This is a genomic window from Streptomyces sp. SD15, assembly GCF_054462255.1.
In genome coordinates, this window is record NZ_JBTLMO010000044.1 from 1 (window position 1) to 57,671 (window position 57,671).

Here is a 57,671-nt window from a genome sequence, read left to right on the forward strand (position 1 = left end):
GATACCGAGGGACAGCGGGGTGACGTCGAGGAGCAGGACGTCCTTGACCTCACCCTTGAGCACACCGGCCTGCAGGGTGGCGCCCACAGCCACGACCTCGTCCGGGTTGACACCCTTGTGCGGGTCCTTGCCGGTCAGCTCCCGCACCAGATCGGTCACCGCCGGCATGCGCGTGGAACCGCCGACCAGGATGACGTGGTCGATGTCGGACAGCTTGATCCCGGCGTCCTTGATCGCGTTGTGGAACGGGCCCTTGCATCGCTCCAGCAGGTCCGCGGTCAGCTGCTGGAACTGGGCGCGGGTGAGCTTCTCGTCTAGGTGCAGCGGCCCCTCGGCGGACGCCGTGATGTAGGGGAGGTTGACTGTGGTCTCGGCGGACGACGACAGCTCGATCTTCGCGCGTTCTGCGGCCTCGCGCAGCCGCTGGACGGCCATCTTGTCCTTGGTCAGGTCGACGCCGTAGTTGTTCTTGAACTGCTTGGCCAGGTGGTCGACGATCCGCTGGTCCCAGTCGTCGCCGCCCAGGTGCGTGTCGCCGTTGGTGGCCTTGACCTCGACCACGCCCTCGCCGATGTCCAGCAGCGACACGTCGAAGGTGCCGCCGCCAAGGTCGAAGACCAGAACCGTCTGGTCGCTCTCCTTGTCCAGCCCGTAGGCCAGGGCGGCGGCCGTGGGTTCGTTGATGATCCGCAGCACCTTCAGGCCGGCGATCTCCCCGGCTTCCTTGGTGGCGGTGCGCTGGGAGTCGTTGAAGTACGCCGGAACGGTGATGACCGCATCCGTCACGTCCTCACCGAGGTATGCCTCCGCGTCCCGCTTGAGCTTCTGCAGCACCCGCGCCGAGATCTCCTGCGCCGTGTACCGCTTGCCGTCGATGCTTCCCGATTCCGGGAACCGCCACTGCGCATCGCCCATGTAACGCTTGACGGAACGCACGGTGCGCTCCACGTTGGTGACGGCCTGGCGCTTGGCCAACTCACCGACGAGCACCTCGCCGTTCTTGGCGAAGGCGACCACTGACGGGGTGGTCCGCGCCCCTTCGGTGTTGGTGATGACGGCGGGCTCTCCGCCCTCCAGCACGCAGACCACCGAGTTCGTGGTGCCGAGGTCGATTCCCACTGCCCGTGTCATGGTCCTTTCCTCCCTCTGCGTCCCACAGCGAGGGCAGATGCCGGCACGTGGCGACGGGTGACTGCCCGGGCCGTTCCGTCGACCGGACCATGGGCATGTGCGCCGTTTCCGGGTGCTGCCACCTGCAGATTCGGGAGCAAACCTCGCTAAGTACAGGGATAAGCTCAGCACCTTGAGCTGTCAAGAAATTCCCCTTTTGGCCTCCTTGAGTGGTTCGATGGGCAATTCGGCGTGCGCCGCGGGGTACAGGCCAATCGAGTGGGCACAGCGGTGGGCAGGACACGCTGCGAACCAGGAGCGCGCACCGGCACACTCGACTCGCTCCGATGCCTGATGACCATGGAGGTGAGCTCCATGAGCACGCCGACGCGTTCGCCGGTCAATTCACACAATGAATGGGACCCTCTGGAGGAGATCATCGTCGGGCGTCTCGACGGCGCGACGATCCCCTCCAAGCATCCGGTCGTGGCCTGCAACCTCCCCTCATGGGCGGCGGGGCTGCAGGGGCTTGCCTCCGGCTTCCGGTATCCGCGCATGCTGATCGAGAGGGCGCAGCAGGAGCTCGATCAGTTCATCACTCTCCTTGAGTCCCTCGGCATCACGGTCCGGCGCCCGGACGCGGTCGACCACAGGAAACGCTTCGGCGCCCCCGACTGGTCATCGCGCGGTTTCTGCAACACCTGCCCGCGGGACAGCTTGCTCGTGATCGGCGACGAGATCATCGAGACGCCGATGGCATGGCCATGCCGGTATTTCGAGACCCACTCCTATCGCCCGATCCTCAAGGACTACTTCCGGCGCGGCGCACGCTGGACCGCGGCACCGAAACCGCAGCTCACCGACGAGCTGTTCGAGCCGGGCTTCCGCGCGCCCGGGCCCGGCGAGCCCATGCGCTACATCCTCACCGAGTTCGAGCCGGTCTTCGACGCCGCGGATTTCGTGCGCGCCGGACGCGATCTGTTCGTCACGCGCAGCAATGTCACCAACCGGATGGGCATCGAGTGGCTGCGCCGCCATCTCGGACCCGGCTATCGCATCCACGAGATCGAGAGCCGCTGCCGCACGCCCATGCACATCGACACGACGCTCGTCCTGCTCGCGCCGGGCAAGGTGATGGTCAATCCCGCATACATCGACGTCGACCGCCTGCCCGACGTCCTGAGTTCGTGGGACGTCCTGATCGCCCCCGAGCCCGACCCGATCGACGACCGCCTGCTCAAGATCACCTCGATGTGCGGCAGGTGGCTCAACATGAACGTTCTCGTGATCGACAACAAGCGGGTGATCGCGGAGCGGCACCACACCGGCATGCTGCGCGCGCTCGAGAAATGGGGGTTCGAGCCGATCCCGTGTGACCTGCTGCATTACGCGCCGTTCGGCGGCTCATTCCACTGCGCAACACTCGATGTCCGGCGTCGCGGCGCGCTTGAGTCGTATGTCAACTGATCGACCGGGCCGTTACCCGGGCACATTTGCTGGGGCGCCTGAGCACATCAACCCGGCGGTCTGCCTGGGACACGAGGTGCGGTGCCGGCTGCTCTCGCCCTGCCCGCTTCGGAGCAGGAGTATGGGATGTGAGGGACCAAAAAAGGGAGACCCGCCATGAAGACCGGAGCCTCGGATTACGACACCTGGCTGTACTCTCACACGCCCTCCCAGGCCGAGGGCGAGCGCGACGAACCGGACGAGCGTGCAGCCATGGAGCAGCACCCGGACGTCCCTAGGACCGAGCCGTCCCAGGCGGAGGGCGAGCGGGTGGACGACATCAGGACCGCATGACCGCAATGAGCCGGACCGGGCGATGTCAGGTCCGGCTCCTGCCGCTCGGTCCCGGGCGTCCGCCCGGAAGGAGATCGCCGCCGCGGCGTCCGCCGGAAGGCCCGACGGCGTCACGCCCAGTCAGTCCGACTGCACATGTGGGAACCCCCCGGCCGCGTCGATGGCCGACGTGAGTCCGAACCTGTTCAGCTCCCGCAGGAAATGACGGGTGGAGGTCTTCTTGTCCTCGCCCTCCAGCACCGGGGCCTTCGCCAGGGTCGAGTAGAGGACATGCGTCATTACTGCGCTCTCACGATTACTGCGCTCTCACGCTCAACCAGACTGAATTCCCGGCGGGCTTTCTGGCCACGCACAGGCCCGGACCTCGGAGACCCGCAACCGCTTCGCCGCCAGGCTATTTCGAGCGCACCTGTGTATCCCGGCAGCGCACCGGATACATTCCGACAGTGCACTGCCTCCCTTACTGTGCGTTGAGGGATCAGCGCCGGTGCACGGGTGGACAAATTCCGGCGCCGTCGAGCCGGTCAAGCCTGTACTGGAACCGGCGGCAGCCGCTTTCGCGGAAGCCAGCGCCAATCCGGCGCCACGGACGAGCGAATTCGCTTCCGAATCAAACTCGGCCTCACGTCGAACTCGGTTTCACGTCAGTCACGGCCGATGCGCCCAGCTGTCCTGTCAGCGCACTGGATTCTTCCTCTCAGCGCACTCCCTTGTTCGTCCGGTCGAACCAGGTTTTTTCGTGCGCTGCGAGAACAGCGACGGTGCGCTGTCAGACCATTCATTCCGGTGCCCCGACTCTAGTGTGGGGTGCGACGCCGGGATATCACCCGGTGTACCCCGAGAACCACGTTCCAGGAGATTCCCATGTCCGACGACCCCGTAGACCCCGTCAAGCCGGTGCTGGAACCGGCGGCAGCCGCTTTCGCGGAAGCCACCGCCAATCCGCCGTACCTGTTCGACCTCGCCCCGGCAGAGGGGCGAAAGGCCGTCGACGAGGTGCAGTCCGGCGACATCGAGAAGCCGGAGATCGACGAGGAGTGGATCACCGTCTCGGGCGGTCCGACGGGCAGCGTCCGGGCCCGTATCGTGAAGCCCGCCGGCGCCGAGGGCACCCTGCCGGTGATCCTCTACATCCACGGCGCGGGCTGGGTGTTCGGCAACGCCCACACCCACGACCGCCTGGTGCGTGAACTCGCCGTCGGCGCGAACGCCGCCGTGGTGTTCCCCGAGTACGACCTCTCCCCCGAGGCCCGCTACCCGGTCGCCATCGAGCAGAACTACGCGGTCGCCCAGTGGGTCGTCCAGCAGGGCGCGACCAAGGGCTTGGACGGTACGCGGCTGGCGGTGGCAGGCGACTCGGTGGGCGGCAACATGACCGCAGCCCTGACCCTGATGGCCAAGGAGCGCGGCGATGTCCCGCTGCTCCAGCAGGTGCTGTTCTACCCGGTCACCGACGCGAACTTCGACACCGGCTCCTACCACCAGTTCGCGACCGGCTACTTCCTGCGCCGCGACGGCATGCAGTGGTTCTGGGACCAGTACACGACCGACGAGGCCGAGCGCGCCCAGATCACCGCCTCCCCGCTGCGTGCCACCACCGAGCAGCTCACCGGGCTGCCCCCGGCGCTCGTCATCACCGGCGAGGCCGATGTGCTGCGGGACGAGGGCGAGGCGTACGCGAACAAGCTGCGCGAGGCCGGAGTGCCCGTGACCGCGGTGCGCTTCCAGGGGATCATCCACGACTTCGTGATGCTCAACGCCCTGCGCGAGACCCATGCCGCCGAGGCCGCCATCACGCTGGCCACCGGCACGCTGCGTACCGCGCTGCACGCCAACTGACGAGGAGGTCGACCATGTCCGGGCACACCACGCCCACCGCGCTGCTCGTCCACGGCGCGTTCGCCGACGCGGCCAGCTGGTAAGGGGTCATCGCGGATCTCCAGAGCCACGGCATCCCCGTCGTGGCGCCGCCGAACCCTCCCCCAACTCTCGGCTTCGCTCGAGCCGGGGGGACCCCCATCGCGGTCTCGCGTCCGAGGTCTACGTCGCGGCGTACGTCCTCGACCAGGGCGAGAGCCTCGGCGAACTGCAAGGGCGCTTCCCCGACTCGCCGCTGGGCGCGAGCCTGAGGCAGTGGACGTATCCCGTCGGGGGCGCCGAGCCCGCCGTCGAGGTCACCATCGTCCCCGAGGCCTTCCCGTCCGTCTTCGCCGCGGACGTGCCCGCCGACGTCACCGAGGTGCTGGCGGTCGCCCAACGCCCGCTCGCCGCCTCGGCGTTCACGGAGACGGCCGCGTCCGCCGCGTGGCGGAACAAGCCCTCCTGGGCTCTCGTGGCCGCCGCCGACCAGGCGATCAACCCCGAGGTCCAGCGCTTCGGCGCGCAGCGCGCGGGCGCGACCGTCATCGAGATCGACGGCGCCTCGCACGCCGTCGCGGTGTCCCGGCCGAAGGTGGTCGCCGAACTGATCCGCGACGCGGTCCGCGCGACGGGCTGAGCGGACGACACAGACAGCCGCGCGGGCGTACTTCCCCCGTAGTACCCCGCGCGGCCCCGGCCGTCCTGCGTTTGTGTCCCGTAGCCCTCGCGCTCATGCGGTCTCCTCGTTACTCGTCGGGTGCCACCGTCCGCGGCACGGGACTCCCGGCGAGGCTAGGGCCTGTCCGGACGACGAACGTGCCCGTCGGCGCGCGGACATCTGCCCAGGAGCGAACACCCGGGCCCGGCGCTCAGTCCGTCCGGGCGAGCGGGATCCTGATCGTGAAGGCCGTCGAGCCCGGGCGGCTGGTCAGTTCGACGGTGCCGCCATGTGCCCGGACCAGTGAGCGGGCCACCGCGAGGCCCAGGCCGCTGCCGCCGCGGTCGCGGCTGCGGGCCTTGTCGACGCGGTAGAAGCGGTCGAAGACCCGTTCCTGGTCGGCGGCCGGGATCCCGGGGCCGGAGTCGGTGACCCGCACCTGGACCGTGCCGCCCGAGACGGACACGTCCAGGCAGACCTTCGTGCCCGGCGGGGTGTGCACGGCGGCATTGGTGAGGAGGTTGTCGAGAACCTGCCGGATGCGCAGGGGGTCGAGGCGCAGCCGCACCGGATCGGGACCGGCCGTCACGGACAGCGCGTGGTCCGGCCGGCCCGCGCGGAAGGCGTCCGCGGCTTCCCGCGCCAGCTCCACCAGGTCGGCGTCCACCAGTTGCAGCGGTGCCTCCACCTCGCCGGCGTCCAGGCGAGCGAGCAGCAGCAGGTCGTCCAGGAGCACGCCCATTCTGGCAGCCTCGGCGCGCAGCCGGGCCAGGTGCTTCTCGCGTTCCTCGGGCTCGTTGGCCGCCGCGTACTGGAAGAGGTCCGCGTAGCCGCGTACCGACATCAGGGGGGTGCGCAGTTCGTGCGAGGCGTCGGCGACGAAGCGGCGCAGCCGTTGTTCGGCCTCCGTGCGGACGGCGAGGGAGTCGTCGATGTGTTCCAGCATGGTGTTGAACGCGGTGCGTAGCTCCTCGACCTCCGGTCCGCCCCGTCCGCCGCCGGCCCGCACCGCGAGGCGGGCCGAGCCGGTCAGGTTGTGCGAGGTGATGCCGCGGGCCGTGTGCGCCATGTCGCCGAACGGCCGCAGGCCGCGCCGTAGCACCGCCCGGCCGCTCACGACGAGTCCGAGCAGCGCGAGCGCGAAGGCGACGACCTGGACGGTGATCAGCTGCCGCATGGTGCCCTGCAGGTCCTCCATGGGTGCCGCGGTGACCAGGACGACCCCGGGCTCGACCTCGCAGGCGCGCAACTTGTACGTGCCCTGCCCGTCGATGGAGGCGTTGCGCAGGGTGTGCGCGGAGGTGACGTCCGGCAGCGTCTCGGCGGCGGCGGCGAGTGCCGCGGTGTCCGCCGGTACGTCGGCGGGCTTGCGGAGTACGGCCGTGCCGTCCGAGAGGTCGTACACGGCGGTGAACCATCCGTAGTACGGCTTCTGCTGCACGGTGCCGTGGGTCTGGGCGTCCTTGGACTGGGCGATCTGGACGAGCTTCATCTGCTCGCCGAGCTGGCGGTCCAGGTAGTCGCGCATGTACGTCGTCAGCGCGGTGCCGACGACCGCGAACACGACGAGCGACAGCACGCCCATCCCCAGGGCCAGCCGGGTGCCCAGGCGCAGCCGGCGGTAGGTCTCCCGCAGCCTGCTGATCACTCGGCGACCAGCCGCACCACGTATCCGACGCCGCGCACGGTGTGTATGAGGGGTGCCCCGCTGTCGCCGCTGTCGTCGAAGCCGTCCAGCTTGCGCCGCAGCCTGCTGACGACCAGCTCGACGACATTGGAGCGGCCGCCGAAGCCGTACTCCCACACATGGTCGAGTATCTGGGCCTTGGTCAGCACGGTCGGTGACTTGCGCATGAGATAGCGGAGCACCTCGTACTCGGTCGGGGTGAGCGTGAGCCGTCGCCCGCTGCGCCGCACCTCCCGGGTGTCCTCGTCCATCGTCAGGTCCGCCACCGTCAGCACGGACCGCTGGAACCCGGGCCCGGCGCTGCGGCGCAGCACGGTCCGCAGCCGCGCCATCAGCTCCTCCACGGCGAACGGTTTGACCAGGTAGTCGTCGCCGCCCCGGGTGAGGCCCGCGACCCGGTCGGCGACGCCGTCGCGCGCGGTGAGGAACACCACGGGCACCATCGTCCCGGACCGGCGCAGCCGGTCCAGGACGGCGAACCCGTCCAGGCCGGGGAGCATCAGGTCGAGCACCACGATGTCGGGGTGGAACTCGGCGGCCCGGCGCAGCGCCTCCTCGCCGGAGTGCGCGGTGACCGCCTCCCAGCCCTCGTAGCGGGCGACGGTCGCGACGAGATCGGCTATGGGAGGGTCGTCGTCCACGACCAGGAGGCGTACTTTGTCCACCCGCTCATAGTGCTTCACCCGGCTCCGGAAGCCATAGCCGCCCACGCCCCTGATCCACATCGATAAACACTTGAAAGTTGACCGACAGGAAAACGACAGCTCAGGCCAGGCAGGCTCGGTGTCCCCGGACCCGAACTAGGAGCTTCCGTCCGTGACGACTGTCGAACGTCTCCAGCCGCCCCCCACGGCGGTACGTCCCAAGGTGGTGGCCCGAGCCGGCCTGTACACCTTGCTGGGCGTGAACGTGGGCGTGGTGGCCGTCTTCTTCTTCCAGTCTCCACTCGACTCGAACGCCCTGCTCCTGCTGGGGCGGCTGGCCGGGCTGTACGGCGCGCTCCTGATGGCCTTCCAGCTGCTGCTGGTCGCCCGGTTGCCGTGGCTCGACCGCCGCATCGGCATGGACCGGCTGACCTCGTGGCACCGCTGGGTGGGCTTCGGTCTGCTGTGGACGCTGATGGCGCACGGAGTGTTCATCACCTTCGGCTACGCCGAGTCCTCGTCGATGGGCCCGGTGGACCAGTTGGTGGACCTGGCCGAGACCGTCGAGGGCGTGCTGCGGGCGATTGTCGCGCTGGTGCTGATCATGGTGATCGGCGCGGTGTCGGCGCGGTTCGCCCGGCGCCGGCTGGCCTACGAGACCTGGCACTTCATCCACCTCTACACCTATGTGGCGGTGGTGCTGGCGTTCACGCACCAGATCGGGGTGGGAACCACCTTCACCACGTCGTCCACGGCCACGACGTACTGGTGGGGCATGTGGGGAGTGGCGCTCGGTTCGGTGTTCCTGGGACGGGTGGCGCTTCCGCTGTGGCGGAACCTGCGCCACCAGCTGCGGGTCTCGGCCGTGGTGCCGGAGTCCGACAACGTGGTGTCGATCTACATGACGGGGCGGGACCTGGACCGGCTGCCCGCGCGGGCGGGCCAGTTCTTTTTGTGGCGGTTCCTCACCAAGGACCGCTGGTGGCAGGCCAACCCGTTCTCGCTGTCGGCCGCGCCGGACGGCCGTACGCTGCGCCTGACCGCCAAGACGGCCGGCGACGGCACCGCCGCCCTGCGGCACATCCCGGTCGGTACGCGGGTCTTCGCCGAGGGCCCCTACGGCGCCTTCACCGCGATGCACCGGACCCGGCCGGACGCCCTGCTCATCGCCGGCGGTGTGGGGATCACCCCGCTCCGGGCGCTGCTGGAGGAGCTGCACGGCCACGCGGTGCTCATCTACCGGGTGGCCACGGACCAGGACGCCGTCCTCTACGACGAACTGCGGGAGCTGGCCCACGCCAAGGGCGCCGTGCTGCACCTGGTCACCGGACCGGTCGTGCCGGACCGGCTGGCGCCGTCGGAGCTCGTCCGGCTGGTGCCGGACCTCACCGACCGGGATGTCTACGTGTGCGGTCCGCCCGGCATGACCGGCGCCGTCCTGCGCGGTCTGCGCGAGCTGGGCGTGCCCAAGCCGCAGATCCACTCCGAGCGCTTCAGCCTGGCTGGATGAGGGGAACACCGTGAAGCGAGTACTACCTGTCCTGGCCCTGTCCGTCGTGGGCCTGGTCACGGTGTGGCGTTACGAACCGTCGACCGCCACGACGTCCACCAGCGAGGTCGCCGAGCCCGCCTCGACGCCTTCCGCGTCCTCGGGCGCCTCGTCCCAGGTCGTCGCGGGCTCGACCGTCGCCACCGAGAAGGGTGACGTGCAGGTCGAGGTGACGTTCGAGGGCTACACGATCGCCTCGGTACGGATGCTGAAGCAGCCGAACCATCCCCAGACCACGGCCGCCGTGCCGAAGCTGATCCAGGAGACCCTCCAGGCGCAGAGCGCCGACATCGACACGGTGTCCGGCGCCACGATCACCAGCGACGGCTACAGGGAGTCCCTCCAGGCCGCCATCGACGGCTTGGCGGCGGCGTCCCCCTCGGCCTCGGCGTCCGCGTCCGCGTCGGCCGACGCCTCGCAGGTCGTCCAGGGCACCACCGTCGCCACCGAGAAGGGTGACGTACAGGTCGAGGTGACGTTCGAGGGCGACACGATCAGCTCCGTACGGATGCTGAAGCAGCCCAACCACCCCCAGACCACCGCCGCCGTACCGAAGCTCGTCCAGGAGACCCTCGACGCGCAGAGCGCCGACATCGACACCGTGTCCGGCGCCACGATCACCAGCGACGGCTACAGGGAGTCCCTCCAGGCCGCCATCGACGCGAAGGGCGCCTGAAGTGCGGCGTGTCGAGCATGTGATGGGGTTTCCGGTCTCGCTGCGGATCGACGACGGGAACGCGCCGGAGGAGGCCGCGGACGCGGTGTTCGCCTGGCTGCGCGAGGTCGACGCGCGGTTCAGCCCCTTCAAGCCCGACAGCGAGGTGTCCCGGCTGGACCGCGGCGAGCTGGAACCGCACGAGCTCAGCCCTGGTCTGGTCGAGGTCCTCGCCCTGTGCGAGGACTACCGGGTCGCGACCCGCGGCGCGTTCCAGGTGCGGCTGCCCGGCCGCGGTCTTGATCCCTGCGCGATGGTGAAGGGGTGGTCGGTGCAGCGGGCCGCGGAGCTGCTGGCGGAGCGAGGGGCGACCAGGTTCTGCCTCAACGCCGGTGGTGACGTGGCCTCGGCGGGCGGTCCGTGGCGGGTGGGCGTACGGCACCCCGAGCAGGCCGACCGGCTGTGCACGGTGCTGGAGATCACCGACGGCGCGGTGGCGACCTCCGCGCGGTACGAACGGGGTGACCACATCGTCGACGGGCGCACCGGCCGTCCGGCGACCGGCCTGCTCAGCATGACCGTCGTGGCCCCGTCGCTGACCGAGGCGGACGCGACGGCCACGGCGGCGTTCGCGATGGGCGCGGAGGGCATCGAGTGGGCCGCCGCGCGGGAGGACTGCGAGGTGTTCGCCGTGGACACCGAGCACCGGGTCTTCCGCACGGCGGGGCTTCCCGTCGCCGCCTGACGGATTCAGGAGTACGCGTACGAGGGCTCCCGGCGTTCTACGGGGAGCCCTCGTACGTCGTACGGCGTCCCTAAGGCGCGTCTGTTCCCCTCAGGTGTCCGCGCCGGTAGAGGAACCAGCCCCCCGCTGTGAGCAGCGCGGCCAGTGCGGCCACGGTCAGGACGGTGACGCCGGTGGCGGCGAGGCCGCCGCCGGCCGTGCTGGTGCCGGAGGTCGCGCCGGTGACGCCGCCCGTGGTGCCGCCGCCGGTGCTGCCGCCCGTCGTGGTTCCGCCGGTGCTGCCGCCGTCCGTACCGCCGGTGTCGTCGTCGCCGTCGTCCGGGTTCTGCCCGACGAAGGTGACGGGCACCCTGACGTCCTGGGTCCGGTCGCCGGAGAGGGTGTGGTCGGCGCGGGTGGCCAGCACGCAGGCCGACTTGAGGCAGTCGGTGTACTCGTCCTTGGCGTCGACGGTGAGTTCGAACTCGAAGGTGCCGCCCGCGCCGTACGGGATGGCCTGGTCCTCGCCGTAGTCCGGCGGGTTGGACGAGATCCACACGGAGCTGTGGGAGGTGCCGGTGGTGTCGGCGCCGCCGACGCAGGGGGTGGGCAGTTCGCCCTCGCCGTTGTCGACGCACAGGGCGACGTAGATACCCTTGTCCTCGTCGTAGCCGGAGCCGGTGACCGTCAGCTTCTGGTTCTCGGTGGCCAGGTTGTCGACCGGGGTGACGGTGAGCTTCTGGCCCTCCGGTCCGGTGACGGTGTCCGTGCCGGACGGCACGTCGTCCCCGTCGCCGTCCCCGTCGCCGCTCCCACCCGTACCGCCGTCGTCATCGGCCTCGGTGACCGTGAGGGTGATCGGCGTGGTGCGGGTGGTGCCGACGGTGTTCGTGAACTCGGCGCGGTACCGGTAGCCGTCGTGCGACGCCTTCGCGGTGAAGGAGTACGTGTTCTTCGTCGCCCCTTCGACGGAGGTCCAGGTCTGGCCGCCGTCGGGGCTGACCTGCCAGCGCACGGTGGGCTCCGGGGTGCCCTCGGCCGCGGCCACGAACGTGACGTCGTCGCCCGGGGTCACGGACTGGTCCGTGGGGGCCTGGGTGACCTTCGGGGACATCCGGCGGTCCAGCTTGATGACCTCGCTCTCCGTCTGGTTCGTGAGGTAGACGGAGGTGGCGCCCGGGGTGACGGCCACGCCGGCGTAGGTGCTGGAGCGGCTGCCCGGCAGGGCGACCGGCTCGGCCGCCTGTTGGAAGGTCGCGCTGTCGTAGGCCTCCAGGGCGCCGACGTTGTCCGCGCCGTCCTGCTCGGCGGTGCCGTAGTCCTCGCGGAGGACGAAGGCCTCCCCGGTCGTCTTGTCGAAGGCCATCGCCGTGGCCTTGTCCTTGCCGGTCAGCGTGGCCAGTTTCTTGCCGTCCTTGTCGAAGACGGTCACCGAGTAGCCGGTGCTCACCCACACGTTGCCGGTCGCCGGGTCCGGCTCGACGAAGTAGACCCACTCCGCCGGGATGTCGACCGTCGTGGTGACCGTGAAGGAACCGGTGTCGACGCGGCGCAGCTTGCCGTCGGCGCCGTCGCCGGACCAGACGGCCTGGTGCGCGAGGTCCACACCGAGCGCGTTCCCGCCGTCCAGGCTGACCGTCCGCTCGACCGCGCCGGTGGCGGTGTCGATCTCGGAGACGACGGGCCCCTGCGCGACCAGCGTGGTGCCGGCCTCGGTGCCGGGGCCGACGCCGGTGACCTCGGCGCCGGTCAGCCAGGCGCCCTTCGCCGCGGTGTCGCCGTCCTTGGCGGTGCCCATGCCGCGCAGCGGGTAGTGGAAGACGACGCCGTCGCCGGGGAGCGGGGCGGCGATCCTGCGGACCACCCGGTTGGCCAGGGTGCCGGTGGACCCGGGGGCCTGCGCGATGTGGCTGAGGAGCTTGCCGTCGTCGGGGTCGAGGGCGTACAGACCCTGCTCGGCCACGTCCGCGGTGTCGAGGATGTTGTCCGAACCGACGTACAGCTTCCCGGAATCGGGGTGCAGCAAGAGGTCCAGCGGCCGGCCGGCGGTGGTGAAATCGGCGGTCCTGACATAGCTGACGGTGCCCGCCGGTACGTCCACGCCGTCGCCGCCGTCATCCCCGTCACCGGGGTCCTGGCCCTCGAAGGTGAGGGGGATGCGGACGTCCTGGGAGCGGTCGCCGGTGCCGTTGTGGTCGACGCGGGTGACGACCGAGCAGGCGATCTGAAGGCAGTCGAGGGCGGCGTCCTTGGCCTTGACCTCGAGCTCGACGTCGAAGGTGCCGCCCTCGCCCCACGGGATGGCAACCGTGCCGGCGCCTTCGCCCGGGGCGCCCGCCGGGATGATCCACTTCGAGGCGCCGCTGTCTCCCGACTGGTCGGCACCGCCGAGGCAGGGCGTGGGGATGCGGTTGTCGCCGTTGTCCTTGCACACGGCGACGTAGATGCCCAGGGTGTCGTCGTAGCCCTCGCCGGTGACACGGAGGGTCTCGCCGTGCGGGTCCAGGTTGGCGGAGGCGGAGACGGAGAGCTTCTGGCCCTCCTTGCCGAGGGCGGTGCGCGGCGTGTCGGCGGCCTGGGCGGCGGAGCCGGCGGTGACGGCCGTGACGGCGGCGGCCACCAGGGCGGCGGCGCCGAGGAGCGCCGCGGGACGTCTGAGCCGGGATCTGACCGGGTCCGGCTCACGCCGGGCCAACGCGTCGTCTGTCATGGGGAGTTCCTCGGTTGTCGGATGCGGCCGAACGCACTCGGGCTGCTGGACGTGCCGGAACGGGCCGGCCGGGACGGCCGGCCCGTGAAACCGGTCGGACCTGCGATCGCCTACGGGAAGGCGATCGGCACGTGCACGTCGTAGTTGCGGTCGTTGGTGTCGAAGTGGTCGGCACGGGTGACGACGGCGCAGGTGACGTCCTCGCCGCAGACGCTGCCGTCGTCGAGCGTGGCCTTGACGTAGATCTGCACGCTGAAGGTGCCGCCCGTGCCGAACTTGGAGCTGTTGGCGAACAGTCCGCCGAAGGTGTTGTTGATCCAGTGCGAGGCCCCGGTCGAGCCGGACTCGTCCTGGCCGCCCAGGCAGGGGGTGGGCTTGGCCGCGCCCTGGGCGCCGCTGACCGCGCACAGGCCGACGTAGATGCCCTGGCTCGTGTTGTAGCCGGAGCCCGAGACGGTGATGACCTGGCCCGCCGCGGTGGCCGAACTCGGCGCGGTCAGCGACAGGTTGTAGGTGGTGCTCCCGTCGGTGATCGTGCGGGTCGAGGTGGCGGCGGAGGCCGAGGTGGCCAGGCCCAGCGTCAGCGCGGCGGAGGCGGCGACGGCGAGACCCGCGCGGGCGGCGGTACGGACGGACGGAACAGCTCTCATGGTGGGCGGAGCACCTTTCTCGGCGACAGGAACAACTTAGGTAAGGCAAACCTAAGTGCAACCTGCCCTCGATTGTCAACACTCGGTAAAGCGCGTCAACCCGTCGAACACGACGGGGAGTTCAGGACGTCTCGACCCGCACGGGCGCGCCAACCGGAAGCGAAACCTGTCCGAAGCGTTGACGTGTCCTTGCCCGAAATCTATGTTCTGGTCGAACCTCCGCACAGCGTTCGCCATTTCGAACACACTTGGCCGTCAAAGGGGACTCGCCGTGTTCCGCACCCGTCATTGGTTCGTCCTGGGGGCAGCACTGCTGGCCCTGCTCGCGTCGTTCGTCACACAGCCCGCCACCGCGGCCGAGGGCAGGCCGTATACCAACCCCGTCAAGTCCCAGAAGGGCGCCGACCCTTGGCTTGAGTACTACAACGGCAACTACTACCTGGTCACCACGTCGTTCACCAACGAGCTGACCATGCGCAAGTCGCCGACGCTCGCGGGGCTCGCCACCGCCCCCAGCGTGCAGATCTGGTCGGACACCACCGCCGGTCGCAACGCGAACATCTGGGCACCGGAGATCCACTTCCTCAACGGCAAGTGGTACCTGTACTACTCCGCCGCGCAGAGCGGAGCCGCCTGCTGCGACACCCAGCGCACCCATGTCCTGGAGAGCGCGGGCACCGACCCGCTGGGCCCGTACACGTACAAGAACATCCTCACCGGCTCCAACCTCAACACCAACGGCTGGCTGATCGACGCCAGCGTGCTCCAGCACAACAACAGGCTCTACCTGGTGGGCAGCGGCTCGATCGGCAGCAGCAGGCAGAGCCTGGTCATCGCGCCGATGAGCAACCCGTACACGCTGAGCAGTTCCACCTTCACCGTCATCTCCAGTCCGACCCTGAGCTGGGAGACCTCCGGCGCCCCGGTCAACGAGGGGCCCGAGCCGCTCTACCGCAACGGCAGGACGTTCCTGGCGTTCTCCGCCAGCTACTGCCAGACCCCGGACTACAAACTCGGGCAGCTCGAACTGACCGGCAGCGACCCGCTCTCCCCCACGTCCTGGACGAAGAAGCAGACCCCCGTCTTCCAGCGCAATGACGCGGCCGGTGTCTACGGTCCCGGGCACAACGGGTTCTTCACCTCGCCGGACGGAACCGAGAGCTGGATCGTCTACCACGCCAACAGCTCCACGAGCGGCGGCTGCGGCAACGGCCGTACCACGCGGGCGCAGAAGTTCACCTGGAACGCGGACGGCACCCCGAACTTCGGCACCCCGACGGCGACGGGCACGACCCTCGCGGGCCCGGCCGGAGAGACCGCGACGACCCCGACGGCCTACACGATCGTGAACCGCAACAGCGGCAAGTGCCTGGACGTCGAGGGCGGCAACACCGCGGACGGCACCAACATCTTCCAGTGGACCTGCACCGGCGGCTCCCACCAGAAGTGGCGGATCGAGGACCGCGGCGACGACACCAGCCGCCTGGTCAACGTCGCCACCGGCAAGGTCATGGACACCGCCAACTGCTCCGCCGCCGACGGGGCGGACCTGCGCCAGTGGTCCTGGCTCGACAACACCTGCCAGCGCTTCCGGCTGGTCTACACCGGGAGCGACCACGTGCGGATCGTGAACGCGAGCAGCGGCAAGGTCGCCGACGTCGCGGGCTGCGGCACGGCCGACGGCACCGACGTACGCCAGTGGACCTGGCTCAACAACAACTGCCAGCAGTGGCAGCTCAAGCCCACCGTCTGACGACACCCGCAGACACAGGAGACCCACGATCCATGAGACGTCTCATCGGCCGCCTGCTGACCGCGGTCCTCGCCACGCTGGCCCTGCTGACCGTCAACGCGCCCGCCCACGCGGCCGCCCCGGCCTCGCCCGCCGTGACCTTCACCAACCCGATCGCCGAACAGCGCGCCGACCCGCACATCTTCAAACACACCGACGGCTACTACTACTTCACCGCGACCGTCCCGGCGTACGACAAGATCGTGCTGCGCCGGGCCACCACGCTCCAGGGGCTGTCCACCGCCCCCGAGACGACCATCTGGACCAAGCACGCCAGCGGTGTGATGGGCGCTCACATCTGGGCACCGGAGATCCACTTCATCGACGGCAAGTGGTACGTCTACTTCGCCGCCGGGTCGACCACGGACGTGTGGGCGATCCGGATGTACGTCCTGGAGACCTCGGCCGCGAACCCGCTGACCGGCACCTGGACCGAGAAGGGCCAGATCGCCACTCCGATCTCCTCCTTCTCCCTCGACGCCACCACCTTCGTCGTGAACGGCGTCCGCTATCTCTCCTGGGCCCAGCGCAATCCCGCCGAGGACAACAACACCAGCCTGTTCATCGCCAAGATGGCCAACCCCTGGACGATCAGCGGCACCCCGGTCGAGATCTCGCAGCCCACGCTGTCCTGGGAGACCGTCGGCTACAAGGTCAACGAGGGCCCGGCGGTCATCCAGCGCGGCGGCAAGGTCTTCCTCACGTACTCGGCCAGCGCCACCGACGCCAACTACTGCCTGGGCATGCTGACCGCCTCCGCCGGCGCCGACCTGCTCGCCCCGGCCTCCTGGACCAAGAGCCAGCAGCCGGTGTTCAAGAGCAACGCGGCGACCAGCCAGTACGGGCCGGGGCACAACTCGTTCACGGTCTCCGAGGACGGCAAGTCGGACGTCCTCGTCTACCACGACCGCAATTACAAGGACATCACCGGCGACCCGCTCAACGACCCCAACCGCCGCACCCGCCTGCAGAAGGTCTACTGGAACGCCGATGGCACCCCCCACTTCGGTGTCCCGGTCGCCGACGGCGTCTCCCCGGTCCGCTTCTCCTCGTACAACTTCCCGGACCGCTACATCCGCCACTGGGAGTTCCGCGCCAAGATCGAGCCGAACGTCAGCAATCTCGCCGACTCGCAGTTCCGCGTGGTGACCGGGCTCGCGGGCACCGGGACCGTCTCGCTGGAATCGACGAACTACCCCGGCTACTACCTCCACCAGAAGAACGGCGAGGTGTGGGTGGAGAAGGACGACGGGACCGCCGCTTTCAGGAACGACGCCGGCTTCTACCGGCGCGCGGGCCTCGCCGACTCGGCTTCCGGCGTCTCGTTCGAGTCGTACAGCTCCCCCGGCCGTTACGTCCGGCACTACAACTACCTGCTCTACGTCCAGGCCGCGGACACGACGACGGCCAGAGCGGACGCGACCTTCTACGCCGAGTAGCGGCCACCCCCACCGAAACGAGGACCCCCGCCCATGACACCGCCTCTGTCCAGACGCACCCTGCTGCGGACCGCGATACTCGTCGCGGCGGCACCGGGAGTCTCCTACGCGGCCACCGGCCGTGCGTCCGCCGTCGCGCTCCCGGCACCGTCCGCCTGGACGGTCCGGCCGTTCGAGCTGAAGGACGTCAGCCTCGGCACGGGCCTGTTCGCCGCCAAGCGCGCCCTGATGCTCGATCACGGGCGCGGCTACGACGTGAACCGGCTGCTCCAGGTGTTTCGCGCCAACGCCGGGCTCTCCACGCGGGGCGCGGTCGCCCCGGGCGGCTGGGAGGGCCTGGACGGAGAGGCGAACGGCAACCTGCGCGGGCATTACACCGGCCACTTCCTGACCATGCTCGCGCAGGCGTACGGCAGCACGGGCGAGCGGGCGTTCGCCGACCGGATCGGCGTCATGGTCGGGGCGCTCACCGAGGTGCGCACCGCGCTGCGGGGCAACCCGGCGGTGCTCGGCGTCGCGGGCAGGTTCGGCACCGCCGCGGAGAACGTCCGGGGCTCCTACCAGTACATGGACCTGCCGGCCGCCGTGCTCGGCGGCGCCTCGGCGATCACCCTGTCCACCTGGGTGAAGCCCACCCACGACGCCAACTGGACCCGGATCTTCGACTTCGGCAACAACAACACCCGCTACCTCTACCTGGCCGCCCGCAACGCGAACGGCGTCCCCCGCTTCGCCATCACCACCGGCGGACCCGGCGCCGAGCAGGGCCTCAACGGCACCGCCGCGCTGCCGCTGAACCAGTGGAGCCATCTGGCGGTGACGATCTCGGGCTCCACCGGCACCCTCTACGTGAACGGCACCGCCGTCGCCCAGAACACGGCGATGACCCTCAACCCCGCGGCGCTGGGCACCCTGGCCAACAACTGGCTCGGCCGCTCGAACTACGCCACCGACCCGGTGTTCGCCGGAGCCTTCGACGAGTTCAACGTCTGGTCGCGGGCGCTGACCGGCGCCGAGATCACCGCGTTGCAGACCGCCCCGGCCGCCTCCTCGTCCGCGGGCCGGGGCAACCTCGCCTCCTACGCCTTCAACGAGACCACCGGCGGCAGCTTCGCCGACGCCTCCGGCCGCGGCCTGACCGCCACCCTGCGCCGCACCTGGGGCGGGCCGAGCCACCCCGGGTTCCTCGCCGCGTACCCGGAGACGCAGTTCATCGAGCTGGAGTCGATGACCGGCGGCGACTACACCCGGGTGTGGGCGCCCTACTACACCGCGCACAAGATCCTGCGCGGGCTGCTGGACGCGTACCTGTACACCGACGACGCACGGGCGCTCGACCTCGCGTCCGGGATGTGCGACTGGATGTACTCGAGGCTGTCCAAGCTGCCGGACGCGACCCTGCAACGGATGTGGGGCATCTTCTCCAGCGGGGAGTTCGGCGGCATCGTCGAGGCGATCTGCGATCTGTACGCCCTCACCGGCAAGGCCGACCATCTCGCCCTGGCCCGGCTGTTCGACCTCGACAAGCTCATCGACGCCTGCGCCGCGAACACCGACACCCTCGACGGGCTGCACGCCAACCAGCACATCCCGATCTTCACCGGACTGCTGCGGCTGTACGACGCGACGGGCGAGCAGCGCTACCTGAGCGCCGCGCGGAACTTCTGGGACATGGTCGTCCCGGTACGGATGTACGGGATCGGCGGCACCAGCACCGGCGAGTTCTGGCGGGCCCGTGGGGTGATCGCGGGGACGATCGGCGCCACGACCGCCGAATCCTGCTGCGCGTACAACCTGCTCAAGCTGAGCCGGATGCTGTTCTTCCACACGCAGGACGCCAAGTACATCGACTACTACGAACGGGCGCTGTACAACCAGGTGCTCGGCTCGAAGCAGGACAAGGCGGACGCGGAGAAGCCGCTCGTCACCTACTTCATCGGTCTGACGCCCGGCCACGTCCGCGACTACACCCCGAAGGCGGGCACCACCTGCTGCGAGGGCACCGGGATGGAGAGCGCCACCAAGTACCAGGACTCGGTGTACTTCAAGAAGGCCGACGGGAGCGCGCTGTACGTCAACCTGTACAGCCCGACCACGCTGACCTGGGCCGAGAAGGGGGTCACGGTCACGCAGACCACGGACTACCCGAGGGAGCAGGGGTCCACGATCACCTTCGGGGGCGGCAGCGCGGCCTTCGCGCTGCACCTGCGGGTGCCGTCCTGGGCGACCGGCGGGTTCCGGGTGACGGTGAACGGCGGTGCGGTGAGCGGGACTCCGGTGCCCGGCGGCTACTTCGCCGTGTCCCGGACCTGGCGCGCCGGTGACACCGTCCGGGTGACCGTGCCGTTCCGGCTACGGGTGGAGAAGGCGCTCGACGACGCCCGGCTGCAGACCCTGTTCTACGGGCCGGTCAACCTGGTGGCCCGCAACGCGAGTACGGGTCACCTTCCGTTCGGGTTCTACCGCAACGCCGCCCTCTCCGGGGATCTGCTGCCCACCCTCACCCCGGTGAGCGGGAAGCCGCTCCACTACACGCTCGACGGCACCGAGTTCGCGCCGTTCTTCGAGGGGACCGAGGACCCGACCCACGCCTACTTCCGGCGGACCGAGCCCAAGGTCGTCTTCGGGAACACCGACTCCGGTGTGGCCAATCCGGCCAAGACGGAGGGCACCACGCTTCTCGACGAGATCTGGGCCGGGGCTCCGTTCAACGACAAGGCCGCGCTGGTCTCCCGGGTGCGGAGCACGGTGAACGCCTGGGTGTCCGCCGGTCTGCTCGGCCAGGCGGACGGCCAGAAGGTGGTGGACACAGCACAGAACGCGTCGTACGCACCCTGACGCCGACCCGAACGGATTCAGCCACGGCCCGGCCGCTCTCGCGGCCGGGCCGTGCTGTTGATAATGAGCCAACCTACCGGCCAGTACAAATCGTGGCTATTCAGACTCAAGTGCCGCATCCAACCCTTTTGACCGGCGCGTATTTTGATTATGAGAAGGGGAACTGCTGAAGGGTTCAATTTACATCGAGGGAAACAATGCGTTTCCATGTTGCCCGATCATGGCGCGAAACTGACGGAGCGTCAGCCACCTTGTCCACACGGCGAGTTGTGAGCTCGGACCTGCGCCCGCAACCTCTTCACCCATGAATCCGACGCAGCTGTGTCGGTGGTGTTACGTCCGGTAAGAACCGCTCCATTGAGAGTTTGACTTTCACGGTGCTGCGCAATAAGCATGAGCGTGCTTCGCATCGTCTTCACCGTCTCCACGTGAAGCACAAGCGCTCTCCCCCACCATTTCCTCACTCTCGTGTGATTTGGAGCGTTCGCGTGTCTGTGTCGAATTTCGATACTTCCGGCCTGTTTGCTGTCGAGGACATCGTCATCGCCCTGAACCCGTTCGCCGTCCCCTCGGCACGGGTCACCGTGGCCGCCGTGCGGGCCGGCGGTCTCGGCGTGCTCGACCTCACCTCGGGTGGGCGCCGAGCGGCGGCGGAACTCGCGCTCGCCGAGGAATGGTCGGCCACCGGCTTCGGCGTACGGCTGTCCGACAACGATGCCTTTCCCGCCCAGGACCTCCCCGCCTGTGTGCACACCGTCCTGCTGACCGGCGACGCCTCGTGCACCCCCGCCGACTTCCCCAGCCACCGTGTCCTCGTCGAGGTGACCGACCGCGAGCAGGCCGTGCGGGCCGCAGCGGCCGGGGCGCACGGACTGATCGCCCGGGGCCACGAGGCGGGCGGAGCCGTGGGGGAACTGAGCACGTTCGTACTGGTGCAACAGCTGCTCGCCGACGCGGAGTTCGACCTGCCGGTCTGGGCCTGCGGCGGCGCGGGCCCGCACACGGCGGCCGCCGTCGTCGCGGGCGGCGGCGCCGGTGTCGTCCTGGACACCCAGCTCGCCCTGCTCGCCGAGGCCGAGGCCGGGCTGCCCGCCGGGACCACCGCGCTGCTCGCCGGGCTCGACGGCTCCGAGACCAGCGTGGAGGACGGCCGCCGCGTTGTACGGCGCCGGGGCTCCCCCGACGACGCCCCGGCTCCCGAGATCGGCCAGGACGGTTTCCTCGCGGCCCGCTTCCAGGAGCGCTGGGGCACCGTCCGGGCGGCGGTGCGCGGCATGCGCGACGCCGTCCTCACCGCCCTGAAGAGCGCGGGCCCCGCTCTCGGGCCCGGCGGCACGGGCAGCGTCGCGCTCGGCACCGAACTGCCCATCGCCCAGGGGCCGATGACCCGGGTGAGCGACCAGGCCGCGTTCGCCGCCGAGGTGAGCGGCCACGGCGCGCTGCCCTTCATCGCCCTGGCGCTCTCCGGCGCCGACCGGACCCGCACCGTCCTGGAGCAGACCAAGGAGGCGCTCGGGGACGCACCGTGGGGTGTCGGCGTCCTCGGCTTCGCCGCCGAGGAGATCAAGGCCGCCCAGCTCGCGGTCGTACGGGAGATCCGCCCCTCCCACGCGATCATCGCGGGCGGCCGCCCCGCACAGGCCGCCGAGCTGGAGGAGGTGGGCATCTCCACCTTCCTGCACGTGCCGTCGCCGGGGCTGCTGAAGCAGTTCCTGGAGGCGGGCGCGCGCAAGTTCGTCTTCGAGGGCGCCGAGTGCGGCGGCCATGTCGGCCCGCGCAACAGCTTCCCGCTGTGGGAGGCGCAGCTCGGCGTGCTCGACGACTTCCTGGCGGGCGCGAAGAACGGTACGGCCGCCGAGTTGCGGCTGCTGTTCGCGGGCGGAGTGCACGACGAGCGGTCCGCGGCCATGGTCACCGCCCTCGCCGCGCCGCTGAGCGCCCGGGGTGCCGCCGTGGGCGTGCTGATGGGCACGGCGTATCTGTTCACCGAGGAGGCCGTGAGCGCGGGCGCGGTGCTGCCCCTGTTCCAGCGGCAGGTGATCGCCGCCGAGCGCACCGATCTGCTCGAGACCGCTCCCGGACACGCCACCCGCTGCGTCAGCAGCCCGTTCACCGACGAGTTCGCCGCCGTCAAGGAGGATCTGGCCACCCGCGACATACCCGGCCGGGAGGCCTGGGAGCAGCTGGAGCAGCTCAACGTCGGGCGGCTGCGGCTGGCCAGCAAGGGCATCGAGCGGGTCGACGGCGAACTGAGCGAGGTGGGTGAGGAACGGCAGCTCGCCGAGGGCATGTTCATGGCCGGTGAGGTCGCCGTACTGCGCTCGGCCGTCACCACCGTCGCCGACCTGCACACCTCGGTCACCACCGGGGCGGCCGACTTCCTCGCGGCCCGGCTGGAGGCCCTCGGCATCGAGGAACCGGCCGCCGCCCGTACCCCCGAGCCGCTGGACATCGCCGTCGTCGGCATGGCTTGCATGTTCCCCGGCGCCCCCGACCTCGCCACCTTCTGGGCGAACGTCCTGGCCGGCGAGGACGCCGTCACGGAGGTGCCCGCGACCCGCTGGGACGCCGACCTCTACCACGACCTGAACGGCGCCGGGGAGAAGACCCCGTCCCGCTGGGGCGGCTTCCTCCCCGAGATCCCCTTCGAGCCGCTGCGGTACGGGATTCCACCCGCGTCGCTGCCCGCCATCGAGCCCGTGCAACTGCTGGCCCTGGAGGCCGCGCGCCGCGCCCTGGAGGACTCCGGCTACGGCAGCCGGACCTTCGACCGGGCCCGCGCGTCGGTCGTGTTCGGCGCGGAGGCGGGCAGCGACCTGTCCAACGCCATGACGCTGCGCTCCGTACTGCCCGCCTACCTGGGCAGCCTGCCGCCCGCCCTCGACGAGCAGCTGCCCCGGCTCACCGAGGACTCCTTCCCCGGCATCCTGGCCAACGTCATCGCGGGCCGGATCGCCAACCGTCTCGACCTCGGTGGCGCCAACTACACCGTCGACGCCGCCTGCGCCTCCTCGCTCACCGCGGTCGACGTGGCGTGCAAGGAACTCGTCAGCGGTACCAGCGACTTGGTGCTGTGCGGGGGCGCCGATCTGCACAACGGCATCAACGACTATCTGCTCTTCGCCTCCGCGCACGCCCTCTCGCCCTCCGGCCGCTCCGCGCCCTTCGACAGCGCGGCCGACGGCATCGCGCTCGGCGAGGGCGTCGGCTGTGTGGTGCTGAAGCGGCTCGCCGACGCCGAGCGCGACGGCGACCGGGTGTACGCGGTCATCAAGGGCGTCGGCAGCGCCAGCGACGGCCGGGCGCTCGGTCTGACCGCGCCCCGGCCCGAGGGACAGTACAACGCGCTGACCCGGGCCTACCGCAACGCGGGGATCTCGCCCGCCGAGGTCGGTCTGGTCGAGGCGCACGGCACCGGCACCGTCGTCGGCGACCGCACCGAACTCGGCTCCCTGACCCGGGTGTTCGAGGAATCCGGGGCCCAGCCCGGCGGGTGCGCGCTCGGTTCGGTCAAGTCGCAGATCGGGCACACCAAGTGCGCCGCCGGACTGGCCGGACTCATCAAGACCTCGCTCGCCCTGCACACCGGGGTGAAGCCGCCGACCCTGCACCTCGCCGAGCCGAACCCTGCCTGGGACCCCCAGAGCAGTCCCTTCGCCTTCCACACCGAGGCCCGCCCCTGGTCCGCCGCCCCGGCCGAACGGGTCGCCGGCGTCAGCGCCTTCGGTTTCGGCGGCACCAACTTCCACGTCGTGCTGCGGGCCTACCAGGACGGTCCGCCGCCGGTCACCGCCGCCCAGCAGTGGCCGGCGGAGCTGTTCACCTTCCGGGGCGCGGACCGGGCCACGGCCGTACGGGCCGCCACCGAACTCCTGGCCCTCGTCGAGGCCGACCCCGGCCCGTACGAGCCGTGGCGGCTGCGGGACTTCGCCCTCAGCGGCTCCCGGCGTGCCGAGTCCGCCGCCTCCCGTGGCGCCCGGGCCTGGATCGCCCTCGTGGCCGCTTCGACCGAGGAGCTGACGGCATTACTGCGCCGGGCGGTCGCGGGGGAACACGCCCCGAAGGACGGCCTGTTCAGTGCCGACGACCGCGAGACGGGCGAGGTGGCGCTGCTCTTCCCCGGGCAGGGCAGCCAGCGGCCCGGGATGTTCGCTGAGCTGTTCGTGGCCTTCCCCGAACTCCAGCGTCAGTTGCGGCTCGACGAGACGACGGCCCAGGTGCTGTTCCCGCCGACGGCCTTCGACGAGGCGGGCCGCAAGGAGCAGCAGGAGCGCATCACCGACACCACCGTCGCCCAGCCCGCGCTCGGCCTGACCGGACTCGCCGCACACCAGCTCCTCTCCCGGGCCGGGCTGCGCCCGTCGATGGCCGCCGGGCACAGCTACGGCGAGCTGGCCGCGCTGGCCGCGGCGGGCGCCCTCACCCCCGAGGCCCTGCTGCGGACCAGCCGTGAGCGGGCCGCCGTCATTCTGGCCGTGACCGGCGACGGCGACCCCGGCACCATGGCCGCCGTCGCCGCGGGCGAGCCGGAGGTCGCGGCGGCCCTCGCGGCGGCGGGCCTCGCCGGATCGGTGGTGACGGCGAACCGCAACTCGCCCCGCCAGACGGTGATTTCAGGGCCCACCGAGGACGTACTCACCGCGGTGGAGCAACTGCGCGGCCAGGGCCTGAGCGCAAAACGCCTCCCGGTCGCCTGTGCGTTCCACAGCCCGCTGGTCGCGGCGGCCGGCGATTCCTTCGCCCGGATACTCGCCGAAGTCCCCTTCAGCGCACCCGACTTCCCGGTCTGGTCGAACCGTACGGCGGCGCGCTACCCGGAGAGCCCCGAGGCGATCCGGTCCGAACTCGCCGCCCAGATCGGCTCCCCGGTCCGGTTCGCCGACCAGATCGAGGCGATGTACGAGGCCGGCGCCCGGATCTTCGTCGAGGCCGGCCCGGGATCCGTGCTGACCCGGCTGGTGGGCGCGGTCCTCGGCGACCGGCCGCACCGCACGGTGGCCCTGGAGGGCGGTCGGCGCACCGGGCTCGTCGGGTTCCTCGGCGCCCTCGCTCAACTGGCCGTCGCCGGTGTGGACATCAGGACCTCGTGGCTCTTCCAGGGCCGGGACGCGGTCGCGGCAGACGTCCGGACTCCGCGTCGCAAGCGCGCCGCCTGGACCGTCGACGGCCATCTGATCCGTACGGCGGACGGCGCGATCCCCGCCGCCGCCCTCCATCCCGCCGAGCGCGTCCCGGAGGCCCTCGTGACCCACAGCACCTCAGCCGGACCGGTGGCCGCCCCTGGATCCGAGGCTCTGATCAGCGAGTTTCTGCGGACGAGCCGGGAGATGATCGCGGCGCAGCGGGATGTGATGCTGGGGTACCTGGGGGCGGAGCCGGGGGTGAGACCGCCGGCTCCGCCCGCCCCGGTCACCTACGCGGACGCCTCGGTCACCTACGCGGACGCTCCGGTCACGGTGACCGCGCTGCCCGCGGCACCGGCTGCCGTGGCCGCGCCGGTCGGCGCCTCGGTGCTGTCGGTCGTGCTGGAGGTGATCGGCGAGCGCACCGGCTACCCGGTCGACATGATCGAACCCGACCTCGACCTGGAAGCGGACCTCAGCGTCGACTCCATCAAACGCGCCGAAATCGCGGGCGAGTTGGCCGGACGGCTCGGGCTGTCCACGACCGGCGACACCGACGTGGAAGAGCTGGCGAAGGCTCGGACCGCCGCTGCCATCACCGCGCTGGTCGAGCGGGTCACCGGGCCGGGAGCCGCCCCCATCCCGGCACCCGCCCCCGTCGCCGAGAGTGCCGCACCGACCGCCGAGTCCGTACTGGCGCTGGTGTTGGAGGTGATCGGCGAGCGCACGGGCTACCCCGTGGACATGATCGAACCCGACCTCGACCTGGAAGCCGATCTCAGCGTCGACTCCATCAAACGAGCGGAAATCGCCGGGGAGTTGGCAGCACGTCTCGGCGTGATCGCGACGGGCGACACCGACGTGGAGGATTTGGCGAAGGCCCGCACCGCCGCGGATATCGCCGCCCTGGTGGGAGGCGTTCGGGAGGAGGCAGCGGGGCCCGAGGCTCCGGAACCCGGCCCGGCCGACGCGGAACCCGTCGTCGTGGCGCCCAAGCGGCTCGTGATGCGGGAGTTCGACCTCGCCCTCGCAGAGACCGAGCCCGTCAGCGACCGACTGATCGGCCGCAGCTTCCTGTTGCTCGGTGCTGCCGGACCGGTCGCCGACGCGCTGACCGCCCGCCTCACCGCACACGGCGCCCACGCGATCACCGCCGACGCACCCCCGGCCGATCAGCCCTTCGACGGGATCGTCCACCTCGTCGCCCCGGACGCCCCGCCCGTCCTGCCCGACGCCTACCCCTGGTACCAGCGCGTCCTGGCGGGCGGCCCGCGCTGGGTGCTGGCCTCGGGCAGCTCCGCCGGGCTGCGCGGCTTCTTCCGCTCCGTCGCACGCGAGTACCCCGACACGGTGGCCCGGGTCGTCGAGTACGCCGCCGACACCGCGCCCGAGGACATCGCCGCCGGTCTCGTCGCCGAACTCGTCGCGGACGACCGCGAGCCGGTCGTCCTGCGTACGCCCGGCACCCGCCGCGGACTGCGCATGGCCGAGGAGGGCCTGGGCCTGCTCGGCAGTACGGGCGCGGGCCCGGCCGGTGACGGCGCCGCCGAGGCCGCCGCGCTCGGCCTGGACTCCGAGTCGGTCGTCCTGCTGGTGGGCGGTGCCCGTGGGATCACCGCCCGGTTCGCCGCGACCCTGGCCGCCGCGAGCCGCTGCCGGATCGAGTTGTTCGGCCGTACCGCGCTGTCCGAGGGCGCGGAGGACCCCGCTCTCGCCGCCGCCGGCACGGCGGGCGAGCTGCGGGCCGCGCTCATCGCGGGCGGCCTGCGGGTGCCCGCCGAGATCGAGCGGGCGATCGGCCGGATCCAGGCCGAGCGCGAGGTGCGCGGCACGCTGCGCAGGCTCGCCGGCCTCGGCTCCGAGGTGCGCTACCGCGCCGTGGACGCGCTGGACGGCGACGCCGTACGCCGGGCGGTGAAGGAGATCCACGCCGAGCACGGCAGACTCGACGGCGTCGTGTACGCGGCGGGCGTGATCGAGGACAAGCTGATCGCGGAGAAGGCCCTGGCGTCGTACGACAGGGTGTTCCGTACGAAGGTCGACGGCGCGCGTGAACTCCTCGACGCGATCGGCGAGTTGCCGGACGGGCCCCGGTTCGCCGTGCTGTTCGGCAGCATCGCGGCGACCCTCGGCAACCGCGGCCAGTCCGACTACGCCGCCGCCAACGACGCCCTGGAATCCCTGGGCGCGCGGTGGGCGGACGCCGGGGCGGGCAGACGCGGGCTCACCGTCCACTGGGGCCCCTGGGCTCCGACCGGCGACGGCAACCACGGCATGGTCACCCCCGAGCTGATGCGGCACTACGCGGGCCGCGGCATCCAGCTCATCGACCCCGACGAGGGCACGATGAGCCTGCTGCGCGAGCTGGCCTGGGGGCCCGAGGGCGACACCGCCGTCGTCTACACCGCCTCCGGCTGGTGAACCACATGACGGGAACACGCGCGGAACCCATCGCCATCGTCGGCATGTCGGTGCTCTTCCCCGGCGCCCCCGACCTCGCCACCTACTGGCACAACCTGGTCTCCGGCGTCGACGCCATCACCGAGGTGCCCCCGGGCCGCTGGGACGCGGACGAACACTACGCGCCCGGCGCCGAGCCCCGAGCCGACCGGGTCTACTGCCGGCGTGGCGGCTTCGTGGACGAGCTGGCCGAGGTGGACGTCACCGAGTTCGGGATCATGCCGGCGGCGGTACCGGCGACCGAGCCCGACCAGCTCATCGCGCTGCGGGTGGCCGCCCAGGCACTCGCCGACGCGGGCGGCGCGGACCGGCTGCCCGCCGACCGGCACCGGGTGGGGGTCGTACTCGGTCGCGGTGGCTACCTCACTCCCGGCCTGGTCAGGCTCGACCAGCGGGTACGGACGGCGAGTCAGCTCGTACGCACTCTGGGCGAGCTGCTTCCCGACCTCGGCGCCGACCAACTGGAGGCCGTACGCCAGGCGTTCACCGACCGGCTGGGGCCCGAGGCGCCGGAGTCGTCGATCGGTCTGGTGCCCAACCTCGCCGCGTCCCGACTGGCCGGACGGCTCGACCTGCGCGGCCCCGCGTACACCGTGGACGCCGCCTGCGCCTCCTCGCTCATCGCCGTCGACCACGCGGTACGCGAACTCGCCGACGGGCGCTGTGACGTGATGCTGGCGGGCGGGGTGCACCATTGCCACGACATCACGTTCTGGAGCGTGTTCAGCCAGCTCGGCGCGCTGTCTCCGAGCGAGCGCATCCGGCCGTTCCACAAGGGCGCGGACGGGGTGCTGATCGGCGAGGGCACCGGCGTCGTCGTGCTCAAGCGGCTCGCCGACGCCGAGCGCGACGGCGACCGGATCTACGCCGCGATCACCGGCACCGGCGTCGCCTCCGACGGCCGTACGACCAGTCTGATGGCGCCCGATTCCGGCGGCCAGGTGCGCGCGGTCCGGCAAGCCTGGCAGGCCGCCGGGCTCGACCCGGCGGCACCCGGCTCGATCGGGCTGCTGGAGGCGCACGGCACCGCCACCCCGGCCGGTGACGGCACCGAACTCGCCACGCTGGCCGAGGTGTTCGGACCGCCGTCCGAGGAAGAGGATTCCGACGGACCGGCCGCCGTCATCGGCTCGGTGAAGTCGATGATCGGCCACACCATGCCCGCCGCGGGCGTCGCCGGGCTGATCAAGGCCGCGCTCGCCGTCCACCACGGTGTGCTGCCGCCGACCCTGCACTGCGACGACCCGCACCCGGCGCTGGCCCGCACCCGGTTCGCCCCCCTCGACACCGCCCGCCCCTGGCGTACCGGCGAACGGCAGCCGGTACGCCGGGCCGCCGTCAACGCCTTCGGTTTCGGCGGCATCAACGCTCATGTGGTTCTGGAGCAAGTGGCGGCCACCCGGGCAGTCGAGGTCTACGAGCCCGAGCGGGTGCTGCGGCTGACCGCGCCCACGCCCGAGGCGATGGCCGCGCTGCTGGACCGCACCGACTCCGCGATCCTCGCCGCCGGTCTCGACGAGCGCGCGCCCGCGTCCGGTGCGGTGCGGCTCGCCGTCGTGGGGCCCACCGCGAAGCGGCTGGCGCTGGCCCGCAAGGCGGTCGCGAAGGGCAAGGGGTGGCGGGGCCGCAACGACGTGTGGTTCGTGCCGCGCCCGCTGCTGGGACCCGGCGGCGGAAAGCTCGCGTTCGTCTTCCCCGGCCTGGAGGCCGAGTTCGTCCCCAACTCCGAGGACGCCGCCCGGCACTTCGGGCTGCCCTGGTCGCAAGCCGTCAGCGACGCCACCGTGGGCGACGTGGGCCGCCAGGGCACCGGTGTCTTCGAACTCGGCCGGCTCCTCGACACCGCGCTGCGCCGGCTCGGCGTCGTCCCGGACGCACTCGCCGGGCACAGCCTCGGCGAGTGGACCGCGATGGCCGCCGCCGGGATCCACGCGCCGGACGAGGTGGACGCCTTCCTCGCCGACTTCGACCCCGACGCGCTGAGTGTTCCCGGGCTGGCCTTCGCCGCGATCGGCGCCCCCGCCGAGCAGGTGGTCCAGGAGCTGGACGGCCGTACGGACGTGGTCCTCTCGCACGACAACGCGCCCAACCAGTCCATGATCTGCGGCCCGGAGTCCGCCGTCGCCGAACTCGTCGAGCGTTTCCGGTCCCGTGCGGTGATCTCGCAGATCCTGCCGTTCCGCTCCGGCTTCCACACCCCGATGCTGGAGCCCTACCTCGACCCGATCAGGAAAGCGGCCGAGGCCTACACGCTTCACCCGGCCACGCTGCCCCTGTGGTCCGCGACGACCGTCGCCCCGTACCCGGACGAACCGGCCGCGATCCGCGCCCTGTTCATCCGCCACCTCCTGGAGCCGGTGCGCTTCCGTCCGCTGGTGGACACGATGTACGCGGCGGGCTTCCGCGCCTTCGTCCAGCTCGGCGCGGGACAGCTCGGCTCCCTCATCGGCGACACCCTGCACGGCCGCGACCACCTCGTGGTCCCGGCACACTCGCCGCACCGCCCGGGCCTGCCCCAACTGCACCGTGTGGCCGGCGCGTTGTGGGCGGACGGGGCGGATCCCGACCTGGCGCCGCTGCTGGGGGCGACACGGTCGGCGGCTCCCGCGCGCGCCGGGCGCCGACCGGTCCGGCTGGACCTCGGCGGCAGGAACGTCTCCCTGGACCCGGAGACCCGCGACCGGCTGAGCGCCACGCTGGCCCGGCGCCCCACCGCACCCCAGGATCTGAGCGCACTGAGCGAACAGGGCGTCCTGGGCGCGGAGTTGTCCGCCCTGCTGCGGGACGCGACGGCACTCGCCTCGGACGTGGTGACGGCGGGCCGCCGCAGACCCGGAACCACAGCGGCTCCCCACGTCATGCCCGCCCCCGAACCCCGCCCCCTCGAAACACCCGAACCCCGACCCCTCGAATCCACCCTCCACGTCTCCGTCGACACCATGCCGTACCTCCTCGACCACTGCTTCTTCAAGCAGCCCGCCCGGGCCGACCCGGCCGACGGCTGGCCGGTGGTACCCGGCACCACCGTGATCGCCCATCTGATGGACTTCGCGGAGCGGGCCGCCCCCGGCCGCCGGGCGGTGGCCGTCCATGACGTGCGGCTGCACCAGTGGGTCACGGCCACTCCGGCACTCGACATCCCGGTACGGATCGTGCCCGAGGGCCCGGACCGGGTCGCCGCCTCGCTCGGCTCGTATGCCCGAGCGGTGGTCGAACTCGGATCGGATCACGGTCAGTTCACGCCCGCCGCACCCTGGACCTTCCCGGCCGCGCAGGAGGAGCGGCCGGAGATGACCGCGGAAGACCTGTACACACGCCGCTGGATGTTCCACGGCCCCCGCTTCCAGGGCGTGCGGGAGCTGACCGCGATCGGCGAGAGGCACGTACGCGGGGTACTCGTCACCCCGCCCGCGCCCGGCGCGCTGCTGGACAACGTCGGCCAGCTCCTCGGCTACTGGATCATGTCCCGGCTGCCGGTCCGCACCATCGTGTTCCCGGTCGGCATGAAGGAGATCCGCTTCCACGGCCCGCACCCCGCCCCCGGCGAACGGCTGGAGTGCCTGATCCGGATCACCTCCGTCACCGACGCCACGCTCGAAGCCGATATGCAGCTGGTCCATCGGGGGCGGGTGTGGGCGGAGTTCACCGGCTGGCAGGATCGCCGCTTCGACAGCAATCCACGGATCCGCGCGGTGGACCGGGAGCCCGAGCGGTACACCCTGTCCCGGATGCAGCCGGGCGGCTGGACGCTGGTCCACGAGGAGTGGCCCGATCTGGCCACCCGCGAGCTGATCATGCGGAACATGCTGGCCGGCGAGGAGCGCGAACGGTACGCGGCACACGCGCCGCGCGGCCGACGGCAGTGGCTGCTCGGCCGGATCGCCGTCAAGGACGCGGTGCGACACCTGCTGTGGGACGGCGGCGCGGGCCCCGTCTTCCCCGCCGAGGTGCGGGTCGGCAACGAACCGACCGGCCGCCCCTTCGTCACCGGCGGCTACGGCCGGACCCTGCCCCCGCTGCATGTCTCCCTCGCCCACCGCGGCGACACGGCGGTGGCGATGGCCAGGACCGACGGGCCCTGCGGCATCGACATCGAGGAGGTGACCGACCGCCCCGAGGGCACCCTCGCCGTCGCCCTCACCGCAAGCGAACACGCGTTGCTGCGCACACTCACCCGGGACGCGCAAGCAGCCCCCCAGCGGCTCTGGTTCACCCGGTTCTGGGCCGCCAAGGAAGCCGTCGCGAAGGCGCGCGGCACCGGGCTCGGCGGCGAGCCCAAGCTGTTCGAGATCACCGCGGCGGACGAGACCCGGCTGACCGTCCGCAGCGCGGGCGAGGAGTACCGCGTACGGCACTGTGCGCTGACCACCCCCCAGCCGTCCGCAGGGCCCGGCACGGAGTACGTCGTGGCCTGGACGGCCGTCAACGATCAGGAGAACGCAGATGACCACTGAACTCGAAGGCGTCGTACGGCTGCCCGCCCCCGACGAGACGACCGTACTCGCGGACATCTCGGCCATCCTGCGCACCGTGCTGGAGGAGTACGGGCTCGACGACGCCGACATCACCCTGGAGACGTCCTTCCACGACGACCTGGAGCTGGAGAGCATCGACCTCGTCACCCTCTCCGCCCAACTGCGCGAGTTCTACGGGGAGCGCGTCAACTTCGCCGCGTTCATCGCCGACCGCGGCCTCGAGGAGATCATCGCGCTGACCGTCGGCGATCTCGTCGGCCATGTGGTGGACTCGCTGGCCGTCGCGGAGGTGAGCTGACCGTGGCGACCATGCGGGTGAACGGCCTCGACGTGCACGTCCAGCGGCTCGGCCACCACGACGAGGCTCCGCGCCCCGTCGTGGTCCTCATCCACGGCCTGCTCATCGACAGTCTCGCCAGCTACTACTTCAGCCTCGCGCCGCAGCTCGCCGAGGAGGGCCTGGACGTCGTCATGTACGACCTGCGCGGGCACGGCAGGACCTCCCGGCCGCCGACCGGCTACCGGATGGAGGACTTCGTCCGCGACCTCGACGCCCTGCTCGACACGCTGGCCGTCGACCGCCCCGTACACCTCGTCGGCAACTCCTTCGGCGGCGCCGTCGCCTACGCCATGGCCGCCGCGCACCCCGAGCGGGTCGCCAGTGTCATCGCGATCGAGGCCGAGCCGCCGGCCCGGACCTGGGCCCAGAGCATGTACGAAGGCCTGGTCGGCGAGCAGGGCGGGCTGGTGGTCCAGGAGGTCACCGAGTGGCTGACGGAGAACCCGGGCGAGCGCAACGCCCGGCCGTTCCGGGCGGCCGGCAGGGTGCTCGACGAGACCGCCCTCGCCCAGGAGATCCCGCTCAGCACGCTCATCGACGACGACCTCTCCGCGATCCACTGCCCGGTCTTGGCCATCTTCGGCGGCGCGTCCAAGCTCTCCGCGCAGACCACGATGCTGGAGGCCTCACTCGCCCGCTGCCGTACGGTCGTACTGCCCGACCGGGGCCACTCGGTGCTGGTGGAGGCCACCAAGGAGACGTACGCCCTGGTACGGGACTGGCTGCTCGGCCAGGATGCGCAGGGGGCGCAGGGGGCGCAGGATGCCCAGCGGGCACAGAGGGCGCATGGGGCGCAGGGAGCGCACGCGCTGCGGGAGGCCCGCTAGATGGGCCGGTTCCTGTTCGTGGTGCCCCCGCTGGTGGGACACGTCAATCCGGCCGTGGGCACCGCGGCGGCGCTCGCGGCCCGCGGGCACGACGTCGCCTGGGCGGGCCTTCCCGAGCTGGTCCACGGCCTCGCGGGGGCCGACGCCGTCGTCTTCCCGTGCGCGCTGCCGGACGACGGGCTGTCCCGGCCCGCCGACCTGAAGGGCCCTGCCGCCTTCCAGTTCCTCTGGGAGAGCTTCCTCGTCCCGCTGGCGGACGCCATGGCGCCCGGGGTGCGGGCGGCGATCGAGGCATACGACCCCGATGTCGTCGTCTGCGACCAGCAGGCGGTGGCGGGCGCGCTGGTCGCCGAAGCGCTCGGGCGGACCTGGGTGACCTCGGCCACCACCTCCGCCGAACTGGTCGACCCGCTGGCGGGCATGCCCAAGGTCGCGGCCTGGCTGGACGGACTGCTCGCGGAGCTGCGCGGCCGGATCGCGGGCGGCAGGGGTGGCGCGGACCCCCGTTTCTCCCCGCACGGCGTGCTCGCGTTCACCACGCGCGCGCTGCTCGGCCCGGTCGAACTCCCCGACCGGGTCTGGCTGGTGGGCCCGTCCATCGCCGCCCGCCCCGCGGGCCCCGACGACTTCCCCTGGGACTGGCTGAACGCCTCCACGCTGCCCACCGTCCTCGTCAGCCTCGGCACGGCCAACAACGACGCCGGCGCCCGCTTCCTGAACGCGGCCGCGACGGCGCTGGGCGGGATGACGGACCGGGTGCGGGCCGTGCTCGTCGATCCCGGCGGGGTCGTCGAAGGCCCGCTCGCCGACACCCTCCTCGTACGCCGTCATGTGCCTCAACTCGCCCTGCTGGAGCGGCTCGACGCGGTCGTCTGCCACGCCGGGCACAACACCGTCTGCGAGTCGCTGTGGCACGGCGTCCCGCTGGTCGTCGCGCCGATCCGGGACGACCAGCCGATCGTGGCCGGTCAGGTGGTCGACTCGGGCGCCGGGGTACGGCTGCGGTTCGGGCGCGCCGACGCCGCGCGGATCGGGGCCGCGATCGAGGCCGTCCTCGATCCCGCGGGAGGCCATCGGAAGGCGGCCGAGGCGGTCGGGGAGTCCTTCCGTGCCGCGGGCGGCAGCGAGTCCGCCGCCGACCGCCTGGAAACACTGTCGGCCGTGACGGGAGCAAGAGGCTCATGACCGCGGAAACAGCCCCCACCGGCTCGCCGGCCGCCCTGGTCGACGACGACGACCTCTACCGCGAACTGGCCGCGACCCGACTCCTCTCATCACCTCGGATCAGCGCAGCGTCAGCCGGTACGCCAGCGGCGAGCGCCCCGTGATCAGCACCCGCACCCCGTCCGGAGTCAGCGAACCGCGCATCCACGCATAGCGCTCCCCCGGATCCACCACCGCGGGCTGTCGGCCTCCCTTGCCGTTGCCGGGGCCGAAGGTGATGCGGTCGGTGCCGACGGTGTAGGTGGCCTCGCCGGACACGAGTTGGTGGGTGTCCGGCGAACCGGGGACGGGCTCAAGGCCGTCCCCGGTCAGGGTGCCGCCGGGCCGGAAGCAGAGTTCCAGGGCGAGCGGGCTCGCGCAGCCGTCGCCGGACAGGGCGAAGTCGATGTCCCAGGCCCCGTCGCCGACCTCCCGCACCAGAACGTCGGTACGCAGCGTGCGGTACTCCTTCGGGCGGTGCGGGAAGTCCATCGCGGACCAGAAACGGCTGTCATCGGTGAGGGCGTAGTCGCCGTCGGGGCGGCGCCGCTCGGGCGGCAGGGGGTGGTGAAAGGCACCACGAACCTCGGCGTGCAGGCGCCAGCCGTCGTCCGTGCGCTCCAGCCCCTCGGCCCGGAAGTGGCCCAGCGCGAAGAACCGCGGGGCCAGCCGCAGCGAGTCGAGGATCGCCGCGCCCTTGCGCATCTTGAAGAAGGTGGGGTTCGTGGACAGGCCCGACGAGATGGCGTGCAGCTCCGGAAAGTCCGTACCGCCGAACACACTCGCCGTATGCGTGCCCCTGCGGACCCGGACCAGACGGCAGCTGTCGTCGTGGTGCTCGAAGTCGTCAGGAAGATCCGCCACTTCGGGCAGTCGCGCCGCCAGTTCGGGCTGGTCCAGCACCTGGGCGAGGCGGTCGCCGAGCGGGGTCTCGCCGAAGGTCTGGCCGGTGCCGCGCTCCTGGAGCTGCGAGGCCACCGCCGCGAAGCGTCCGTCGCCGTCCCGCAGCGCCATCTCCCGGTACTGGAGCCAGAATTCGGGCAGATGACGGATGCCCGTCTGGTCCTGACGCCGCGAATGGACCGTCTCCACCTCGCCGTTGGGCTCGATGACATACAGGCCGGCGGTGAGGTTGTCGCGTACGTTCGTGTAGAAGTCCGTACGTCCGTGGTGGCGGGCCAGCACCAGCAGCGCCGGGTTGGTCACCGCGGCCGAGTAGATGGGGCTGCGCTCGCTGTACTCGCCGCCGGGCAGCTGGTCGATGCCCTCGGCGAGCCAGGTGTCGATGCGCTCAAGGTAGGCGGGGTCGGGCCAGCGGGCGTGGATGCGGGCGAGGGCCGCGCAGACCAGCCAGCGGTGGTTCGCGGTGTGCACGCCGCCGGTCGCGAGGGCGGGGCCCGCCTTGCGCAGGATCCGCTCGATGGTCGCCCGCAGCTCGACGGTCGGCTCGTGGGCGTCCTGGTCGAGAAGGTGGTGGGTCAGGTTCAGGTCGACGATCGAGAAGGCGGTGTCCGGCGGGTTGCCGTCCGCGCCGTGCTCCCACACGCCGGTGGCGTACTGCTCTTCGGCCAGCGCGTCCGCGAGCTCGGCGGCGGGCCCGAGCAGCGCCTCGGAGTGGTGGTACGCCGAGCCCTCGTACACGTACACCGATACGAGCGTGCGCAGGAAGCGCGCCGCGAGGCGGGCCTCACCCCCGTCACGGAGTTGGATCAGGCCCTCGGCGTACCCGTCGAGAATCGCCTTGGCCCGGGCCTCGGCGGTCGCGGTGAGCAACTCGACGAATTCGGTGTCCAGTCGGGCATCGCTGTCGGGGAGGGCGGCGAGGAAGGTCACTGGGTCTCCTGAGCGGGGTCCATTTAGAAAGCGCTTGCACCGGGGTCGACCATAGGTAATGTTCGGATGTCACTACAAGACCCGTACACCGATCCACAGGACCGGATCCTCAGGACGGACGGAGACCATATGACCCTCGACCCGGAACGCCGGCGCTGCGCCGTGGTGGGTCTGGTGCCCGCGCCCAGCTGTACACCGAGGCACTGTCCGGACCTCACGCCGACCTCATCGAACTGGTCGGCTTCTGTGACGTCAACACGCACCGGATAGCCGTCCACAACGACTGGATCACGGCCGCACACCCGGGCCGGGCGCCCGTACCGGCGTACTCGGCGGTGACGGGCCTGGCGGCGAACCGGTCGTTCGAGAGCGGGCTGCCGGTGCGGGTACGGGAGTTGCTGGACGTCCGAGCAGGGGTTTTCCTGACATTCGAGCACGCCACAGGGACTATACATTCAGCGTATACACTGCATATATAGTCCCGGCATGCTTTCTCCGACCAGCAAGATGAAAAGATCGCGGACCGGGTTCCGTTCGGCGGCAGCCCTTGTGGCGGCCGTCTCGCTCGCCCTGCCGCTGACGGGGTGCACGACCCTCCACGTCACCGCGCCGGCCGCCGCCCGCGCGCAAGCCGTCGCGGCCGCCGACAGCCAGGGGAGTTTCGGGACCGTGGACTGCCGCAAGGCCAGGTGCATCGCGCTGACCTTCGACGCGGGGCCGAGCGAGCACTCCGCCGAGCTGCTCGACATCCTCAAGGAGAAGAAGGTCCCGGCCACCTTCTTCCTGCTCGGCAAGCGCCACATCGAGAAGTACCCGGAGCTCGTCAAGCGGATGGCCGCCGAGGGCCACGAGGTGGCCAGCCACACCTGGGACCACAAGATCCTGACGAGCCTCAAGCCAGAGGAGATACGTGAGGAGCTGGAGCGGCCGAACCAGGAGATAGAGCGGCTCACGGGGCAGCGGCCGACCCTGATGCGACCACCGCAGGGCCGGACCAACGACACCGTGCACAAGATCTGCCGCGAACTGGGCCTCGCGGAGGTCCTGTGGAGCGTGACCGCCAAGGACTACAAGATGCACGACCCCGAGGTGATCCACCAGCGCGTACTGAAGCAGTCGTCCCGGGACGGGATCATCCTGCTGCACGACCTCTACCCGGGCACCGTGCCCGCGGTGCCCGGGATCATCGACGCGCTGAAGGAGCGGGGGTATGTGTTCGTGACCGTGCCGCAGTTGCTGGCGCCGGGGAAGGCGAAGCCCGGCACGGTCTATCGGCCCTGAGGGCTCGGCGCGCGGCTCTCAGCCACGGCCCGCGGCCCACGCGGCCTCGGCCCGCGACCCTCGGCCGACGGCCCTCAGCTCAGGCGGACCGGCAGCGCCCGATACCCGTGCCCGATGAAGGACTCGGCGAGCCGGGCGGGCCCCTCCTCCTCGTCCAGGCTCAGCCCCGGGAAGCGCGCGAAGAGCGCCGGGAGCGCGATGGACGCCTCCAGGCGGGCCAGCGGGGCCCCGACGCAGTAGTGGACGCCATGGCCGAAGGCGAGGTGCTCCTTGTCGGCGCGGGTGAGATCGAACCGGCCCGCGCTCTCGCCGTGCCGCAGGGGGTCACGGCCGGCCGCCGCGTACGTCGCCAGGATGGCTTCGCCCCGCGCGATCAGCGTGCCGTCGGGGAGCTTGATGTCCTCGACGGCGTACCGCAGCGGAAGGTTGGCGATCGAGGGGGTCCAGCGGAGGGTCTCCTCGATGACCTCGCTCCAGGGAATCTCCGCATTCAGGACCCGGGCGAGCTGGTCGGGGTGGGTCAGCAGGGCGTGCACCGCGTTGCCGATCAGATTGACGGTGGTCTCGTGCCCCGCGCCGATGACGAGGAGCAGCGTGTCGATCAGCTCGGACTCGGTGAGCCGTGAGCCCTCCTCGTCCCGGGCCGCGATCAGCGCGGTCGTCATGTCGTCACCGGGCTGCTCACGCTTCAACTCGACCAACCCCGCGAGTAGTTCATGGACCTCCCGATAGGTGGCCATGGCCTGCTCGGGAGTGATGGTGGTGTCCATGTTGGCCTCGATGAGGCGCGCCGTGTCGGCCCGTTTGCCCTCGGGCAGACCGAACAGCTCGCAGATCACCCGCATCGGGAGCGGGTGCGCGTAGGCGGACCGCAGCTCGGCCCGTCCGTCGGGCGCCTCGGCCATCCGGTCGAGCAGGGTGGCGGCGAGTTCTTCGATACGAGGCCTCAGCGCATCCGTACGGCGTTTCGTGAACGCGGGCGAGACCAGCTTGCGCAGCCTGCGATGGTCGGCGCCGTACGCGGTGAACATGTTGGTCACGCCGACCCAGAGGTTGATCCAGCTCTCGCGGTACTCACCGTTGATCCAGGCAGGCCAGTGCTGGTTGGGGTCCTTGGAGACCCGGTCGTCGGCGAGCAGCCGCTTGAGGATCTCGAACTGAGTGGGGGCCCAGGCCCGTATCCCGCCCGGAAGTTCGATGAGCTCAGCGGCACCGCCTCGCTCGCGCAGCCTGTCCGCCTCACCGTGAAGGTCGGCGCCTGCGGGGTCGATGACGTAGGGCTGGTCGGGCACGGGGGCTCCTGTCGCGGGGGCAGCTTAACCGGGGAGTGCTCCCCATTTATGATGCGGGGCTGGCAGACGGCACGTCAACACCGTCAATGTGATGAAGAGTTGACGGCGTGCGAGCCGAGAGGCCCATGCGACGGCATCCAACTGTCAGCCCTGCTCGATAGGGTTCGCGTAGTCCCCGCCCAACATTCCCAGCCCGACCGAGGAGGGGAAGTCTTCGATGGCGACCTTTGACCAACTCATGGCCTGGGCCGGCGCCGCGAGCGTCACCAGAGCAGATCCCGGAATCGTCTCCGGCTGGCGGATACCCGAGACCGCGAAGGCGCTCTTGATCGAAGTCGGCGTCCCTGCCACCCCGCGCCTGATCGAGCACGTCGCGATGCAGAGCGAGACAACACCCACCCTGCACACGGCCTGCGGCAAATCGCTCTACCGCCTCACTTACGACTACGACGGCGGCACGTCGACCGAGCGGCCGTCGTCATTCGGCGTCGACCCGGAGACCGGCGCGGTGTACTACGTCATGCCTCCCGGCGATGCCTGGTTCGCCAACTCGTCCATCGACCTGTGGCTGCGCACGCTGCACCACTACGGTCGACACGTCACCGAGTCGGAACTCCTCAGTGAGCCGGACGGGCCCGAGGAGCACTTGTCCGGAGAGGACGAGGAGAACGCGATCGTCGAACTGGCCTGCCTCGCCGAGGAACTGAAGAAGATCGACCCACCAGCCTTCGACGGCTACGTCGGCTTCATCTGGCCCGAGCTCCTCGACCGCTGGCTCTACTAAGCGGACCGCTCGGGCCGGGCTTCGTGCTGCTGGGGGGCTACTCCAGACGCCCCTTCACCACACGCCACCTGCGCCGCGCCTCGGGGCAGAGTCCGTCCACGCAGTCCTGGCATACCGACGAGTGATCGATGTACGCGCGCCAGGCGGTTCGGTTCCGGACGAACTCCGCATTGCTGACAACCGCCTGCAGACGGCCTACGCCGCCGGTTCCGTCGCGCCACCCCCGATCGACCTCACTCACTACCACTCTCCCCCGGCTCCGTGCGTTGGCCAGGGCCACATCGCACGAGAGCCGCTCCGTCTGCGCGGCAAGGCGCAGCGGGCCGTGCGCGTCCCACTCCCGTCCGCCGCCGGGTGGTTTGAGCTGCCAGTACGGACCGACGCGGTCAGCGACCCGGCCGACTTTGAGGGTCTCCTCGTCGAACACCAGGTCCCCGACCTGAGGCATGTACGCGTTCATACGCACCCGCGCCGGACCGTGTCGGCGAGCCGGAGCGCGACTTCGGCGCGCACCCGGCCGAGGGTGACCACCTGCAACGAAGGCGACGCCATGTCCGCCCCCAGGGACGGCAGCACAATCCCCGCTGCCGTAAGTGCTTCCTGTAGAACCACGACCGCCTCAAGGGCGTCCGTGGCACCAGACTCCTGCGCTGTGACCATGAAGCCAGCGTCAGGGGTCTCTCATGGAGGTAGCTAGCGCATATTTTCAACTATTCTTCTTTGAGGTCGAGTTATGCATGGACATTCTCATGAGATGCCAGGGAGGTCATAGCCGGGGAGCCCAGCTGAAGGCAAAGCTCATCGAAAACCCGATGAGAGAGGTGGAGCATGGCACGACGACTGCGTTTTCACGGGACCGGGTCCGGTGAGGGCGGCTGCCCGTCCGTCCATGAGGATCTGGACAGCCACGAGATCATCGTTCACGGACCAGCGCTCACGGACCCCCGGGACATCGCACAGCTCCAGCACCTCGGAACCGGCGAGGTACCGATCGTGGTCCCGCGTGAACTGCTCGTGGACTTCGGCCCCAAGGAGGCCACCCGCGTGCCCCGCATCATCGACCTGGACGCCTTCGGCAAACTCTTCGAGAACTTCGAGCACAGCGCCTGGCGGCTGGAGTCCCGGCGCCGCTACGCCGAGGACGAAGTCACCCGCACCTGGGCCCAGTTCGTACGCGGCGAGGTGCCGACATGGGACCTCGACACCCCCTGGTCGCGCACCATCCGCGCCAAGACCGACGGAGGAGCACGCGTCGGCCGGGTGCGCGTCGTGGACGACCCACCCACCCGCGGACAGCTCTACCTTCTCTCCCACGCCGAGAAGAACGCCGCCCTGGGGGAGGACATCCGCAATCTGCCGCGCGCCGGCGCCCAACGCCTCCGCCTTCCCGACGAAGACTTCTGGATCTTCGACTCCCGCCTGGTTGCCCTGCTCCGCTTCGGCACCGACGACGACCTGACGGACGTTGAACTGATCACCCAGCCGGATGAGGTGGTCCGGTACTCGATGGCGCGCGACGCGGCCATGCATCACGCCGTCCCCTACGAGCAGCTCGCGGCAGACCTGGCCGCGAAGAAATGAACGAGACCCTGTGAGCACCGACTTCCAGATGGCGCGCGTAGCCCTCGGCGAGCGGTTGAGGGAGCTGCGCGAGTCCGCCCCTGGAGGTCGGCTCACCGGCACGGGCCTCGCCCAGCGGCTCGGCTGGACACAGTCCAAGGTCTCGAAACTGGAGACCGGACGACAGACCGCGACGGCCGAAGAGCTGAAGGCCTGGGCCGAGGCGACCGGCCGGCCGGAGTCGGCGGAGGAACTCCGCGCTCGCCTGAAGGGACTTGAGTCCCACGTCCGCAGCTGGCGTCGGCAGCTCGCCTCGGGCCACAAGGCCGTACAGGAAGCCCACAACGCCGCGCAGGCTGCCTCCACGGTGCTGCGCGCCTGGGAGTCGAGCTGGATCGTGGGCGTGCTCCAGACGCCGGACTATGCGCGCGCGATTCTCAGCCGCTTCGCCGAACTGCACCAGTCGCCGCGCGACATCGAAGAAGGTGTGCGCTCCCGCATGAGACGCCAGGAGGGTCTCTACGACTCGGGAAGGCGCTATCACATCCTGCTCTGGGAGCCGGTCCTCCGCTCCCAGATCTGCCCGCCCTCCGTGCTCGCCGGACAGCTCGACCGGCTCGCCGGAGTCGTCGGGCTGGACACGGTCGAGCTCGGGATCGTGCCGCTCTCCGCTTCCCTCAAGATCCCACCCAGTGGTGGCTTCTGGATTTACGACGACGCCCAAGTGATCGTGGAAAACTGGCACGCGGAACTGTGGCTGGACGACGCCGCCAGCGTCTCGATCCACCAGAAAGTCTGGACGACACTGCGGGAGTCCGCAGTCTTCGGCGCCGACGCACAGAACCTGATCGGCCAGGCCCGCCGTTCCCTCGCCATCGGCTGATAACTGCTTCTCGCCGACGCCACAACCGCGGAATTCCCCGGTGTCAGCGCCTTCGCGGCCGGACTCCGGCTCCTTCGGAAATCCCGTTCTTCTCGCGTGCATACTGAGCGCTCACTGTCAGTGGCGGGTGTCACGATGGCGCGTATGGAGATCTTCGAGTGGGGGCCGCTGCTCAAGCGGTGGAGCGAGGAATGGCTGGAAGCGCGGGCTGCGGAGGAGCCGGAGGAGTTCCAGGAGCTGGACGAGGACATCGCGCGGAACCGATGGCTGGGATTCGCCCCGGCGGATCCGGCGCGGTTGGCGGCTCTGGAGGAGCGGGTCCGAGGTCTCGGGATAGACGTGCCGCTGCCTTGGTCCTTGCGCTCCTTCCTTGAGACGACGGACGGTTGGCGCCATGCGGGTGGCTTCGTCTACCTGCTGGCGGGGGCGGAGGGCATCGGGTCATACGGAGATCCGTACGACCTGCAGCCCATGTACGAGGAGTATCTGGACGAGGACCCGGCCGAGGAGGAGGTGCTCCTCGCCGGCATGTGGGGCCGGGCGCTGCAGCTTTCGCTCGACTCGGACATGACCGACGTGCTGCTCGACCCGGGCGATGTGGGCGCCGACGGCGAGTGGGCGGTGTACGTGTATCACGGGTGGGGCGGTGAACGGCCGGGCCGCTACGACTCGTTCCGCGCGTTCATGGAGGACATGTACAAAGAGTTCTACCAGCTGGGCGGCGGTCACTCCGGCTTCGAGAACGCCGTGACGCGAGAACTCGACACCAAGGTGGAGGAGGCCCGACTTGCTTGTCTGAGAGGTGAGTTGGACGAGGCGCTCTCCGTCTTCGGTGAGGCGGGGGAGCTCGGCAGACCGCGGGCCGGCCTGCTGGCCGCACAGCTCCGGGCGCTGCTCGACGGGCGCGGCTGGGTGCCGGTCGACCCGCGCATGGATGATCCGCTGTACGCGAGCGAGGTGCTGCCCCTGAAGGTGCGTGACCACCTGCGCGAACGCCGAAGGGACGACACCTTCGTACTCGGCCCTGTGACCGAGGACTACGCGACGGACAGGGAGCGGGCCAGGGCCGTCCTGGAGCAGATCAGGCAGCGCACCTACGAGTACACCTCGCCGGGCCCCTTCGGGCGCGCGGTCAAAGAGGCCAGAGAGCTGGCACGCTGGGGCGATACGGACGGCGCCTGGCGGGTACTCGCGGCGGCGGTCCCGCAGTGGGAGCCGTACCGGGAGGACCACGTGGCCCCGTTCGGCCTGCTCGGGGACCCACTGCTCGGGCCGGTCGTCACACCGGAGCGGGGCCGGCAGCTGCTGACCACACCCCGGGCCGGTCAGGCGGAGGGGATGCCCGCGCCCGCGGCTGAGGCGGAGACGGTGCGCGACGGACTCGGGTGGCTGACCCATGGGGACCCCAGGGGTGAACTGCGCAGGGACGCGTACCGGTTCGTCCTGGTGGAAGGCATACACCCCGAAGAGCTGGCGGAGCGGTTCGGCACCGGCCCGCTGGAGCCGGTGGAGAGCGAGACCGATTTCTGGGATCTGCAGTTCTCATGGCAGCAGGAGCGCCGCGGCCCCATGGCCCGGATCGGCGCCCGGGACGGCTGGAGCTTCGCCTTCGAGTCGACCCGCTGGCAGGGCTTCGACCCCGCCCGCCTGACTGACCCAGGCCCCGAGCTGTCGCGCGGCACCCGCGCCCTCACGGTCTGGCGGGAGCCAGGCCTGTTCCACTTTGCCTGCGCCGAGGACGGTGAGCAGAGGTACGCCTTCACGGTCCGCGAGACCGAGCGCCACCGGACCGGCACACTCCCCGCCGCGCTCTCCCCCGACCGCCTGTTCCCGGACCCTGCCGGGCCCGCCACCGACCGCTCGGACGAGGGCCGTGCCCTGGACGCGATAGCGGCGACGTTCGGCGTCTCATTGCCCCAATTCGCCCTCAACCACGGCAGATTGCCAACACTCCCGACACGGCCGTGGATCAGGCCGCCGGGGCCCGGGGAGGCGTATGCGACGATCACGGTCGCGCCCAGGTAGGCCCAGGTTCAAGGGGAATGAACCCGCCAGAAGCTGCTGTCGAGCAGTGGATCCCCCGCCCTCGGCCAGCTCATCGACTGGCAGAGGGATCGAAGCCGGCGAACAGCAGCCGTGCGAGCTCCGGACGCGACTCGTGGATCACATGATCCTGCGTCGTCGCCGACCAGTACGTGTCGGAGCAGTGCCTCTGTCCTGCCAGCGGAACGTTCGCCACGGAGAGGTCTGTCGTCCTCGTGGGCCAGTCTGATTTTTCCTCATGATCTTGGCCCCACGAAGACATCGTCGGCGTCGTTGGTGTCGCCGCGAACGAGGTTGGTTGCCGCCGAGGAGAAGGCGATCCGGTGGTCGCTCAGCGACGTGGAGCCCACGGCGGGCCGGTCCGCCTCGGTGCCGTCGGCGGCCACGCTCACCCGCTCGACGGCGCCGGTCCTCAGGTCCTTGACGAAGACGTCGGCGACGCCGTTGGTGTCGCCGAGGACGAGGTTGGTGGCCGCCGAGACGAAGGCGACGCGGCGGCCGTCCCCGCTCAGGCTCGCGTCGGAGCTCACCGCGTTGGCCGGGGTGCCGTCGGGCGCGGTGCTGACGCGCACGGTCGTCTGTGCCTTCCGGTCGAAGGCGAACACGTCGGTGAAATTGTTGGTGTCGCCGGGCACCAGGGAGGCGACGTTGGACGAGAAGGCGACCATCTGGCCGTTCGCGCTGATCGAGGAGTCGAACGAGCTCTGCTTGTAGACGAAGCGGGTGGGCCGGCTGATCTGCTCCGTCGTGTCCTTCAGCCGGTCGCGGACATAGACGTTCCTGGCGTGCGTCCAGTCGTGGTTCGGGTCCAGCTGGTCCGCCGTCTCGAAGGCGACATGGCGGCCGTCGGCGCTGAGCGACGCGAAGAGGGCGTCGCCTTCGCCGAGGGTGCCGTCGGTGCGGTACTGGACCAGTTCGTTCTTCCCGGTGCGCCGGTCGTGGACGATCACGTCGTCCCGGCCGTTGGTGTCGCCGGGCGCGGCGTCCGGGGTCGTGGTGGTGTACGCGACGACCCGTCCGTTCGCGCTGATGGCCGGCGCACGATTCAGCGCGGCGCGGGGTGGGGCGTCGTCCGGGTGGCCGTGGCTGATGCGCTCGGTCCGGTGGGTGCGGCGGTCGTAGAGGTAGATGTCGTCGAGGCCGTTGTCGTCGTCCTCGGTGAGCGCGGCCATGGTGGCGAGGACGACGTGACGGCCGTCGCCGCTGAGCGCCACGCCCGTCGCCGGGCCCTCGGCGATGCGCTGGGTGCGGCCGGTGCGCAGGTCGTGCACGAAGACGTCGGCGACGCCGTTCGTGTCCCCCCGGACCAGGTTGGCGGCGGTCGAGGTGAAGGCGATGTAGCGGCCGTTCGCGCTGAGTGCGGGTGCGCCGGAGGCGCCGTCGGCCTGCCGCCCGTCGGTGGCGACGCTGGCCCGGGTGGGGCCGGGCGAGGAGTGCTGGGCGGCGGCCGGCAACGCGGTGCCGGCGAGCGCGGCCACCACGGCGGCGCTCAGAGTGGTGCGGCGTGCGACATGCATGGAAGGTCCCCCTGTTGGTCCGTGTACATGCCTTTGCTGTTCCGTGCGAGTGCGTCACTGTTCCCTGCGAGTGCCTTGAAAGACGCGGGAATTCAGCGGAGGCGGCGCACGAAGCCGTCGTAGTGGCCGTTGGTGTCGTCGAGGACGAGCTGGGCTGATTCGCTGCCGAGGCCGATGCGCCGGGCGCCCGCGCTCACCGAGTAGACCGCCACGGAGGTGTCCGTGACGGGCTCACCGGCGACGGACTTGCTGACCAAACGGGTGGCGCCGGTACGCAGGTCGCGGAGGTAGACGTTGGCCGGCCCGAGCCGCCCGTCCGCCAGAAGCGGATCCGCCCGATAGGCCAGGTACCGGCCGTCCGGGCTGAGCAGGGGCTCGCGCACCCGGTTCTCACCGGCGGGACCGGCGTTGACGCGCCGGGTGACGTCCTTGCGCAGGTCGCGGAGGTAGACGGTGGAGGCGGCACTGGGGGTTTCACCCGGGACCAGCTCCTCATCACCCCAGTAGTCGAAGGCGATGGTCCGGCCGTCCGCGGAGAACGAGGCGGGCATCGCGTACCGCTGTGCCGGGGTGCCGTCCGGCTTGACGTTGACCTGCTCCTCGGTGCCGGTGCGGCGGTCGTACACCCACGTGCGACCGTACGAGCTGCGGGGCACCAGCTGCGTGTACGCCACGTAGCGGCCGTCGGCGCTCAGATCCTGCAGGAGCGCGGGGTTGCTCGGGAGGTTCCGGTTGGTGATCCGCTCCACCACGCCGGTGCGGCGGTCGAGGACGTACACGACTCCGAAGAGGTCGCCGGGGTCGGTCTCCATCCGGTCGGCCTTGGCGTTGAAGGCGATGTAGCGGGCGTCCGCCGACATGGTGGCGCCGGCCGCGAAGGCGGAACCTCCGTCGAGGGCGACACTGATCCGCTCCGTGGTGCCGGTGCGCCGGTCGTGCAGGTAGATGTCGTCGGCCGCGGCGTTCGTGGGCGGGTTGTCCCAGTGGACCAGGTTCCTGGCGTTGGAGCGGAACAGGACGTACCGCCCGTCGGCACTGATGACCTGCGCGGACGACTCGCTGTCGGCCTGCGCGCCGTCCGAACTGACGCTGACCCGCTCGACGGTCCCCTTGCGCAGGTCGCGCACGAAGACGTCCGAGTGCCCGTTGGTGTCGTCGGACACCAGGTTGGACGCGTACGCCGTGAAGACCGCGAAGCGGCCGTCGGCGCTGAATTCCGGTCCGTACGCGTCGTCGTTGCCCTGCTCCCCCGTCGCCGACAGTGTGATCCGCTCGATCTCCGACTTCGGCGCCGGCGCGGCCGACGTCGCCGACAGCGCGACCATCGCCCCCGCAAGTACGGTGACTGACACTCCACGCATGGTTCTGAACACGATTCCCCCTGTGTTTCCCCGTTGACGCATCTCCCCCGCCCCGCGCCGAGGGCTCTCTTCGAGGCAAACGCACCACCATGCACAGGGTCAATCCCCCGAATTGAGCACAACCCGGGCGCAACATCAGGCGTCCGCGAGGAGACTCTCGTCCAGGAAGTCCCGTACGTGGCCGAAAAGTCGGGCGCCTACGATCACCCCGTGGTCCTCTTCCAGCTGGAACGCGTCACCCCGCACCCCGTCGACCTGAGCTGGCACCGTCTCACCGACTGGCCCCGGCACGCGGACGTCGTCCCGCTCACGCGCGTCACCGTGGTCACCCCGCCGCCGACGCGGCGAGGCACGGTGTTCGTCGCACGGTCGGGGGTGGGGCCCGCGGCGTTCGACGACCCGATGGAGGTCGTCACCTGGCAGCCGCCCCGGGACGGCGGCGCGGGAATGTGCCGACTGGTCAAGCGCGGCACGTTCGTCACGGGGTGGGCCGAGTTCGAGGTGCGTCCGGTGGACGGCGGGGGCTCGCGGGTGGTCTGGCGGGAGGATCTGAGCGTGCGGTGGCTGCCCGGGTTCGCCGACCGGCCGCTGGCGTGGGTGGCGCGGTGGATGTTCGGGCGGGCGATGGAGCGGTTGCTGCGGGAGGGTTGAGGATTGCCCCAGCCTGTTGATCAAGATTTCCGGATGGTTCGGGTGCACGGGCGCGCGGCGCGGCGGACCGCCTCCGGCGGCGCGGCCCCCTGCTGGTCAAGGCGTGGTCCGGTTCCGCAGCAGAGTGTCGAGGGAATCCAAGATCCAGGCCCAGGATTCCTGCGAGTCGACGGCGGTGTGGCTGAAGCCTCCGGCCATCTCCAGGCTGACGTAGCCGTGGAAGACGCTGCCCAGCATCCGGACCGCGTGCGTCTGGTCCGGCTCCGTCAGGTCGTAGCCGCGCAGGATCGCCCTCGTCATCTGCGCGTGCCGCACCCCGGCGCTGGCGGCCGCCGTCTCGGGGTCGAGCCTGAGACGGGCGGCGGCGTAGCGGCCGGGGTGCTCCCGGGCGTAGTCGCGGTAGGCATCCGCGAAGGCTGCCAGGGCGTCCTTGCCGGCCCGCCCGGCCAGGGCGTCGGCGGCCCGGTCGGCGAGTTCCTCCAGTGCGAACAGGGCGATCCTGGTCTTGAGCTCCTGGGAGTTCTTCAGGTGCGAGTACAGACTCGCGACCTTGACGTCGAACCGCCGGGCGAGCGCCGAGACGGTCACCTGTTCGAAGCCGACCTCGTCGGCCAGTTCCGCTCCCGCCCGGGTCAGGCGCTCCGGTGTCAGTCCTACTCGAACCATAACCTTCCCCTCATTCAGCGACAGCCATTATGCATTTGCCTAAAGCCTTTAGGCAAATTAGCCTGCCGCTCATGAAACCGCTGACTGAGCAAGAGATCCGTACCGCGTTCGTGAACTGCACCAAGGGCGAGGCGAAGCGCCTGTCCGTCCCTCGCGACCTGGCCGAGCGACCCTGGGACGACCTGGACTTCCTCGGCTGGCGGGACCCCCAGGCCCCCGACCGGGCCTACCTCACCACCGAGCTGGACGGCCGCCCGGTGGCGCTCGCGTTGCGCTGCCCCAGTGCCACTTCTTGGCAGACGCGGCGCAGCATGTGCTCGATGTGCATGACCACCCACACCGGGGGCGTCTCGCTGATGGTCGCCGCGAAGGCGGGCAAGGCCGGGCAGCAGGGCAACTCCGTGGGCGCCTACATATGCAGCGACCTCGCCTGCCCGCTGTACGTGCGGGGCAGGAAGGATGCGGGCGTCGGTGCGCGGCTTCGCGAGTCGCTCACCTTGGATGAGAAGATCCAGCGGACCGTCGCGAACCTCGCCGCGTTCATCGCCAAGGTCACCGCATGAAGCAACCAGCCACACACGCCACACCTGCCCGTACGGGATGTGACGCGGCGCCATTCGCACTCTTCGCTTACGGGATCACCCGTTGGACAGCCCGCCACGTGGTAGCGCGAGGTCAGAATTGTCCGGCTCAAGGCGGAGACACCAAGCTCAAGGAACGGCTGCCCCAGGCCGCGCAAGAGGTCGGTCAGCTCACGGACTTCCACACCCAGGCCCTGGCCCGGCTCGCCGCACAGCACGAGGAGATCATCCGGCTCCGCGAAGCCGTCGCCGCAACAACTCGGGGCAGCCGCCTGCCGCCACCCCGAACCACCGCCATCGGGACCTGCAGTTGATACCGCAAGCCCGACAGGGTGCTCGCTCTCGCATGCCGAGAGTAGACCTCACCAGCGGTCAGACCGGGTCCTCGTCAGCCGGCGAAGGCATCGCACGTGGACGCAGGACCATGAGCGAGCCTTCCAAGGTCGCCACCATGGCAAAGGGGAACCGGTCGACCTCAAGACAGAGCGCAACGTCATCAGGATGGACTCCTTGGCGCACCCCCTCCGCCAGTTCGGCGGCGGCGCGCGACTCGGCAGCGCGGCGGAGGAACTCAGCGGCATCCGTCCCGGCCTCGGTGGCTCTCCGAGCGATGTATTGAGCACACGCCAGATCTTCATCGGCCTGCCCATCGTCGCCAGTGACCACGAACGTGACACTGTCACTCTCGCGCGTCCGCAAGAGCCGAGCCGTTGCCTCCGCCACCACAAAGCTGGCGCACAGCACCAGCGACGCCTCCTTCACCGCAAGGGCGCCGACCGTCCCTGCCGTGGTCTTCTGCACAACGGTCCGTCCGCCAAGGTCAACAGACCGCAGCAGGCCCGGGGAGTTGACCATGTCGAACCCAGGCGCGGGCGGACCGTCTTTGAGCGCCACCCAATCCGCGTGGCGGGCTTTGAGCGCCAGGGCTTCGTCCAGCGACTCAGCAAGAACGATCTTTTCCGCCCCTTGGGCAAAGGCCCAGGCAGCCACGGTGAAAGCACGCATGACGTCGACCACGACCGCGACGGACGGGACTTCGACCAGCTCAGTGATGCCAAGGAAACGAGCGTCCATTCCGGTCATGATCGCGCATGCCCGACCCGCGGCAGCCGGAGAGTGATACGCGTCACATCGACAGTCTCGGACCCGACTCCTCAACGAGAACGGCGGGACCTGGAGCCGATACGCCCCCGGCGACCACACACGGTCACCAGCAGGCTGGACTCCGCAGGAAACTCACGGCAGTTGAACTGCACCACGGAGTGGCAGGCCAGGGCACTCCCTGACCTGCCACTGCCTCACGAAGCCGTCGGCGTCTGCTCGTCGCTGCCATAGGGCCGCGTGATGATCTCCATGCCATGCCCGGCCGGATCCATGAAGTACAGTCCGCGCCCACCGTGGTGGTGGTTGATCTCTCCAGGCTGCTTCAGATGCGGATCGGCGTAGTACGCGATCCCGGCCTGCTGGATACGCGCGAATGCCGCGTCGAACTCCTCGTCGGAGACGAGGAACGCGTAGTGCTGCATGACGATCGACTCCGCCGGGATGGCGGCGAAGTCCAGGGTGACCCCGTTGCTGGTGGCCACGGGAATGAACGGACCCCACTCGGTCCCGGCCTCAAGCCCCAGGATGCGCGCCAGGAACTCGGCCGACTCCCGGTTGTCCCGGGCATGGATGGTGGTGTGATTCAACTCGACTGACATGTGTGGAATGCCTCCGCAAGGCAATCTCACGGGCACCTCCATGCCTCACCCAGCCGGTGACCGACACGCGATGTTGTGCTCATGATCCTAAGTGGTCGGCTCCGGAAGTCCTTCGGGGGTTGATCATGCTGCCAGTGCGGCGGAGGATTCTTCGTGGTGATCGGTGGTGTGCCTGTCGAGTCTGGCCAGCAGATCGTCCAGGTCGTAGGTGGTGAACCTCCACTGGAACGGCTGTGCCGTGGCGTTGTAGCGGTCTTCGAAAGCTCGGAGCCGGTCCCCGACCTGGGCCAGGTCGGTGAAGTCGTTGGGTGAGACAACCTTGCGCTGCACGACGGAGAAGTAGATCTCCACCTGGTTCAACCAGGAGGCGTGCACCGGGGTGTGGACCATGACCGTGTTCGGGTGGGCCGCGGCCAGCCGGTCGGCGGCCTTCTTGCCACGGTGGGAGGAGCCGTTGTCGACGATCCAGAACACGCGCTTGGCGCTGGCGTACGGCTCCTTGCTCATCACCTGGGTGACCAGGTTCATGAACGGGTCGATGCCGGTGCGCGCTTCAGTGCGGCCGAACACTCGGGCGCGGTGGACGTCGTAGGCGGCGAGGTAGGCCAGGGCACCGCCGCGTCCGTAGGTGTGGTTGACCCGCATCGCCCGGGCCTGGCCGGGGGCGAGGGTGGGGTGGCAGCGGCAGCGGCAGCGGGCCTGGATGGAGGTCTTCTCGTCGGCGCTGATGACGTACTCGTCCGCGCCGAGCGGTGTGCCACTCCAGGTGCGGGCATACAGGTCCAGCACGCGCTCGGCCTTGGCGCGGAAGCCGGGGTCGGTGATGAAGATCCAGGAGCGGTGCTGCCAGGGCTTGAGGGCGTCCCGCGTCAGCCAGCGGCGCACGGTGGAGGCCGACAGGAAAGGCGCGATGCCGCGCTCGACCGCCTCGCGGGCCAGCTCCGGGCACGACCAGCGGGACAGCGGCACGCCGGTCTCGGCGGGCAACTGGCAGGCCAGCGCCGCGACCTGAGCCGTCTGCAGTGCGGTGAAGGAGGGCGGGCGGCCGGTGCGCTTGCGGTCCGCTAGACCGGGCAGCCTCTTCTCAGCGAAGCGGCCCCGCCACCTGCGCACGGTGTCTACGTGCACACCGACCCGCTCCGCGATTCGAGCGTTGGCCAGCCCACGTGCCGCGTGCAGGACGATTTGTGCGCGGAGGCGCAGCCGGTACTCGGTCTTGTGGCCCCAGGCTATCTTCGTCAGCCGGTACCGCTCGCTGGCCGCCAGGGCTATCGGGCATGCGGTGGCAACGGGCACGGACACCTCTCGACCGCTGGTCGTGGCCTGGCAGAACTACTTATTTCTGCGAGGCATATGCGTCGACATGTGCCTGCAGGGCGGCGGAGCGGCCCGGTCCACGCAGTCGGTCCTCGAGGGGAGACGGGGGACCGGGCGCCCGATGTTCGACTCAGGCGCCGCCTTCAGGCGTGCCCAGGGACGGCGACGCGAAGATCGAGGAGCTGTTGCGTATGCACGGGCACGTGGTTTTCGGCGAGGCCATCGATGAGGCTTGCCAGCGGAATCGGCTGGTCCAGCACGAGTGCGTCATTGGACAGGAGGAGCGACGGCACCGGAACCGAGGCGGCTTCCTCGTTGAGCTGATCGGCGATGTCGCACAGGACGGTGGCCTGGCTCCGGACATGATCAATCAGATCCGCCCGGCCTGAGTGCTGGGTGATGATCCGGTCAAGATTCCAGGTGTCGAGGGAGATCCGGTTGTCGAAGGTGGGCCGCGAGCCGGCGACGACGCCCAGGGCAACCGCTGCGATCGAGGCGTCGACGCTGAGGAGGTGGGCCAATATCTGGTCGGCGTTCCATCCTCCATCATCCGCGTCGCCGAGGTTGGGGATGGCCGCCGCATCGAGCAACCTGTCGTAGGCGCTGCGAAGTACCGTCGTGTCCATAGCGTGCTTCCCTTCATTCGGGGCGTGTCGAACTCGAATCCCGCTCAGCTGCCTCAGCGACGCGTTTGATGTTCGCCAACCGCCGGTCCCAGTAGGCCGCGAGCGAGGCCATCCACCGTGCCGTCGTGTCCAGCGCCGCAGGCCGCACCGCGAACCGCACCTCGCGCCCGATCCGGCTGCCGGAAACCAGCCCGGCGGCGTCCAGGACAGCGAGGTGCTTGACCACCGCCTGCCGCGAGATGGGCAGGTGTTCAGCCAGCGCCGTCGCGGTGGCCTCGCCCTGTGCGGCGAGCAGGTCAAGCAGTTGACGTCGCGTCGGGTCGGCCAGCGCGCCGAGGACGCTGTCGACGACCTCGGCGACGCCGGAACGTTCTTCCGTCACGTGGAGGGCTGTTCGGCGCGCGTCTTGAGCGCGTCGAGCTCCAGGGGCCAGCCTTCACTGTGGTCCTTCAGGTTCTGACTGCGCAGCTCCTCGGACCCGGCCAGCGCCGCGAACCCGCTCTCGACGACGCGCAGCCGCGTCTGGTCGCCTTCCGGGGTCAACGTGAACTCCACGAGGGTGCTGTTGTCCTCGCGCAGCTCTTCTCCAGGGAACGCGCTGGTCCAGCGGTACGCCAGGTACGTGGGCGGCTCGACCTTCTCCACGCGCACCGGGAAGTCACCGTGCTCGGCGTTCTTCGCCATCATCGACTCGCCTTCCTTGGCCACGGTGCCGGGCAGGCTCGCCTTGTCGGCCACCCAGAACCCGGGTTGGGCCACCAGCGACCAGACCCGCTCCAGGGGTGCTGCGATCAGGGTTTCGCGTTCGATCCGGTCCTTGCTCATGAGGGACTCCTTCACCGTCGCCATCGGATGCAACCCCAGAGTTGCACTTCGACCGCCTATGTGCAACCCAAGGGTTGCACATAGGCGCTCATCGTTGGTTGGTGATGATGGATGGGGGCTGGGTGAGGGCCGCGAGGCTGCTCAAAGACCGTAATGACCGCATCCCGCCAGCGTTCGGCACACCTGCGCACCTCAGCCACGAAACCAACCGCCGCGTCAACCCCCGAAGGACTTCCGGAGCCAACCACTAAGCAACACCACTCACGGCGTCGAGGCCCGCACCCGGCAGCCACCGATGACGACCACACACCGTCACCAACACGCCATACGGGACCGAGAATTGGCGACAGTTGAATACGCGAGCCCACCAGTATCAACCCCCCGAAGCCAGTCGGGCGGGGCTACCGCGGTTGACGTAGTCCTGCGATGAGGAGCTCGACCAGTCGACGTGCGTCGTAGCGGGGATCGCTCTCCGCGCCGATGCAGAGGTTCCCGACGCCGCGCATGAGCTCGTAGGCCTCCAGGTCGGATCGAATCTCGCCGGACGCGGCTGCGGCATCGAGCAGTTGGGTGCACACGGGCACGAGGCGATCGATGAAGTAGGCGTGCAGCGTGTCGAATCCTGCGTTGTCGGACTGCAGCACGGCAGCGAGTCCGTGCTTGGTGACCAGGAAGTCGACGAAGAGGTTGATCCATTGCCCCAATGCGGTGTGCGGAGTTGCGCTGGTCGCCAGCAGGGCCGGCCCGGCCTCGGCGCAGGCATCGACCTGGTGCCGGTAGACGGCGATGATGAGATCCGCTCGCGTCGGGAAGTGGCGGTAGATCGTGCCCAGCCCGACGCCGGCCTTGGCCGCGATGTCGCGTACCGGCGCTTCCACGCCTGACGTGACGAAGACCGCGGCGGCCGCGTCGAGCAGAGTCCCCTCGTTACGCCGGGCGTCCGCCCGCTTGGACCGGGCCGCTTGCCCTGCGCCCTCGTCGCTGTCGTTCACCGCGCCGTTCCCTTCGCTACCGACCTTGCCAAAGCGGAACAACGTTCCGTATCGTTACCGGAACAAGGTTCCGTTTGCTCATGATGCCAGAGCACGGGCCCGACAACCAAGCCACGCATTGCCACCACGCTTCATCCGCAATGGAGGAACACGGTCATGCAGTACCGCACCTTGGGCCGCACCGGTGTGCAGGTCAGCTCCCTCGCACTCGGCGCGATGAATTTCGGCAAGATCGGGCGCACCACCCAGGACGAGGCCACCGCTCTCGTCGATGCCGCTCTCGAGGGCGGGATCAACCTCATCGACACCGCCGACATGTACAGCGACGGCGAGTCGGAAGAAATGGTCGGCAAAGCCATCGCCGGCCGCCGCGACGACATCGTGCTGGCCACGAAGGCGAGCATGCCCATGGGCGATGAGCGCAACCATCAGGGCAGTTCGCGCCGCTGGCTGGTCACCGAGCTGGACAACAGCCGGCGCCGTCTCGGTGTCGACCACGTCGATCTCTACCAGATCCACCGCTGGGACCCGAGCACCAGCGACGAGGAGACGCTGTCGGCGTTGACCGACCTGCAACGCGCGGGAAAGATCCGCTACTTCGGCTCCTCGACTTTCCCCGCCTACCGCCTCGTGCAAGCCCAGTGGGCCGCCCGCGAGCATCACCTGAGCCGTTATGTCACCGAACAGCCCAGCTACTCGATCCTGCAGCGCGGGATCGAATCCCACGTGCTGCCCGTGACCGAGCAGTACGGGCTTGGCGTGCTGGTGTGGAGCCCGCTGGACTCGGGCTGGCTGTCGGGCGCGATCCGCGAGGGCCAGGAAGTCTCCACCAGCCGCTCGACGTTCATGCCGCAACGCTTCGACATGGCCATCCCTGCCAACCGGGCCAAGCTCGATGCCGTCGAGCAGCTGGCCAAGGTCGCCGACGAGGCCGGCCTGACCATGATCCAGCTCGCGCTCGGATTCGTGACCGCGCATCCCGCCGTGACCAGCGCGCTCATCGGCCCCCGCACACCGGCCCACCTGCACGCGCAACTCGCCGCCGCTGACACCGTGCTCTCCGCCGACGTGCTCGACGCGATCGACGCGATCGTCGCCCCCGGCACCGACCTCGCCGCACACGAGAAGTACGACACTCCGCCCGCGCTGCTGGACCCGTCACTGCGGCGTCGCTGATCGCGTCGAGGGACAGCGGCGGTAGGGCCGCCCGTCGTCGACGGTGAAGCGTGGCTCAGGCCACCGACCCGATCCGCCGCGCCGGAACCGACGTCGCGTCGTGGTGGATCGGTGTGTGCGCACCGGTGAGGGAAACGCCGCTGCCGCCACGCCGGTTGGCGACGATCTCCGCGGCGATGGACAGGGCCGTCTCCTCGGGGGTGCGGGCGCCCAGGTCGAGGCCGACGGGGGATCTGAGCCGGGCCAACTCCAGCTCGGTGACGCCGACTTCGCGGAGACGGTCGTTGCGGTCGAGGTGGGTCCGGCGTGAGCCCATGGCGCCGACGTACGCGACCGGGAGGCGCAGTGCGAGCCGAAGGAGCGGTACGTCGAACTTGGCGTCGTGGGTGAGCACGCACAGCACGGTCCGCGCGTCCACCTCCGTGCGCTCGAGGTACTTGTGCGGCCACTCGACGACGATCTCGTCGGCGTCGGGGAAACGACCGGCCGTGGCGAAGACCGGGCGGGCGTCGCAGACCGTGACGCGATACCCGAGGAACTTGCCGATGCGGACCAGCGCCGACGCGAAGTCGATCGCGCCGAAGACGATCATCCGGGGCGGGGGAACCGACGACTCCACCAGAACCGTGAGCGGTGCTCCGCAACGAGAGCCCCGCTCACCGATCTCCAGGGTGCCGGTGCGGCCCGCGTCCAGGAAGGCGCCCGCCTCGCCCACGACCGTCCGGTCCAGTTCGGGATGGGCGCCGAAGCCCCCCTCGTACGAGCCGTCCGGGCGGACGAGCAGCGCACGGCCGAGCAGGTCCGAGGGGCCGGAGACGATCCGTGCGAGCGCCGCCGCCTTTCCGGTCGACGCGGCGGCCAGCGCGGTCGCGAACACCTCCAGGGTCGCGGTGGACGCCCGGACCGGTGTCACGAGGATGTCGATGACGCCGCCGCAGGTCAGGCCGACGGCGAAGGCGTCGTCGTCGCTGTAGCCGAAGCGTTCGAGGACCGGCTCGCCGTCCTCCAGTGCCTGCCGGCACAGTTCGTAGACCGCGCTTTCCACGCAACCGCCGGAGACCGAGCCGATCGCCGTGCCGTCGGTGTCGACGGCGAGTGCGGCGCCCGGTTGGCGGGGTGCGCTGCCGCCGACGGCCACCACGGTGGCCACGGCGAAGTCGCGTCCCTGCTCGACCCACCGGTGCAGCTCTTCGGCGATGTCCAGCATGTCTCGGTCTCCTTAACAGCGGTTGCTTGAACGGCTCGTGGAAAGCTCGTGGGCGTCAGTGCACGCCCAGCCGGCTCTCGATCGGGTTCAGGGCGAAGAAGACGAGGAAGATCGCCGCCAGGCCCCACAGGAACGCCCCGATCTCCCGGGCCTTGCCCTGGGCGATCCGGATGGCGACGTACGACAGGACTCCGGCCGCGACACCCGCGGTGATGGAGTACGTGAACGGCATGATCACGACGGTCAGGAAGACCGGTGTCGCCGTGGCGCGGTCGGTCCAGTCCACGTGCCGGGCGTTCGACATCATCATGGCGCCGATGACGACCAGCGCCGCCGCCGCGACCTCGCCGGGGACGATCGCCGTCAGCGGGGTGAAGAACAGGCAGGCCGCGAAGAACAGGCCCGTCACCACGGACGAGAGGCCGGTACGGGCCCCCTCGCCCACCCCCGTCGCCGACTCCACGAACACCGTCTGGCCCGAGGCGCCCGAGACTCCGCCGACCGCGCCGCCCGCGCCGTCGATGAACAGCGCCTTGGACAGGCCCGGCATCCGGCCCTTGTCGTCGGCCAGCCCGGCTTCGGTGCCGACGCCGATGATCGTGGCCATCGCGTCGAAGAAACCGGCGAGCACGAGCGTGAACACGATCATGCCGACCGTCATCGCGCCCACCTCGCCCCAGCCGCCGAACTCGACGTCACCGAAGAGCGAGAAGTCCGGCATGGAGACCGCGCCGCCGTGCAACTCCGGTGCTCCACCAGCCCATTGCCGGGGGTCGATCACGCCCAGCGCGTTGAGCGCCACCGCGAGGACCGTACCGCTGACGATGCC

44 protein-coding genes and 2 pseudogenes (1 of these 46 running past the window's edge) are annotated in these 57,671 nt (G+C 70.3%); 24 read left to right on the forward strand and 22 right to left on the reverse strand.

Annotated features, from left to right (window positions below):
* Positions 1-1,131, reverse strand: a 1,131-nt coding sequence (gene dnaK, locus ACX28W_RS32950; RefSeq protein WP_459003669.1) for a molecular chaperone DnaK, incomplete at its 3' end; no start/stop codon positions are given.
* A gap of 354 nt (positions 1,132-1,485) precedes the next feature.
* On the opposite strand from dnaK, the gene ACX28W_RS32955 reads away from it, so the two are divergent.
* Positions 1,486-2,577 carry an amidinotransferase gene (locus ACX28W_RS32955; protein ID WP_459003671.1) on the forward strand — a complete coding sequence of 364 codons (1,092 nt, stop codon included), beginning with the start codon at positions 1,486-1,488 and terminating at the stop codon, positions 2,575-2,577.
* Between the two features lie 156 nt (positions 2,578-2,733).
* The gene (locus ACX28W_RS32960) at positions 2,734-2,910 is read left to right on the forward strand and encodes a hypothetical protein (RefSeq protein ID WP_459003673.1); all 177 of its coding nucleotides are present in this window, start codon (positions 2,734-2,736) and stop codon (positions 2,908-2,910) included.
* Positions 2,911-3,051: 141 nt separating this feature from the next.
* Here ACX28W_RS32960 and ACX28W_RS32965 read toward each other — a convergent pair.
* Positions 3,052-3,180: pseudogene (locus ACX28W_RS32965) on the reverse strand (amidohydrolase); the annotation flags it as partial.
* A 594-nt stretch (positions 3,181-3,774) separates the two neighbouring features.
* On the opposite strand from ACX28W_RS32965, the gene ACX28W_RS32970 reads away from it, so the two are divergent.
* Both ACX28W_RS32970 and ACX28W_RS32975 read left to right on the forward strand, forming a co-directional pair.
* Positions 3,775-4,749 (forward strand): alpha/beta hydrolase, encoded by a 975-nt coding sequence (locus ACX28W_RS32970; RefSeq protein ID WP_459003675.1) that lies wholly within the window; start codon positions 3,775-3,777, stop codon positions 4,747-4,749.
* 14 nt (positions 4,750-4,763) lie between these two features.
* Positions 4,764-5,407: pseudogene (locus tag ACX28W_RS32975) on the forward strand (alpha/beta fold hydrolase).
* Between the two features lie 232 nt (positions 5,408-5,639).
* Here ACX28W_RS32975 and ACX28W_RS32980 read toward each other — a convergent pair.
* Together ACX28W_RS32980 and ACX28W_RS32985 are read right to left on the reverse strand one after the other, a co-directional pair.
* On the reverse strand, positions 5,640-7,076 hold the full coding sequence (locus ACX28W_RS32980) for a sensor histidine kinase (RefSeq protein WP_459003676.1): 1,437 nt from the start codon (positions 7,074-7,076) through the stop codon (positions 5,640-5,642).
* Positions 7,073-7,780, reverse strand: a complete 708-nt coding sequence (locus ACX28W_RS32985; RefSeq protein WP_459003677.1) for a response regulator transcription factor — start codon at positions 7,778-7,780, stop codon at positions 7,073-7,075. The genes ACX28W_RS32980 and ACX28W_RS32985 overlap by 4 nt, the downstream gene beginning before the upstream one ends.
* Before the next feature lie 202 nt (positions 7,781-7,982).
* Between ACX28W_RS32985 and ACX28W_RS32990 the strand changes: the two genes are divergently transcribed.
* Genes ACX28W_RS32990 through ACX28W_RS33000 form a run of 3 tightly spaced genes read left to right on the forward strand, consistent with a single transcriptional unit; the run spans position 7,983 to position 10,708 of the window.
* On the forward strand, positions 7,983-9,269 hold the full coding sequence (locus tag ACX28W_RS32990; RefSeq protein WP_459003720.1) for a ferredoxin reductase family protein: 1,287 nt from the start codon (positions 7,983-7,985) through the stop codon (positions 9,267-9,269).
* 10 nt (positions 9,270-9,279) lie between these two features.
* Positions 9,280-9,984 carry an FMN-binding protein gene (locus tag ACX28W_RS32995; protein ID WP_459003678.1) on the forward strand — a complete coding sequence of 235 codons (705 nt, stop codon included), beginning with the start codon at positions 9,280-9,282 and terminating at the stop codon, positions 9,982-9,984.
* A gap of 1 nt (position 9,985) precedes the next feature.
* Positions 9,986-10,708, forward strand: coding sequence for an FAD:protein FMN transferase (locus ACX28W_RS33000; RefSeq protein ID WP_459003679.1), 723 nt, complete (start codon positions 9,986-9,988; stop codon positions 10,706-10,708).
* Between the two features lie 70 nt (positions 10,709-10,778).
* Here the strand turns inward: ACX28W_RS33000 and ACX28W_RS33005 are convergent, their stop codons facing one another.
* Both ACX28W_RS33005 and ACX28W_RS33010 read right to left on the reverse strand, forming a co-directional pair.
* A complete protein-coding gene (locus ACX28W_RS33005; protein ID WP_459003680.1) occupies positions 10,779-13,397 on the reverse strand; it encodes an immunoglobulin I-set domain protein in 2,619 nt (872 codons plus the stop codon).
* Between the two features lie 110 nt (positions 13,398-13,507).
* Positions 13,508-14,047 (reverse strand): hypothetical protein, encoded by a 540-nt coding sequence (locus ACX28W_RS33010; RefSeq protein ID WP_459003681.1) that lies wholly within the window; start codon positions 14,045-14,047, stop codon positions 13,508-13,510.
* A 271-nt stretch (positions 14,048-14,318) separates the two neighbouring features.
* On the opposite strand from ACX28W_RS33010, the gene ACX28W_RS33015 reads away from it, so the two are divergent.
* From ACX28W_RS33015 to ACX28W_RS33050, 8 genes are all read left to right on the forward strand, one after another.
* On the forward strand, positions 14,319-15,800 hold the full coding sequence (locus ACX28W_RS33015) for a family 43 glycosylhydrolase (RefSeq protein ID WP_459003682.1): 1,482 nt from the start codon (positions 14,319-14,321) through the stop codon (positions 15,798-15,800).
* A 32-nt stretch (positions 15,801-15,832) separates the two neighbouring features.
* Complete coding sequence (locus ACX28W_RS33020; protein WP_459003683.1) at positions 15,833-17,278, forward strand: family 43 glycosylhydrolase; 1,446 nt, start codon at positions 15,833-15,835, stop codon at positions 17,276-17,278.
* A 33-nt stretch (positions 17,279-17,311) separates the two neighbouring features.
* Positions 17,312-20,116: a beta-L-arabinofuranosidase domain-containing protein gene (locus ACX28W_RS33025; protein ID WP_459003684.1), complete on the forward strand. Its 2,805-nt coding sequence runs from the start codon at positions 17,312-17,314 to the stop codon at positions 20,114-20,116.
* Between the two features lie 488 nt (positions 20,117-20,604).
* Complete coding sequence (locus tag ACX28W_RS33030) at positions 20,605-27,660, forward strand: SDR family NAD(P)-dependent oxidoreductase (protein ID WP_459003685.1); 7,056 nt, start codon at positions 20,605-20,607, stop codon at positions 27,658-27,660.
* A 5-nt stretch (positions 27,661-27,665) separates the two neighbouring features.
* Complete coding sequence (locus tag ACX28W_RS33035) at positions 27,666-32,153, forward strand: type I polyketide synthase (RefSeq protein WP_459003686.1); 4,488 nt, start codon at positions 27,666-27,668, stop codon at positions 32,151-32,153.
* Complete coding sequence (locus tag ACX28W_RS33040) at positions 32,143-32,472, forward strand: phosphopantetheine-binding protein (protein ID WP_459003687.1); 330 nt, start codon at positions 32,143-32,145, stop codon at positions 32,470-32,472. Before ACX28W_RS33035 ends, ACX28W_RS33040 begins: the two co-directional genes overlap by 11 nt.
* A gap of 11 nt (positions 32,473-32,483) precedes the next feature.
* Complete coding sequence (locus ACX28W_RS33045) at positions 32,484-33,341, forward strand: alpha/beta fold hydrolase (protein ID WP_459003721.1); 858 nt, start codon at positions 32,484-32,486, stop codon at positions 33,339-33,341.
* Positions 33,342-34,526, forward strand: coding sequence for a glycosyltransferase (locus ACX28W_RS33050; RefSeq protein WP_459003688.1), 1,185 nt, complete (start codon positions 33,342-33,344; stop codon positions 34,524-34,526).
* A gap of 99 nt (positions 34,527-34,625) precedes the next feature.
* On the opposite strand, the gene ACX28W_RS33055 is transcribed toward ACX28W_RS33050, so the two are convergent.
* Entirely contained in the window at positions 34,626-36,377 is a 1,752-nt protein-coding gene (locus ACX28W_RS33055) for a hypothetical protein (RefSeq protein WP_459003689.1), read from the reverse strand.
* A gap of 507 nt (positions 36,378-36,884) precedes the next feature.
* Here ACX28W_RS33055 and ACX28W_RS33060 point away from each other — a divergent pair.
* Positions 36,885-37,658 (forward strand): polysaccharide deacetylase family protein, encoded by a 774-nt coding sequence (locus tag ACX28W_RS33060; RefSeq protein WP_459003722.1) that lies wholly within the window; start codon positions 36,885-36,887, stop codon positions 37,656-37,658.
* A gap of 74 nt (positions 37,659-37,732) precedes the next feature.
* Here the strand turns inward: ACX28W_RS33060 and ACX28W_RS33065 are convergent, their stop codons facing one another.
* Positions 37,733-38,950 carry a cytochrome P450 family protein gene (locus tag ACX28W_RS33065; RefSeq protein WP_459003690.1) on the reverse strand — a complete coding sequence of 406 codons (1,218 nt, stop codon included), beginning with the start codon at positions 38,948-38,950 and terminating at the stop codon, positions 37,733-37,735.
* A gap of 217 nt (positions 38,951-39,167) precedes the next feature.
* Between ACX28W_RS33065 and ACX28W_RS33070 the strand changes: the two genes are divergently transcribed.
* Complete coding sequence (locus ACX28W_RS33070) at positions 39,168-39,734, forward strand: SUKH-4 family immunity protein (protein ID WP_459003691.1); 567 nt, start codon at positions 39,168-39,170, stop codon at positions 39,732-39,734.
* Between the two features lie 37 nt (positions 39,735-39,771).
* Here ACX28W_RS33070 and ACX28W_RS33075 read toward each other — a convergent pair whose 3' ends face one another.
* A complete protein-coding gene (locus ACX28W_RS33075) occupies positions 39,772-40,182 on the reverse strand; it encodes a hypothetical protein (protein ID WP_459003692.1) in 411 nt (136 codons plus the stop codon).
* An 8-nt stretch (positions 40,183-40,190) separates the two neighbouring features.
* Positions 40,191-40,394: a hypothetical protein gene (locus ACX28W_RS33080; RefSeq protein WP_459003693.1), complete on the reverse strand. Its 204-nt coding sequence runs from the start codon at positions 40,392-40,394 to the stop codon at positions 40,191-40,193.
* Between the two features lie 168 nt (positions 40,395-40,562).
* Here ACX28W_RS33080 and ACX28W_RS33085 point away from each other — a divergent pair, with 168 nt between their 5' ends.
* The 3 genes from ACX28W_RS33085 to ACX28W_RS33095 all read left to right on the forward strand — a co-directional run bounded on the left by ACX28W_RS33085 (position 40,563) and on the right by ACX28W_RS33095 (position 44,202).
* Positions 40,563-41,315, forward strand: coding sequence for a DUF6879 family protein (locus tag ACX28W_RS33085; protein WP_459003694.1), 753 nt, complete (start codon positions 40,563-40,565; stop codon positions 41,313-41,315).
* A 10-nt stretch (positions 41,316-41,325) separates the two neighbouring features.
* Entirely contained in the window at positions 41,326-42,177 is an 852-nt protein-coding gene (locus ACX28W_RS33090) for a helix-turn-helix domain-containing protein (protein ID WP_459003695.1), read from the forward strand.
* A gap of 144 nt (positions 42,178-42,321) precedes the next feature.
* Positions 42,322-44,202 carry an SMI1/KNR4 family protein gene (locus ACX28W_RS33095; RefSeq protein WP_459003696.1) on the forward strand — a complete coding sequence of 627 codons (1,881 nt, stop codon included), beginning with the start codon at positions 42,322-42,324 and terminating at the stop codon, positions 44,200-44,202.
* 254 nt (positions 44,203-44,456) lie between these two features.
* Here the strand turns inward: ACX28W_RS33095 and ACX28W_RS33100 are convergent, their stop codons facing one another.
* Both ACX28W_RS33100 and ACX28W_RS33105 read right to left on the reverse strand, forming a co-directional pair.
* The gene (locus ACX28W_RS33100) at positions 44,457-45,737 is read right to left on the reverse strand and encodes a TolB family protein (RefSeq protein ID WP_459003697.1); all 1,281 of its coding nucleotides are present in this window, start codon (positions 45,735-45,737) and stop codon (positions 44,457-44,459) included.
* Positions 45,738-45,829: 92 nt separating this feature from the next.
* Entirely contained in the window at positions 45,830-47,089 is a 1,260-nt protein-coding gene (locus tag ACX28W_RS33105; RefSeq protein WP_459003698.1) for a TolB family protein, read from the reverse strand.
* A gap of 219 nt (positions 47,090-47,308) precedes the next feature.
* Between ACX28W_RS33105 and ACX28W_RS33110 the strand changes: the two genes are divergently transcribed.
* Positions 47,309-47,749, forward strand: coding sequence for an SRPBCC family protein (locus tag ACX28W_RS33110; protein ID WP_459003723.1), 441 nt, complete (start codon positions 47,309-47,311; stop codon positions 47,747-47,749).
* A 96-nt stretch (positions 47,750-47,845) separates the two neighbouring features.
* Here the strand turns inward: ACX28W_RS33110 and ACX28W_RS33115 are convergent, their stop codons facing one another.
* On the reverse strand, positions 47,846-48,415 hold the full coding sequence (locus tag ACX28W_RS33115) for a TetR/AcrR family transcriptional regulator (RefSeq protein ID WP_459003699.1): 570 nt from the start codon (positions 48,413-48,415) through the stop codon (positions 47,846-47,848).
* A 71-nt stretch (positions 48,416-48,486) separates the two neighbouring features.
* Here ACX28W_RS33115 and ACX28W_RS33120 point away from each other — a divergent pair, with 71 nt between their 5' ends.
* Together ACX28W_RS33120 and ACX28W_RS33125 are read left to right on the forward strand one after the other, a co-directional pair.
* Positions 48,487-48,978, forward strand: coding sequence for an FBP domain-containing protein (locus tag ACX28W_RS33120; RefSeq protein ID WP_459003700.1), 492 nt, complete (start codon positions 48,487-48,489; stop codon positions 48,976-48,978).
* Between the two features lie 98 nt (positions 48,979-49,076).
* A complete protein-coding gene (locus ACX28W_RS33125) occupies positions 49,077-49,310 on the forward strand; it encodes a hypothetical protein (protein WP_459003701.1) in 234 nt (77 codons plus the stop codon).
* A 58-nt stretch (positions 49,311-49,368) separates the two neighbouring features.
* Here ACX28W_RS33125 and ACX28W_RS33130 read toward each other — a convergent pair whose 3' ends face one another.
* From ACX28W_RS33130 to ACX28W_RS33160, 7 genes are all read right to left on the reverse strand, one after another.
* Positions 49,369-50,070: a 2-phosphosulfolactate phosphatase gene (locus tag ACX28W_RS33130; RefSeq protein WP_459003702.1), complete on the reverse strand. Its 702-nt coding sequence runs from the start codon at positions 50,068-50,070 to the stop codon at positions 49,369-49,371.
* A 224-nt stretch (positions 50,071-50,294) separates the two neighbouring features.
* Positions 50,295-50,699, reverse strand: coding sequence for a VOC family protein (locus ACX28W_RS33135; RefSeq protein WP_459003703.1), 405 nt, complete (start codon positions 50,697-50,699; stop codon positions 50,295-50,297).
* 123 nt (positions 50,700-50,822) lie between these two features.
* A complete protein-coding gene (locus ACX28W_RS33140; RefSeq protein ID WP_459003704.1) occupies positions 50,823-51,995 on the reverse strand; it encodes an IS630 family transposase in 1,173 nt (390 codons plus the stop codon).
* 164 nt (positions 51,996-52,159) lie between these two features.
* The gene (locus ACX28W_RS33145; RefSeq protein ID WP_459003705.1) at positions 52,160-52,642 is read right to left on the reverse strand and encodes a hypothetical protein; all 483 of its coding nucleotides are present in this window, start codon (positions 52,640-52,642) and stop codon (positions 52,160-52,162) included.
* 13 nt (positions 52,643-52,655) lie between these two features.
* Positions 52,656-53,024, reverse strand: coding sequence for an ArsR/SmtB family transcription factor (locus ACX28W_RS33150; protein WP_459003706.1), 369 nt, complete (start codon positions 53,022-53,024; stop codon positions 52,656-52,658).
* Positions 53,021-53,467, reverse strand: coding sequence for an SRPBCC domain-containing protein (locus ACX28W_RS33155; protein ID WP_384753801.1), 447 nt, complete (start codon positions 53,465-53,467; stop codon positions 53,021-53,023). The genes ACX28W_RS33150 and ACX28W_RS33155 overlap by 4 nt, the downstream gene beginning before the upstream one ends.
* Positions 53,468-53,868: 401 nt before the next feature.
* Positions 53,869-54,459: a TetR/AcrR family transcriptional regulator gene (locus tag ACX28W_RS33160; protein WP_459003707.1), complete on the reverse strand. Its 591-nt coding sequence runs from the start codon at positions 54,457-54,459 to the stop codon at positions 53,869-53,871.
* 156 nt (positions 54,460-54,615) lie between these two features.
* On the opposite strand from ACX28W_RS33160, the gene ACX28W_RS33165 reads away from it, so the two are divergent.
* Positions 54,616-55,635: an aldo/keto reductase gene (locus tag ACX28W_RS33165; protein WP_459003708.1), complete on the forward strand. Its 1,020-nt coding sequence runs from the start codon at positions 54,616-54,618 to the stop codon at positions 55,633-55,635.
* Positions 55,636-55,690: 55 nt separating this feature from the next.
* On the opposite strand, the gene ACX28W_RS33170 is transcribed toward ACX28W_RS33165, so the two are convergent.
* Together ACX28W_RS33170 and ACX28W_RS33175 are read right to left on the reverse strand one after the other, a co-directional pair.
* Positions 55,691-56,842 (reverse strand): XdhC family protein, encoded by a 1,152-nt coding sequence (locus tag ACX28W_RS33170; protein ID WP_459003709.1) that lies wholly within the window; start codon positions 56,840-56,842, stop codon positions 55,691-55,693.
* Between the two features lie 55 nt (positions 56,843-56,897).
* Positions 56,898-57,671, reverse strand: partial view of an NCS2 family permease gene (locus ACX28W_RS33175; protein WP_459003710.1) — the 3' portion only. It continues 684 nt past the right edge of the window; the window shows 774 of its 1,458 coding nt (coding positions 685-1,458); its start codon lies off the right edge, out of view; the stop codon is at positions 56,898-56,900.

Bases quoted from the DNA above. Each gene is read 5' to 3' on its own strand.
- ACX28W_RS32955 (WP_459003671.1), top strand. From the start codon at position 1,486: ATGAGCACGCCGACGCGTTCGCCGGTCAATTCACACAATGAATGGGAC.
- ACX28W_RS32960 (WP_459003673.1), top strand. From the start codon at position 2,734: ATGAAGACCGGAGCCTCGGATTACGACACCTGGCTGTACTCTCACACG.
- ACX28W_RS32970 (WP_459003675.1), top strand. From the start codon at position 3,775: ATGTCCGACGACCCCGTAGACCCCGTCAAGCCGGTGCTGGAACCGGCG.
- ACX28W_RS33005 (WP_459003680.1), bottom strand. From the start codon at position 13,397: ATGACAGACGACGCGTTGGCCCGGCGTGAGCCGGACCCGGTCAGATCC.
- ACX28W_RS33010 (WP_459003681.1), bottom strand. From the start codon at position 14,047: ATGAGAGCTGTTCCGTCCGTCCGTACCGCCGCCCGCGCGGGTCTCGCC.
- ACX28W_RS33020 (WP_459003683.1), top strand. From the start codon at position 15,833: ATGAGACGTCTCATCGGCCGCCTGCTGACCGCGGTCCTCGCCACGCTG.
- ACX28W_RS33025 (WP_459003684.1), top strand. From the start codon at position 17,312: ATGACACCGCCTCTGTCCAGACGCACCCTGCTGCGGACCGCGATACTC.
- ACX28W_RS33035 (WP_459003686.1), top strand. From the start codon at position 27,666: ATGACGGGAACACGCGCGGAACCCATCGCCATCGTCGGCATGTCGGTG.
- ACX28W_RS33040 (WP_459003687.1), top strand. From the start codon at position 32,143: ATGACCACTGAACTCGAAGGCGTCGTACGGCTGCCCGCCCCCGACGAG.
- ACX28W_RS33045 (WP_459003721.1), top strand. From the start codon at position 32,484: ATGCGGGTGAACGGCCTCGACGTGCACGTCCAGCGGCTCGGCCACCAC.
- ACX28W_RS33050 (WP_459003688.1), top strand. From the start codon at position 33,342: ATGGGCCGGTTCCTGTTCGTGGTGCCCCCGCTGGTGGGACACGTCAAT.
- ACX28W_RS33060 (WP_459003722.1), top strand. From the start codon at position 36,885: ATGAAAAGATCGCGGACCGGGTTCCGTTCGGCGGCAGCCCTTGTGGCG.
- ACX28W_RS33070 (WP_459003691.1), top strand. From the start codon at position 39,168: ATGGCGACCTTTGACCAACTCATGGCCTGGGCCGGCGCCGCGAGCGTC.
- ACX28W_RS33075 (WP_459003692.1), bottom strand. From the start codon at position 40,182: ATGCCTCAGGTCGGGGACCTGGTGTTCGACGAGGAGACCCTCAAAGTC.
- ACX28W_RS33080 (WP_459003693.1), bottom strand. From the start codon at position 40,394: ATGGTCACAGCGCAGGAGTCTGGTGCCACGGACGCCCTTGAGGCGGTC.
- ACX28W_RS33085 (WP_459003694.1), top strand. From the start codon at position 40,563: ATGGCACGACGACTGCGTTTTCACGGGACCGGGTCCGGTGAGGGCGGC.
- ACX28W_RS33095 (WP_459003696.1), top strand. From the start codon at position 42,322: ATGGAGATCTTCGAGTGGGGGCCGCTGCTCAAGCGGTGGAGCGAGGAA.
- ACX28W_RS33100 (WP_459003697.1), bottom strand. From the start codon at position 45,737: ATGCATGTCGCACGCCGCACCACTCTGAGCGCCGCCGTGGTGGCCGCG.
- ACX28W_RS33115 (WP_459003699.1), bottom strand. From the start codon at position 48,415: ATGGTTCGAGTAGGACTGACACCGGAGCGCCTGACCCGGGCGGGAGCG.
- ACX28W_RS33120 (WP_459003700.1), top strand. From the start codon at position 48,487: ATGAAACCGCTGACTGAGCAAGAGATCCGTACCGCGTTCGTGAACTGC.
- ACX28W_RS33130 (WP_459003702.1), bottom strand. From the start codon at position 50,070: ATGGACGCTCGTTTCCTTGGCATCACTGAGCTGGTCGAAGTCCCGTCC.
- ACX28W_RS33135 (WP_459003703.1), bottom strand. From the start codon at position 50,699: ATGTCAGTCGAGTTGAATCACACCACCATCCATGCCCGGGACAACCGG.
- ACX28W_RS33145 (WP_459003705.1), bottom strand. From the start codon at position 52,642: ATGGACACGACGGTACTTCGCAGCGCCTACGACAGGTTGCTCGATGCG.
- ACX28W_RS33155 (WP_384753801.1), bottom strand. From the start codon at position 53,467: ATGAGCAAGGACCGGATCGAACGCGAAACCCTGATCGCAGCACCCCTG.
- ACX28W_RS33165 (WP_459003708.1), top strand. From the start codon at position 54,616: ATGCAGTACCGCACCTTGGGCCGCACCGGTGTGCAGGTCAGCTCCCTC.
- ACX28W_RS33170 (WP_459003709.1), bottom strand. From the start codon at position 56,842: ATGCTGGACATCGCCGAAGAGCTGCACCGGTGGGTCGAGCAGGGACGC.